The sequence below is a fragment of the Pseudomonas sp. Pc102 genome (genome assembly GCF_018408275.1).
In the GTDB taxonomy this organism is placed as follows: Bacteria; Pseudomonadota; Gammaproteobacteria; order Pseudomonadales; family Pseudomonadaceae; genus Metapseudomonas; species Metapseudomonas tohonis.
The window spans coordinates 5,583,692-5,640,688 of the sequence record NZ_AP021905.1; the positions used below are offsets into that span (position 1 = coordinate 5,583,692).

A 56,997-nucleotide genomic window follows, 5' to 3' on the forward strand; every position below is an offset into this window, starting at 1 on the left:
GCGCAGCGTCTCGCCGTCCACCGCCAGGGCCGAGCCGAACAGCAGGTGCAGCAGGTCGATCCGGCGCCCGGCCAACCCCAGCAACAGCACCCCGCCCGCCAGGGAAATGGGGTAGATGGCCGCCAGGCTCGCATCCTCCCGCAGGCCGGTGCGGCGGGTGATCCACGCCGCCAGCCCGGCCATCCCCAGCCCCGCCACCAGGCCGCCGAAGGTCAGCGCCGGCAGGCTCAGGCCGAAGAACCAGAACGCCAGCGCCGCACCGGGCAACACCCCATGGGAAATGGCATCGCCGATCAGGCTCATGCGCCGCAGCATCAGAAACACCCCGAGCGGCCCCGCGCTGCACGCCAGCGCCACCCCGCCCAGCAGCGCCCGCTGCAAAAAAGCGAACTCCGCAAAGGGTTGCCAGAGCGCCGCGAGCATCAGGCCACCCGCTGGCGGGTCGATGCCGGCAGCAGCACCCGGCTGGCGCCATGACGGCAGCCGTCAGCGCGGATCAGCAGGCAGCGCGGCAGGCGCTCGCGCACTGCCTCCAGGTCATGGCAGACCACCAGTTGCGTGCGCCCCTCCCGCTGCCAGCGGGCGATGCGCTGCCAGAGAATCGCCTGGCCCTCCGCGTCCAGCGCCGCGTCGGGCTCGTCCAGCAACAGCAGCGGCGCGTCCATCAGCTCCAGCCGCGCCAGCAAGGCCCGCTGCAACTCCCCGCCGGAAAGCGCCAGCAGCGGCTGGTCGGCCAGCGCCTCCAACTGCCAACCCGCCAGGGCCGCCTCGCAGCGCCGGCGCCGCTCCGCCCGGCTCAAGCGGCTGCGCCACAACCCCGCCATCGCCAGCTCCCCCAGGCTGAGGGGGAACTGCCGGTCCAGCGCCTGTTGCTGCTGCAGAAAGCCCACCACCCCCAGGCCCGCCGCCCCGACGCTCACCCGCCCCGCCAAGGGGCGCTGCAAACCGGCGATCACCCGTAGCAGGCTGCTCTTGCCGCACCCGTTGCGCCCCACCACCGCCGTGAGGCTACCGGCCGGCAACGCCAGGGAAAGCGGCGGCGCCAACGGCCGCGCAGGCGGCCCCCATTGCAAGGCATCGAACTGAAGCATCGTCAGGTCCAGGGCGTGGGAGAAAGGGCTGTAGGAAAGCGCAAATGTTATAAAGTAACAAATTGCGCTTCACAACCCATTTCCCGCGCACGCCCCCCCCTTTTCCAACCCGAACGCCAACCGGCACCCACCGCTAAGCGGTTGATCGCCCTTCGAAAAATTCTGAAAAGTGGGGTTGACAGAGGCAGGAAGCGAGAGAATAATGCGCGCCACGTTGGCTACGTAGCTCAGCTGGTTAGAGCATAGCATTCATAATGCTGGGGTCCGGGGTTCAAGTCCCTGCGTAGCCACCATACAAAACAAAGGGTTAGCTTCGGCTAACCCTTTGTGCTTTCTGGGGTGTTCATTTTTTGACGCCTCCCTGCCTCGATTAATCAATCGCTCGGCCAGTTTGGTTGTTCATGTGATATGAAACCCCTCCTAGTGGGAACAATCGACACATGTGCGAAGCGGTTTCCCGGCAATACAGTTTCTTCGGTGGCACGCAGCAACCTACTAAAAACCTTTGGATCTTTACGAGAGATGCAGAGGACTAGCTACCGGTGTAGCTGCAGCATTTTGCGATAGCCGACGAGAGAAATTAAATAGTCTGTTTATAATCGCAGTAACAATCGCTCTGGCAGAACTTTCACGACTCTCACAGCGCATAGCAACTCGCCGACATCTAATAAGATCCAACCAACCCAACACGATAAATTTATTTCCACAACCTAAAAACAGCCCTCAAAGCAAAGGTCCGAATACGGACCTTATTTCAAAAATACTATTTGGCAGCCAAACAATAACTATCTAGCATTGCGCAACGCCTTAGCGGTAAGGATTGTATATTTTTCTATTTCAGCTCTATTTTTTCTATAGTAACCATCCTTACTCCTTATTACACGCCCCGCCCTTTGAATAAGTTCAGAAGCCTGCTCTAACAAATCTCTTGCAAGCTTCACATCATCAACACCCTTAGAGTGATGATATCTACCTATCCCCATTCTCAATAGGCAAAGCGCTTCTGGCTTACCAAGCTCATTAGCCTTACGAAGAGCTTTATCCCCCTCAGGAATACTACCAAGATGATAATTTGCTAACGCTAAAGTCATATGAGCATCAGAATTACTAGCATCAAGCTCAGTAGCTTTTTTTGCCATCTCCAGTGCCATATCCGGCCGATGGTATTTGTTAAGCAAGAACCACGCATATCGATCATGTAGAGCAGCATTTACCGGGTCATCCATTATGGCGAGTTCATAGTATTCGTACGCTGTATCATTCTGACCTTTCTCTACTGCAATCTTCGCTGCCTTGGCGTACTGACCCCGGAAAGCTTCAGCCACACGATCAGAGCGATACTCTTTGTCTATTTTTTCTTTTTCAAAAGCAGCCTCGTCTGTATATCTAGCCCAGTCACGAATTATTTCGCGCTCACTCGTGGAAAGCTTGGATAATTTCTGCCTAAAGAAATTGGCAGCCAGCTCAACTATTTCAAGCTCGTAGGAGTCACCATAACTAGTCATAGTTGCAAAATATGTTTCATCCAAACCTTCCTGGAAGGCTGTATGCTGAATACCTACGACTTGACATATGCACCCAACCGAAAAGCTATCGACAGGGCAAGCAATAGACACCAAAACCATAAATACTTTACGCTGGAGCTCACTCATCCGAGCCCATGCATCCTCATACAAAAACTCCAAGAGCTCGTCATTGGATTTCTTGAATATATTGGAAACCCCTTCATCAATTCCCATGCCAGATCTAGCAATGTATTTAACAAGGGCATCCAGAAGGAGTGGCTTGAACGACAACTGCTCGCTAACTGCGCGCAAGCGGCGCTCACCAGCTTGTAGAAGAGCTCTAGCTTTATACTCCTCTGCTAGACGCTTCAGTAAGCGTACAGACTCTTCCGCTGAGAGAGCCGAGACATGAATAGGCGTTGCCTGAACGAACTCTCGACGCCTTGAAGTAATTAAAACCCTGCCAATTTTCCTCGATACCGCCTCAAAAAACTCTGCCAAATACTCCATATCCTGGGTGGAACTTGCCAGTGTTTCCGTATTATCCAATACAAGCAAAATATCATCTCGCCGATAACCCTGCCCGGCCAACTCCCCCTTCACCTTATCTATAAGTGAATCGCCTTCCAACTTATACCAATCTTTACTAAGCACATCTTGAAGGCAGAAAATAACCTCTCTAATGCAGTCCTCTACGGCGGTCGAGATCCCGCGAAAATGTGTAATCCCCTGATCGGTCCACTTTGTCATTTTTGCCGTATGGTAGCTTATTATCTCCGGAGCACCCGACTTAATATCTACCTCCCCACTAAGCAATTTATTTAAAAACTCAAGAACAAGCGTAGTTTTCCCGTACCCACCATCACCATAAACCAAGCAAGTACGAGACTCCCCAACATCCTCCAGCCATAACCTCAGCTTATCAAGCTCCTTCTTGCGGCCTTCAAATGTATCTGTCTGTCTTGTAGGGACATTATTGAAAACAGAAAATTTCAAATTTTCGCAGACTACATCCGCAAGCTTAAATCTGTTAGTTTTAAGAAGACCATTACTTGAAAAAATATTTGCAGCCTGCAGTTCAACTACGAAATCATCCGCAGAATCCCAAGACAGAACCTGCCCCGACAGTTTCCAAGCTCCCTTTTTACAAGCAACTTTTATTACCACTACAGGGCGACCATTCCATACTAACGGAGTGGTAACTTTCATACCATTAAATCTATTATCCAGATCAATCTCATTAATTTGATCACGGTACGTAGGTAATGCATCAATAAAAACCGTTATTGCGCCCTCGACAAAACCATCAAGCTTAACCGCCCACTCTCGAATGTTTTGTTGGTCAACTACACCATGCCCGGTTTTCTTATTCCTAAACTCAACCCATTCATTCATACAATTAACGAAAGCTTTCTGACTGCTGCCTACTCTTTCATACCATCCTTTTAAAAACTGTGGCTCTATATGTGACCTAACAACAGGAACTAATTTGTCGATAACTTCAACAGGCAAACCATCGGAAGGCTGAAGAAATCTAGCCGCAAAATCATCTAGAGTTCGATCATCGTCCTCCGAGGGAGTTAGTCTTTTAACAATCTCTAATGTAGAAAGAGCAGCGACCTGCAGAATTGATCTCAATACAGAATTCAGGTAATTGAATTTTTCCGTATCATTCGCCAGGTTTCGAGCACGCAACAACTCAGCTCTATACATATCTTTCATAACACCACCCCCTTATTTTTTTCAAATCTCTGCATTACTCATTTCAACGAGCACCACACCTATCCCCCATAAAACCCATAATTACTCCCTACACCGTGCAGCAAAAATTTTATTGACGCCATATTCAAGAAAATACAAAGACACGAAAACAGAAAAGCCTGTCCGCTATATAGGCGGCTAGAGAGTGGTCTTTAGGAGGGTAAGTTACAAAACAGCGCGCCATGCCATGCTCCAATCCGATTCCATTCGTGGCAGAACGCCATGACAGACACTAGCGCGGTCCCCCATTACCCGTAAATACCCTGGGGACATACCTTAGGCGTAGAGCCCTGACAGTGAGCCTGACCAAACCAAGGAGCGGTAACGATGAAAGCAGCATCCCTAGCCCTCACCTTCCTACTTGCGGCCCTCGCGCTGCCCTCCTCCGCTGATGAGTCGAAACCTCTGGCCACTCAAGCCGGAGAGGCCGTGCAGCCCTATGCCAAACAGATTGGCCAAGCCATTGACCGAACCGTGATGGAGTTCTTCGCCGGCTCCGATGGCCCAATGGGCGACGCGGCACGCAGCAATCTCAAGATGCAGGAGCAAGCCGAGCGCCAGGCTAATCGCGGCACGCGGAAGCCGATGAAGGAATGCATCAAACCCGGGAACGTGATTGATGATGACGTGAAGGAGTGTATGGAGGGGTTAAGAGAGCGGGATTGGTGACTCAGCAAATTGATACAACTGAGGGCTCTGTCCTCTGTTGCTGTGCAACACAGCCAAAGGATCAGCAGTCGCCAGAGTTAGAGCCGCACGGGCTAATTGTTCAGCCTGATCGTTGCCCCGAGTGACTCCAGCGTGTGTATAAGCGCGCCCGCCGCTTCCACGCTGGTGACTTCGATCTGTTCGATCTCTCTCTTTCGTATGGCACGAGCGAGGCGCTTAAGTTCTGTGCCCCGCAGTGTGGAGCACAGGGAGAGCCGCTGAACAAAGGCCTCCAGATTCCAGCCATTCACTGAGGCCCAGGCCGCGTCATCGGACCAGGACTCAATCTGCAGCACGGGCATGTTCCAAGCTCCTTCCTTGGGTGTGTTCTTGGCATCAACCCAAAGCGAGACAACGTTGCACTCGCTTTGAGCCAAATTGTGAAGCGGCGGGATCATAACGCTGACGGAGTTTGAATTCGCCACCCCGCTCTTCCCAACACCTCTTGATCTTTTATTCGGTTGATCGATTCACCTCGGCGCCAAAGGCTCCGTGCTGCGCGGCGAATCGCCTCCATCAATCTCTCCCAGCGTTGTAATCCTCAGCCGAAGCCCAAAGACCTTAATCAGACTTCCGACTTGGGTAACATCTTCTGAAGTGACGAGTCGGTAACTCCAGCTCTGTACCGCGTGAAAAGAAGCGTCGGTTCATCTCACTCCTCAACTGCTGGCCCCCTTCCCTGCCCGGCCACCCGTGCGGCTTCCGGGCGAAGGTTTCGCGCAGGTAGAGGCCGGCAGGTAACGCCAAGCCCCAGCGCCCTTGAACATCGACCCAGGGTGCGCGTGCCCTCAGCGTCATGACGGGCACCGCATGCAGTGCTCCCGTGGACGACGGCACAAGCAGGCAAAGCAGGCGCAACTCTCTGCGCCCGCGAAGCTTCCGGACATTGCCTTTCATGAGTCCCCCATCACCCCCGGCCCTGTCGCTGCGCAAATGCATTCAGGCCCAATTGGTCGATTCGTCGCAGCGCCGCGGCTTCATAGGTACCCGTGTCATGCAGCGCATCCACGTAACCGGTGAAGCGCATGAACTGTGCGAACGCACGATCCGGGTCCGCGTAGCGGATGATCCGCAGCAGAATCAGCAACTGGTGGACGGTGGTCTTATTCATTCGCGTAGTCCCCTGCGCTGAAGACCGTCTTGCCCTGTTCCAGGTCGCTGCGAATGCGATGGAGATTGATCACCCGACGACGCCCGATCTTTACGGTGGGGATCGTTCGGGTCTCGACCCAGCCGCGCACCACGTCCTCGGTGATCTCCTCGATGCCGCACATTTCAGCCAGCACCTGCTGCGTGCAAAACGGCGCACAGCGGAAATCGTTCATTCGCTCGGGCTTTGCGCCCTTGCTGAACCTCACTACTCCAGACTGTTCCATAAACACTCCCTATAATTAGGCGCTTCGTGCGTATCGAAATGCACAAAGTACACATGTCGATATTACACACTTGAGCCGAACCTCAAAGATGGGAAGCTTCCGGTAGCAATGTATGAATGAAGGAATCACAGACCGAGGACTTCAGCTGCTTGAGATGGCCAGCATCAAGGCACTGACCGAGGCAGGGAGCACGGAATACGTGCGCTGGCAGAACATCAAACGCGGCCGCGCGCGGATGGGTGCCAATGAAATCGAGATCCTCGGACGCGTTTATCCCCAGTACCGCTGGTGGCTGATCACCGGCGAGGTAAAGCCAGACCAAGGACAAACCAGCCCCGAACACGACGGCCTGATCGCCCCGCCCTCCCTGGGCTAGCTCACCTTTCCCGACTCGGTGCACAGCTCATGCGGCACCGAGCCGTTCCCCCTCCAGGCCGCCCGGCCTTACTTCCACTCTCCCCTTCTGCGCGCGGCCAACTGCTCATGCAGGGACCAGGCGACGGCGTAGGGCTGTTCGCGCCGGCTGAAGGTGGCCCCTGCCTGGTGCCAGTGCGCTTCATCCAGCCCGCTGCGGGCGATTTCGTGGGCGAGTGCTTCGATCTGCCGTTCGAGCGTGCTGCCCAGGCCGGCGGTGACGGTGAGGGGCAGGCCGAACAGCGGCCGCCCGATGAAGGCGGGGTAGCGCTCCACCGGCCCATCGAGGGCGGTGGCCTGGATGCCCAGCAGGACGATACGGCCCTCGGCATCCACCACCTCCAGCCCGTACGAGCCGCCATCGCTCAGGGCCCAGCCGTCGAGGCGCTGGAGGGGGTAGGCCAGGCGGGGCACCTGGGTGAGGTAGAGGTAGCCGGCGGCTGCGGCACTGGCGGCGAGGGCCAGGGTGAGTGAGGTGATCCATAACGCGCGTTTCATCGAGGCCTTCTTGCGGGTGGGCGAAGCCTACAGGGCGCGGGGCCTGGCTGGCCAAGGTGGCTCGTCGAGGCGCTGAAAGCGGAACTGGCCGGTCATCCCCCCGGCGGGAAAAAGTTGTACAAGCCTATTGCGCAAACTTATACGCAGCAGTAGAAAAACTGTACAAATCAATTCAATGTACAGCTTTAGAGGACTCCACCATGCCGGCCTACCGCGCGCCGCTCCGCGACATGCGCTTTGTGTTCGATGAAGTACTCGATGCCTATACGCACCTGCAGGCGTTGCCGTCCCAAGGGGAATTCGGCACGGACCTGGGCAGCGCGATCCTCGAAGAGGCGGCGCGCCTGGCTGAGGGCGTGCTGGCCCCGCTGAACAGCTCGGGCGACAAGGAAGGCTGTCATTACGACCCGGCGACCCGCGCGGTGAAGACGCCCGCCGGGTTCCGCGAGGGCTACCGCCAGTTCGCCGAAGGTGGCTGGACGGCGCTGGCCTGCCCCACCGAGTTCGGCGGCCAGGGCCTGCCCCATGTGCTGAACATGATGGTGGAGGAGATGGTGTGCTCGGCGAACCTGTCGCTGGGCATGTACCCGGGCCTGACCCACGGCGCCATCAACGCGCTCTCCGCCCACGGCACCCGCGAACAGCAGGAGGCCTACTTGCCGAAGCTGATCAGCGGTGAGTGGACCGGCACCATGTGCCTGACCGAGCCGCAGTGCGGCACGGACCTGGGGCTGATCCGCACCCGCGCCGAACCCCAGGCGGACGGCAGCTACGCGCTGAGCGGCACGAAGATCTGGATCACCGGCGGCGAGCACGACCTGGTGGAGAACATCGTCCACCTGGTGCTGGCCCGCCTGCCCGATGCGCCGGCCGGGGTGAAGGGGATTTCGCTGTTCCTGGTGCCCAAGTTCCTCGCCGATGGCAGCCGCAACCCGGCGTTCTGCGGGGGGCTGGAGCACAAGATGGGCATCAAGGGCTCGGCCACCTGCGTGATGAATTTCGAGGGTGCCAAGGGCTGGCTGATCGGCGAGCCCCACAAGGGCCTGCGCTGCATGTTCACGATGATGAACTCGGCACGCCTGATGGTCGGCATGCAGGGCCTGGGCATTGCCGAGAACGCTTACCAGATCAGCCTGGGCTTCGCCCGCGAGCGCCTGCAGAGCCGCTCCCTGAGCGGGCCGAAGGCGCAGGACAAGCCGGCCGACCCGATCCTGGTGCACCCGGACGTGCGGCGCATGCTGCTGCGCCAGAAGGTGATGATCGAGGGCAGCCGCGCGCTGGCCTACTTCACCGGCCTGCATCAGGACATCGCCCACGACCACCCCGACGCCGAGGTGCGCCAGCAGGCGGACGACCTGGTGCAGCTGCTGACACCGGTGGTGAAGGCCTTCCTCACCGATGAGGGCTTCGCCTGCGCCAACGAGGGCCTGCAGGTGATGGGCGGTTCCGGCTTCACCGAGGACTGGGGCATCGAGCAACTGGTGCGGGACTGCCGCATCACCCGTATCTACGAAGGCACCAATGGCATCCAGGCGCTGGACCTGGTGGGCCGCAAGCTGGCCCTGGGCGGCGGCCGTGCGGTGCGTGGCTTCTTCCAGTTGGTGGGTGAGTGGCTCAAGGCCAACCCCGAGGCGGCCCACGTGGCCAAGGTGGACAAGGCGCTGCGCCAGTTGCAGCAGGCGACGATTTGGCTGGCCACCGAAGGCATGAAGGACCCGGAACAGGCCGGCGCCGCCGCCACGCCCTACCTGCGGCTGTTCGCGCTGACCGCGCTGGCCTGGCTGTGGGCCCGCATGGCTCAGGTGGCCCAGGCCAAGCTGGACGCCGGCAGTGAGGAAAAAGCCTTCTACGGCGCCAAGCTGAAGTCCGCCGACTTCTACATGACCCGAACCCTGACCGAGACCGACGGCCTGCTGGCCGAGGTGATGGCGGGCAAAGCATCCCTGATGGCGTTCAACGAGGACGAGTTCGCCGCATAGCCAACCCTCCCCCTCCGTATGCGCACGCCGGCAATCCCTCCTCTTTTTGATTGCCGGTTTTTTTGCCTGGCATTTGGTCGGCCCGCAGGGTAGCGCCAGGCAGGTTGGGCAGTCGTAGGGTGGGCTTCAGCCCACCAGCGGAGCCATGCCGGATGCCCATGGTGGGCAGGAAAAGCATCGCGAATGAATTCGCTCCCACGGGGTGCGTCATGGGGCCATGGGGTGGGCTTGTGCCGAATGCCTTTGGTGGATGGAAAGAGCGCCATCCACCCTACGCCCCGAAAGACGATGTGCCGGTTTGTCGGGGCGAGTTCATTCGCGATGGGGCGGGGGATGATCGGCCCCTGGCATGAGCACAAAGCAGCCTGTCATGCTTGCCCGAAGCGACAACCACCTGAAAGGAAGCATCTTGAAGAAAACTACGCTGGCACTCGCGCTCCTGGTAACCACCGCTCACGCGGACGACTTTGATATGAAGTCATACGTGGACAGCGCCTATAAGAAAGGCGACTCCGTCCTCTTCAAATGTGTCGAGGCCGATGGCTCATACGACTACATAGATCTCTATGGCGAAGACGAGATGCTGTGGACGAGGTACGTGGGGGGTGATCCGGTCACAAGGCAGTTCGTAAAGCCTAAAGTCTCGAAAGACAAGGTCGTGATTCCGCTCGAAAACGCTTATGAAGGCGCCTCCGAACGGGTGTTCACCTTCGTGGCCAAGGAAGGGAACAAGGTGACCTGGAACTACGGGAAGCAGTGCACGACTGAACTGCAGTGACCCCGCGCTCCCGGAGGGTTGAAGCAAGCCCTCCGGGAACCTTTGGCAACTCACTTTTTCAGTCTCGATAGCGCTAGAACCGTCCCAAACCCCACCCCCGCCACCATCACCGGCAACGCCGCATACCACAGCACCTCGATCGCCATCTCCAGGCTCGTGTAGGTGCTCCAGCTCGCTACCCGGTTATCGAAGACGCTGATGTCCACCAGGTACCACGCGAGCATCGCCAGCACGGTGGCCAAGGTCACCCTGAGCAGGCGGTAAGTGATGCGCTTGCCGAGCCAGCGGGCCAGCAGCAGGAGCGGGATGAGCACCAGCGCATGCACCAGAAGCTCCTGGGCCAGCGAGTAGTGGCCCATGTCGGAAGGCAGGTTGCTGGCGAAGGGCGCGAGGGCCCAGAGGCCCTGGAGCAGAGTGCCGGCGATGAAGAGAAGGCTGGTCGCCAGTAGCCGGCCAGCGCTGCGCAGTCCGTTGCTCAAGAGGTGATCCGTCCTGTGGATAAGGTGCGCATTGTATGCCGCGGACGGACAAGATGCCGCAAAGGCGTTCGCGAGCAGAGCTCGCTCCTACGGTGAAGAGCCGCCCAAATGAAAACACCCCGAACCAGTCGGGGTGTTTGGGTGCATCAGCGTGACGATCAGGAAGCGAGATCGCCCACCGCGTTGTCCGCTTCGACCTTGGCCTTGAGGTTGAACACCTTGTACAGCACGGTCAGCAGCACGAGGAATGCCGGGCCGATGTACAGGGCGATGCGGGTTTCCTCGAAGAAGGCCATCAGCACCACCACCAGCACCAGGAAGGCCAGGGCGAGGTAGGAGCTGAGCGGGAACAGCCACATCTTGAATTGCAGCTTGCCCTGCTCGGCCGCGCTGAGGCTGCGGCGGAACTTCATCTGCGCGAGCAGGATCATGGCCCAGGTCCAGATGGCGCCGAAGGTGGCGATGGAAGTGACCCAGACGAACACTTTCTCCGGTACCAGGTAGTTCAGCAGCACGCCCAGCAGCAGGGCGAAGATGGACAGCAGCAGCGCATTGCGCGGTACGCCGTTACCCGAGGTGCGGGCGAAGGGCTTGGGCGCCTGGCCGTGCTGGGCGAGGCTGTAGAGCATGCGGCCGGTGCTGAAGATGCCGCCGTTGCAGGAGCTGAGGGCGGCGGTGATGACCACGAAGTTGATGATGCCGGCGGCGGTCTTGATGCCGAGGCGTTCGAAGGTCATGACGAAGGGGCTGCCCTGGGTGCCGATCTCGTTCCACGGGTAGATGGACATGATCACGAACAGCGCGCCGACGTAGAACAGCAGGATGCGCCAGAACACCGAGTTGATGGCGTTGGGGATGGTCTTCTGCGGGTTGCGCGCTTCGCCGGCGGTGAGGCCGATCATCTCCACGCCGAGGTAGGCGAACATGACCATCTGCAGCGACATGAGCACGCCCTGGATGCCGTTGGGCATGAAGCCGCCGTGGCTCCACAGGTTGCTGATGCCGGTGGCGATGCCGCCATTGCCGATGCCGAAGACGATCATCCCGGCGCCGGCCACGACCATGGCGATGATGGTGACGATCTTGATCAGGGCGAACCAGAACTCGAACTCGCCGAAGGCGCGCACGGTGATCAGGTTGATGGTGCCCATGCTCGCCAGGGCCAGCAGGGCCCAGACCCAGCGGTCCACGTCGGGGAACCAGATCTGCATGTAGATGGCGACGGCGGTGATCTCGGCGACGCAGGTCACCAGCCAGAGGAACCAGTAGTTCCAGCCGGTGAGGAAGCCCGCCAGCGGGCCGAGGTAGTCCTGGGCATAGCGGCTGAAGGAGCCGGCCACGGGGTTGTGCACGGCCATCTCGCCGAGGGCGCGCATGATCACGAGGATGGCGAGGCCACCGATGATGTAGGAGAGCATGATGGCGGGACCGGCCATCTGGATCGCCTTGGCGGAGCCAAGGAACAGGCCGACGCCGATGCAGGCGCCGAGGGCCATGAGGCGGATGTGCCGCTCACCCAGGCCGCGTTGCAGTTCATGTTCGCTGCTGGACATTTGAACCTCTTATTTTTGTAAAAGGGCTGGCGCCCGCCGAGGGGTAACCCGGCGGGGCTGACTGTTGTTTCCGGTGACCGGGTCGCGGGACCGGAAAGCAGAAGTCGCCCGTTCGGCAGCAAAGACAAGGCAGGCTTTGTCGGCCGGATACGGACGGTTGGCTGTTGTATAGAGGGGGCACCGAGGGGGCAATGCGACAATCGGCTTCCGGGTTAAAACAGCTGAATCTGCCGCGCGAACTATACAGGGCGAGAAAAATAACTTCGATGCGACCTTCTGACAGGCGGAGTCGTTCTGGTACGGCGGTTCTTGGAGCGGAAGAAGTCGGCGCGGCGGGTTCCTGGCCGTTTCGCCAGGAAACACAAGCCCATGGCTGTTTGGTGCGGGGCTCGATGGGTTTCGCGGGGCTCTACCCATCCTACGGACTGAGCCGCAGGTTGGTGCCGAGCGCAGCGAGGCCCGACGGGTGGAGCATGGGTCGAGGTGAGAGCTCGCGAGCCCAGTACAGATCCGGCGGAGGCGCGCCCTCCTCCGCCGAATCCCCTCGTCCTATTTGAGCAGCATGCAAATGCAGGTCTGCAGTTGCGCGGGCGGGGTGGTGCGGGGGTCGTTCATGTACATCTCGAACATGGGGAAGTTCGCCGGCTCATGGCCGCTGGTTGGCAGCCATTGCGAAAACATCCAGCTGTAGGGCTTGTCCATCTCGTTGTACGGCCCGGTGTAGGTCAGTACGGCGCAGCGACCGGCGGGGATTTCGAAGCGCAGCAACTCGTCGCCCAGCACGGCATCGGGGGCCACCGGGACGCCGGCCATCGAGCGCAACTCGTGGGCGGGTACCTGGGCGGGGTCGTCCAGGTAGACGCCATAGCCGATCGAATCGGGCAGGGCGATGCCGCGGGTGGCGGCGAGCATGAAGACGCGGGCGAACTGCGGGCCGATTTCCTGGTAGCTGCCGCGATGGGCCAGGGCGGCCAGCGTCACGGCGGGGCGGGTTTCGATCTTGATGGGGTGCATGCCGAGCTCCTTGGGGTCGAAGGGACGGGAGCGGGCCGTGCGGTAGCGCCCTGGCGGGATGCCGAAGGCGGTGCCGAATGCCCGGTTGAACGCCGCGTCCGACTCATAGCCGGCACGCTGCGCCACATCACGCAAGGAAGCCTCGGGATTGCCCAGTGCCACTGCCGCGCGGTGCATGCGGATGCGTTGCACCGTGGCGTTCACCGTCTCCCCCATCAGGGCGCGGTACACCCGGTGGAAGTGGTACGGCGATAGGCAGGCCAGGTCCGCCAGCCGGTACAGGTCCGGGTCGGCGTCCGGGTTGCGGGCCAGCCAGTGCAGGACGGGTTCCAGGCGCTGGCCATAGTGGTTCAGGGTCTCGGGCTTCATGCGGTCTCCTCGGAACGCACTGTAGCGACGGCGGTTTTGCAGATTTTGCGCTTTTTATGGACCGGGGCCGAAGCCGCCTGTGCACGCTCAGCCTGGCCCCGCCGGCGTGCCTATTTGGCGCGTTGGCGCGTGCCCAGCAGCAGGCCGGTGAAGATCATGCCGCCGCCCACCCAGTGATAGCCCTGCAGGGCTTCGCCGAGGATGAGGAAGCCGAGGATCGCGGTGAACACGGGCATCAGGTAGTTGGTCAGCGAGGCCTTGGCCACGCCGAGCACGGCGATGCCGTGGTTCCACAGCAGGTAGGCGATCAGCGAGGCGAAGGTGCCTGTGTAGCCGATGGCGGCCAGGTTGCGCAGGCTCGGCTCGAAATGGGCGCCACTGGCCAGCTCCAGCAGATAGAAGGGCAGCAGCAGCGGCACGCCGCAGAGCGCCAGCGCACCGAGGAAGGCCAGCGGCGGAATGCCCTGGAACCAGGCCGCCCAGCGCCGTTGCAGCAAGGTGTAGAGCGCCCAGTCGAGCACCGCCAGCAGCATGATCAGGTCGCCCGGGTTGAAGCTCAGGCTGGCCAGCGGGGCCAGGCTGCCGCGACCGATCAGCACCAGCAGCCCGAGGATGGCCACGGCCATGCCCAGCCAGGCGCGACGCGTGGGCCATTCGCCCAGCAACAGGCCGGCGCCGATGAAGGTGGCCAGCGGCAGGCAGGTGTTGAGCAAGGTGAGGTTGATCGCCACCGTGGTGCGCGCGGCGCAGTAGAGCAGCACGCTGTAGGTGCTGATGCCCAGCGCCGCCACCAGCACCAGGCGCCAGCCGGCGCGGCGCACGGCGGCGCGGTGCTGCCAAAGCGGGCGGGCGACGAAGGGCAGGAGGACGGCCAGGGCCAGGCTCCAGCGCCAGAAGGTCAGGGCGATCGGCGGGATGTCGTCATGGAAGGCCCGCGCCACCAGGGCGTTGCCGGCCCAGCAGGCGCTGGCCAGCAGCAGCCCGGCCCAGGCCAGCGCCGGGGCCCGTGTGTCGCTCATGGCCTCAGGACTCGCCGAGGGGGCGCAGGCGGTATTGCGGGGGAAGTTGCTCGATGCCGCTGACGGTGACGTTGAGGTTCTTCCAGCGGCCGTCCTTGATGCCGTAGATGCAGCCGTGCACGGACAGCTCCTGCCCACGGTGCCAGGCGTTCTGGACGATGGTGGTGTGGCTGACGTTGGCCACCTGCTGCATGACGTTGAGCTCGCACATGCGGTCCACGCGCTCTTCCTCGCTGCTGAACTGCGCCAGGTGCTCGCGCTGGTCGTAGTAGAGGTCGCGGATGGTGCGCAGCCAGCCGTCGATCAGGCCGAACTGCACGTCCTGCATGGCCGCGCGCACGCCACCGCAGCCGTAGTGGCCGGTGACCAGGATGTGCTTCACCTTGAGGACGTCCACCGCGTACTGGACCACCGACAGGCAGTTGAGGTCGGTGTGCAGCACCACGTTGGCGACGTTGCGGTGGACGAAGAGGTCGCCCGGCAGCATGCCGACGATCTCATTGGCCGGCACGCGGGCGTCGGAGCAGCCGATCCACAGGTATTCGGGCACCTGCTGCTTGGCCAGCTTCTCGAAGAACTGCGGGTCGCGCTCCTTGATGTTCTCGGCCCAGCGGGCGTTGTTGTCGAACAGCTGCTGCAGGTCGCTCATCGGTCCAGTCCTCATTCTTGTGGCCGGCGCACCTTACGGAGGGTGCAGGGCTTTGACAAGCGCCCGCCGCGTACCGTCACAGGGGGTCAGCCCAGCGCCGCAAAGCCCAGAGGCTGCTGGGCGCCCTTTTCCCCGGCGAACGCGCGGGGTACCAGAAATCGGAAAGTGGCCGTAGATGCCGGGCTTGGCGACGGATCGGGGCAATTCGGGGGAATCTTTCCGTGTGGTGGCCGTCCACTTTTCATAGCCACAGCGTGGAGGCCCCGCCATGAGCCAGCCAGACCCGACCCGCAACAACCCCGCGACGGACGAGGAGCACGACCCCAAGGCCCCGGAGAAATCACTGACGGAGGCGCCTTCCGGCGATGCCCTGGTGGAGGAGTTCCCGCCCCGCCAGCTGCGCGAGGCCGGCCTGACGCGGGGCGGCACGCCGCACCCACCGAAGGATTTCGACCTCTCGCCGGAAGAATTGCTGGAAGACGAGACCGACGAGCCGCTGGGCAAGCCCGGCGCCCGCGGCACGCTGCCGCGGGATTTCGACCTCAGCGTCACCGACGAGGATGAAGAGGGGCCACGCGAGCAAGAGCAGCCGCGCTACGCCCGGCGTGCCCGCTGAGCCTCAGTCCAGCAGGGTGCAGGCCATCACCAGGGCATCTTCACGCCCGGCGACCGCCGGGTAGTAGCCCCGGCGCCGGCCGATCTCGTTGAAACCGTAGCGCTCGTAAAGCCGGTAGGCCGACTCGTTGCTGGCGCGCACTTCGAGGAAGCATTCGCCGGCCTTGAGTTCCCGCGCGCGCTGCATGAGGTGCTCCAGCAGGCGCAGGCCGAGGCCACGGCCCTGGTTCTCGGGCTTGACGGTGATGTTGAGCAAGTGCGCTTCGTCGATGATCACGTTGATCACCCCGTGGCCGACCTGCTGGGTGCCTTCGAACATGATCCAGCAATCGTAGGATTTCAGGCCATCGGCGAAGATGCCGCGCGTCCAGGGGTGGCTGAAGGCGGCGTATTCGATCTTGAGCACGGCATCGAGGTCCGCCTCGGTCATCCGGCGGAAGGAAACGGCATCGGTCATTCAGCGGTTTTCCAGCGTCGCGTCACCCGGCGCATGGCCTGCCAGAGCTCGGCCTTGCGTTGCGGTTCGTCCATCAGCAGTTCCAGCCCGGGCACGGCCCAGGCGGCGCCCAGGCCTTCGACCTGGAGTTCGCGCCCGTAGGCATCGGCGTCGGCTTCCCCGGCGAAACGGATCGCCGGCAACCCCACCAGCCACAGGCAGGAACAACCGGCGCCCTCTTCCATGCGCGCCGCGACGAAGCCCTGGAGGAAATCACGGGCGGCGTCGGGCCCCTGGTCCATGTTGCCGCGCACCAGCAACGGCCAGCGCACCGGCTCGCCGATGAGCTGCGGCGCATCCGGCAGGCCGGCGGCGCGCAACAGGTCCTTGAGCAGCAGGTAGGCCGGGTCGCGACTCTGGAAGCCTTCGCCAGTGGGCAACTCGACCAGCAGCAGGCAGCTGCCGGCACGCAGCAGCTGCAGGGAAAAACGCGGCGGCGCCACCGGAGCGGCTTTCACCGGCTCCGGGGTCGCCTCGGCGGTGGGCTCCGCCGCAGGCTCGGGAACGGCCACGCGTGGCGTGGCCCCCGGGCGCGGCACTTCGATCTTCGGCCGGCTGGGTGCCTGCACCAGGGCCTCGGCACCAGCCGGCGCGGCCTGGGCAGGGGCGCTGGTCGGGTTCGGCACCCGGGTCGGTTCGGGTTTCGGCGCGGCCTCGGGCTGCACCAGCAGCTCGGGGCGCGAAGGCGCGGCGAAGGGCAATACCGTGCGCGGCAGCCAGGTGGCGACCTGCATGGCATCGAGATAAGCGCGGCGACGGAGCTCTTGGATCAAACGTCAGCTACCTGTGGATGGGCTTTGCGTACGCCGGCCTGCATGAGGTTCAGCGCGTTGAGATAGGCCTTGGCGGAGGCGACAACTATATCGGTATCGGCACCGTTGCCGTTGACGATTCGTCCGGCTTTTTCCAGGCGCACCGTCACTTCGCCCTGGGAGTCGGTGCCCTGGGTGATGGCGTTGACCGAATACAGCTGCAGGTTGGCGGCCGAGGCGGCGAGGCTTTCGATGGCCTTGAAGGTGGCATCCACCGGGCCGGAACCCTGGGCGCTGGCCTCGCGCTCGGCGCCATCGATGCTCAGCACCAGCCTGGCATGGGGCACCTCGCCGGTGCGCGAGGTGACGTCGAGGTGGACCAGGCGGAAATGCTCGGGAGCCTCTTCGCCCAGGCTGTCGGAGACGATGGCCTGGAGGTCTTCGTCGAAGATCTCGTGCTTCTTGTCGGCCAGCACCTTGAAGCGGGCGAAGGCGGCGTTCAGCTCGGCCTCGCCGGGCAGCTGGATGCCCAGCTCCTCCAGGCGGGTGCGGAAGGCGTTGCGCCCGGAGAGCTTGCCGAGGGAGAGCTTGTTGGTGTGCCAGCCCACCGACTGCGCGGACATGATCTCGTAGGTTTCGCGGTGCTTGAGCACGCCGTCCTGGTGGATGCCCGACTCGTGGGCGAAGGCGTTGGCGCCGACGATGGCCTTGTTCGGCTGCACCGGGAAGCCGGTGATGCCGGAAACCATGCGCGAGGTGGCGAGGATGTGCGGCGTGTCGATGGTGGTGTGCACGCCGAGGATGTCGGCGCGGGTCTTGATCGCCATGACGATCTCTTCCAGCGCGGCGTTGCCGGCACGCTCGCCCAGGCCGTTGATGGTGCATTCCACCTGGCGTGCGCCCACCGCCACCGCCGCCAGGGAGTTGGCCACGGCCAGGCCCAGGTCGTTGTGGCAGTGCACGGAGAACACCGCCTTGTCGGCATTGGGGATGCGCTGCAGCAGCTGGCGGATGGTCTCGGCGTACTGGTGCGGGATGGCGTAGCCGACGGTGTCGGGGATGTTGATGGTGCGTGCGCCGGCGTCGATGGCCGCCTCGATGATGCGGCAGAGGAAGTCGATCTCGGAACGCCCGGCGTCCTCGCAGGAGAACTCGACGTCCGCGCAGAGGTTGCGTGCATGGCGCACCGCGCGCACGGCCTGCTCCACCACCTGGTCCGGCTGCATGCGCAGCTTGTACTGCATGTGGATGGGGCTGGTGGCGATGAAGGTGTGGATGCGCCCGGAGTTGGCACCCTCGAGGGCTTCGGCGGCGCGCTCGATGTCCGCCTCGACCGCACGGGCCAGGCTGCACACGGTGCTGTCCTTGATGCTGTCGGCGATGGCCTTGACCGCCTCGAAGTCCCCCGGGCTGGCGATGGCGAACCCTGCCTCGATCACGTCGACACGCAGCCGCTCCAGGGCCTTGGCGATGCGCAGTTTCTCCTCCCGGGTCATGGAGGCGCCGGGGCTCTGCTCGCCGTCGCGCAGGGTGGTGTCGAAAATGATGACGCGATCGTTGTTATTCATTGTGGTCACTCCTCATGTCCCCACCGGGGGTGCGGCCGGGGCGCTGGCTAAAGACGCCGCGGCTTGTGGCCGCGACGACGGATGACGAATTGTGGCGCGAAATGCGCGAGGCGGGAAGGCGCGGGCGGCGCTCGAGAAGCGCCGCCGGGCGGGCGGTTCAGTTGATCGGCGTGGCGGTGAGGTTGGCGCGGATATCGGCGTTCTGCAGCTTCACCCCGTACATGGAGGTGACGGCGCCGCCGGTGGGGTGTACGTGCTGGATGCGGTCGATGTCCACTTCCTTGAAGTGGATGCGGCCGTTGACCGCGAAGCCCAGCGGGTCGGGGGTGACGGCGGTGCAGGTGCTGCCGGTCTTGGTGCAGACCTTGGTCGGCGCCACGTCGAGGTTGAGGTCGGCGTTGAGGCCGTAGGTGTTGGCGTTGGGGTCCTTGGGGTTGCCGTCGGAGGTGTAGAAGTTATCCACGACCAGTTGGCTGCCGGTACCGTTCACGCCGTTTACGCGATCGGTCTCGAGGATCACCTGGTTGCGCTTCTCGTCGGTGGCGACGCCATTGACCGAACTGTCGATGGTGGCGTCACGCACGTAGACGTTCTTCAGCTTTACCGAGACGCCCTCGTTGCCACGGTCTTCCCAACGGCCACCGCTGGCGGAGCAGGCACCGGCGGTGGAGCCGCTGCCGCCGACACAGAGCGCGCCGGCACCGCCGGAGCTGAGCGCCAGGGTGGAGCCCTGCTCGTAGCGTTTGAGCACCAGGCGGCCGAGGCTGGTGCCGGTGGCGCGGTCGCCCCAGCGCAGGTCGGCGACATCGAGGTTGGACCAGTAGGTGCCCTTGCGCAGCTCGACGCCGTTGTTGCTGACATCCACCGAGCCGTCGCGGAAGTGCATGTCGTAGCGGGTGCCCGAAAGCCACAGGCCCTTGCCGGTCTCGTCCACGGTGATGGCGGCGCGGGCATCGGTGATGAGGAAGTCGGCGTTGTAGCTGATGCCCGAGCCGCTGCTGCCGCCCGGCTGCAGGGTGAGCTGGCCGTTGAGGGTGAAGTCGTAGGCGGGGAAGATTTCCATCAGCACCAGCAGCTCGGTGCCGCCCTGCAGCGGCGCGGTGGCGCTGCCCACGCGCAGGCCATCGAAGCTGTAGCTGCCCTTGACGTTGTTCAGGCCCAGGCGCAGGCCGTCGAAGTGGCCGTTGTAGCTGCCCTTGCTCATGTCGCTCTGGGTGCCGGCGTAGCACGAGGTGGACGCGCCGGCCGCGCAGCTCCTGGTGATGTCCAGGGTGACCTGCCCGGTGCCGTTGGTGCGCAGGCCGCTGAACCACATGCTGTTGCCGTTATCGGTGAGCGAGACCGAGCTGTTGGCCATGTTCCAGCTGAGGTCGGCGGTGATGCCCTTGAGGCCGGAGTTGGGGTCACCGCCGGGGCGCAGCTTGAAGACGTTCTTCTTCGCGCCGTCGTCGACGAAGTTGAGGTCGATGCCCAGGCTGCCGAGCTTCTGGTTGGTCGGGTTGCCGATGATCAGGCCGCCCAGGGTGGCGTTGAGCTTGAGGTCGGCGAAGGCCACCTGCACGAAGCTGCCGTTGCCATCCTGCATCAGGTCGAGGGTCAGGCCGGCGAGGCTGCGCAAGGTGCCGGAGAAGTTCTCGGCACGCAGGATGCCTTCGTCCTGATACTGGAACAGGCTGTTGACGATGTTCACGTCCGGCCGGATGCGCAGGCCCGAGCCGCTGGCGCCGCCGCTGGAGAGGCTGACACTGCCGCCCAGGCGCAGGTCCATGTCCAGCTTGCCGAAGCTCTTGCTGGCGTTGGGGTCGCGCAGGTCCGGTGCATCGGGCGTCGCCGGCAATGCGCTGGGGTCGCCGTGGGCGAGGTCGAGGCCAATGCCGTTGATGGCGGCGACGAAGCGCGAGTTGCCGAGATCGAGCCGCACCGCCTGGCCATCACCACCGCTGACGATGTCGATGTAGGCGTTGTTCAGGTAGGCGTCGAGGCTCATGCCCTTGACGATCAGGTCGAAGCCGTTGTCGCGGTAGTAGAAGGTGACGTCGGAAAGCGAGAGCCGGCTGTCGTCCACCGAGATGCCGGTCACGCCGCTGGCGCCGCCGCCCTTGATCTTCAGGGTCGCGCCCAGGGTGTAGAAGGCGCGCAGGGCACCGAAGCTCTTGCTGCTGCCGCCCATCTCGATGTTGTTGACGCTGAGCGCCTGGGCGCTGCTGGCATGTTCGATCTGCAGGCGCTGGTTGACCACGTCCACCTTGGTAGTGGAGGTGATGCTGGCGCCGCTACGTGGCTGGTTGCTGACACCACGCAGGTTGAGGCTCTGGCCGTCCTCGCTGTAGCTGATGTTGCTGGCCGACCAGCCGGCGCTGGTGGTTTCCAGGCTGATGCCGTCCTGCCCGGTGACGTCGGACAGCGCCGTGTCATCCAGCGCCTGCATGGCCTGGGCCAGGGGGCTGAGGAGTACCGCGAACAACGCTACTGCACGCATCGCCTGCTCCTTTTATTTGGGGAAAATCAGCACGCTGCCCTGCATGCGGATGTCACCGTCGATCTTCGCCGAGAAGATGTTGGTCTGCTGGAAGGTGGCGTCACCGCCGTTGGCCGCGGTGCCCACCTTGTTGCGCCAGCCGCCCTGGTTGGCGACGGCGAAGGCGAAGCTGCCGTCCTTGAAGCGTACGTTGTTGGGCAGGCCCAGCTCGATCACGTCCTGGTTGAAGCCGGCGGCGCTGTCGTTGATCAGCCGGGTGCGCAAGGTCAGCCCCTCGAAGCTGAACACACCCTTGAGGTTGTCCAGCACGTACCAGCCGCCCGCCGCCTCGGTGCGGATGGCGATGCGCATCCCGCAGCTTTCCGGCGTGGCGGCGCCGGCGGTGGCGCAGCTGCGCTCGCCGATGGCCCATTGCGTGGCGTTGTTGGTGGCTGGGGTGCTCCAGAGCACGCCGCCGCCCTTGTTGATGCTGAACTCGCCGGAGAGATAGACCCCGCCCTGCCCGCTCGTGGCACTGAGGTCGGCGTCGGCCATGGGCTTGAGTTCGGCCTGCGCACAGCCGGCGGCGAGCAGCAGGACCAGGAAGAGGAGCCTAGAGGTCATGGCTGGTCACCTTCAGGTAGTTGATGCTGAGGCCGCCGATCTCGTTGTAGCCGAAGTTGTACCCACCGGTGCTGGTGTTGCCGCTGCCGACTGTCAGGTTGTTGATGACGATGCTGGTGCGCGGTGCGTTGGCGTAGAAGTCGTCCGCCAGAGCTTGCCGCTGCGCAGCGGTGGTACCGGATGCCGTCGGGCTCTGCAGTTCCAGTACGAACTGACCATTGCTGGTGGCATCGAACAGCAGCGGCTGGCTCTTGCCATAGCCCAGGGCGACGGTGGCGTAGGCGCCGCTCATGAAAAGGGTGCGGTCACGCTGCTGCTCGGCGGTGGTGCAGTTGGCGCTGCCGGCAGCACAGGACATCAGCTGGATGCTCTTGGCAAACAGGTTGATGCGCATCTCGCCGACCATCTGGCTCTTGGCCTTGTCGCCCCAGAGGCGCAGGTAGGAACCGTCCATGGCCAGCTCGGCGATGTCCAGGTTGAGCACGTCGGTGCGCCCGGCGGCCACCTGGAAGTCGAAGCGGATGCCCAGGTCGACCTTCTCCGTGGCGCGGCTGGAGCAGGTGTTACCGCCAGTGGAGTAGCCGCTGATGCAGGCCGAGCCGCCGGTGGTGAGGCGCTCGGGGAACATGAACTCCAGCACCGAGACACCGTTGGGCGTTGTCTGCACCCACTGCCCGGCATCGTTGAGGGTCCGCAGGGTTTCGCCCCGGGCCAGGTTGAGGGCGAAGGGGTGGTCCAGCCGGCCGATGGTCACGGGGTTGAGGTTGGCGCCCTTGTTGCTGCCGATGGCACCGAGATAGAACTCCTTCACCGCAATGGGTACGTTCTGCCCATTGCCGTTGTTGATGTCGTTGAGGGTGATGGTTGCGTTGTTGGCGTCCAGCAACACCTTGTCCAGCACGAAGCCGATGCCGGCACCATCGACATTGGATAGTTCGGCATCATCCAGAGCCTTCAGCTCCGCCCGGGCTACCGAAGCCGACAGCAAAGCGAGGACAACAATCGAAGTCTTGAACATGATCAGCACCCCGAAGTAGCTGACCCCAGGCAGGTGTCCTTGCGCGGAATACCGTTCAGGGCCTGCTCGAAGTCGAACTTGATACCCGCAACCATGTCACCGTTGGCGTTCTTGTACTTCGGAATGTTGAGGAAGGCACCCGCTACCGCGGTGACCAGTGCGTTGGTGTCAAGGTCGCGCCATTGGGTGTCCTTGAGTTGCACGGATATGAAGACTCCTCGCGCGGCTTGATCCATTCCGGCTGCCGCCGTGTTTCCAATATCCAACGACTTGAACTGGCTGAGGTTGAAGCATGTGGTGATGCCGATAATCTGGCAGCCGCTTGAAGGGAAAGCCGTCAGTAACCCTCCAAGCAAATTGCAATTGGAAATGCACTGCACGACCGCCCCATCCTTCAGCCCTGCCTGTGTGGCACGGACCGAATCAGGCGTGCCATTGCTGACCAATTCCGCTTCAGACTTGATGATCGAGTTGTCATTGACCGTGGCACCAAGCAGCAGCTTCTGGAAAAAGTTGGCGCTGTCCAGCAGCGGCTTTGCCTTGCCTTCAAGGTCAACAGCCACCTTTCCGGTCAGATGGGAGATATCACCGGAAAGTACACCTTTCGCCTCGGCGAAACCGATACGTACACCGACGACCTTGTTCCCCTCGTACGCCAACTCGAAGTACGGATCGACGATCTGGAAAGGATTGATGGTGTCGTTGGGCCCTACGGTGCCCAGCGCGAAGTTGTTGATCAGGATGTCCGAGCTCTTGGACTCCCCAGGACGGCTGTAGCCGCCCAATTCGAGCTTCTTGATATTGAGCTGGGTGTCGACCTTCACTCCGAAATTGACACGGGTGTAGTTCACCGCCCCTGCCGCATCGGTTGTCAGGTTGATGAACGCCTGCCCAGTGACGTTGGAAAGCTCCGCATCATCCAGAGGCTCCATGCGTGCATGGACCGAGGTGGCCAGGAGGCTGGCGGCGAGCACGAGGAAAAGGCTTTTGGCGGGACTGCGGGTCAGGCGCATGGCGAGTTCCCTCTTTCTTATAGTTATGGCCGAGCACTGGCGGCTCGATTCCGTGATGCCACTATAGGGAAGCACCTGCCATTGCGGCCCGACCCATAGGCGGGAAAAAGGTGGGATTTCGGCGGTTGGTCCTGGGGTTGCCGCTGCGGTTGTTACCCAAATCCACACCCTCGCCTGCCAACCCCAGCTTCGGAATGGTCGAGCGAGGCGATCACCACGACACCGTTTCCGCCAGCCTTTGGATAGCTGGGCGCGGACAGGGGTAACTGCTCAACTGCCGGCTCCCGACAACAAGGAGTCGTTGCAATGCTGAAAAATCATGCTCTTTCTGCCGCTCTCATCTCGCTCGCCCTCCCGCTCATGGCGGTCGGCGCCGATGCTCCGAGCGAATTGGAGCGCCACATCAGCTACATGAAGGGGGTAACGGGCCCTGTTGTGCCCGCAAGACAACAGGCCAAGCTTTTTGGACGGCAGGCCTCGACGACGCCACTCAGCGGCACACTGACAGCTGGGAAGCTCATTACATACGACGCGGTCAACTACACCGCCTATAACGAGGAGCCAACGGATACGACCACCTTCAACATGGTGATGGCTGGTTACTCCTCCTCTGGCCCTGCCCTTGGCTCATTGAGCGCCAACCTAACCGGAGTAACATCGGTGGCGTTTGCCCGGGTAGTCAAGTTGTTCAACACCGCGCCGTTTCCAGAAGCGGACCTGATGTGCAATTTGTTTCTGACATCCGCCAACCTGGTGCAGGGTTTGAATATCGACGGCACCTACCTCCCTCTCACCCAGATAGGGTCGTCGGTTAAAAGCGGAACGACCTACTACGACTACGCTGCGGTTGCGCTGGATAAGGTCTCGCCCGACTACCCTCAATACTTCCTCGACGAGCACGCTTTCTGCAGCACCTTCGAATCGTTCAACAGCACCTACCCCAATGGCTCCACCATGCCGCTGACCCTGGTCCCCTGAATCACCGGAACCGCCTCCGCAGCTGCGCATGGGGTCACTCCACGCGCAGCTGCTTCGGAATTTCCTTCACCCGTCCGACAAGTGACCATCCTCGTCAGATTGCGACCGCTCTAGAATGTCGAGTGTGAGCTGGAGCACGCTTCCGGCCCCATTCCAAGCCCTTGAATTGACTGGCATGTTTTCTGCCTTGCTACACGGCAGATGCCGTATTGACCGAGTCCATGAACGCCAACTCCAAAGCCGATTCCGATTCACACTGGGACGAATTGCAGAACCAGAGCGACCTCGCCTGGGACCTGGATGCCATCACCGACCGCCAGCAGGCGATCGACTTCCTGCTGCGCTTCGAAAACCGCCTGTGCGTCTACTCCGGCTATGTCGAGAAGCTCTACAGCAACTACAGCTTCGTGGTGCCGGAGGAGGAGCATGGCAGCATCACCATCCTTCCCGACGAGCAGGCCTGGCACGACACCTTCAACGAAATCCCGCCCGAGGCGGTAGAGCCCACCGGCATCCACATCCTGCCCGGCGAGACCATGGGCTATTCGGGGCTGTACCTGAAGATCCCCGGCGAGCACCGCCTGGCCGCCTCCCGCGAGCTGCCGTTCCAGGAAGGCCTGAAGCTGCTGATTCAGCGCTACCAGGCGAAGAACGACCACTTCCTGCCGGTGCTGGTGAAGGGTGACCTGCGCGAGTACGAGGCGCGCATGCCCTCGCTGCACCTGCACCGCATCAATACCGAGCGCCTGGGCCATACCTCGCAGCTCAACGTCAATGCCATCAAGGCCGCCATCGCCGATCACCTGATCGGGCTGTTCCGCCAGAGCTGACCCCTCCCCAGGCCCGGGTGCCCAGCGGACTCCCGCATTCGTGGGCATCACCTGGCCGGGCAACCGTTTCACCCGGCACGCCGCCATGCGAACCAGCCGTCCTTTGATCAGCTCGGGCTGAGTCGAGCCGGCGGTCATGCAGTACAATCGCGTCTTTTTCCTCAGGCAGGGACCGTCTCCCACGATGATCGAACCCAAACGCGTTTTGCGCGCCCTCGCCGAGCACTGGGCGCTGCTGGAGCCGCTGTGCGAGCGCTTCGACGCCGGCACGCTGAGCCTGGCCGAATTGCGCCTGCAGCTCGGGGCCCAGTTGCCGGAGGGCACGCCCATGGACATCACCGCGTTGCTCGACCAATGGATCCGCCTGGACGTCCTGGTGCCGGTGGCCAAGAGCCCCAACCGCTTCGAGCTGAACGCCCAGATCCACGATTTCCTCGCCTACCTGCGCCGTGAACACCGCCTCGGCCTGTGCCTGGAGATCGAGGCCTACCTGCGTCACCTGGAGCGCCTGGCCGGCTACATCCAGGAAGCCTTCGAGATCCGCGACGGCAACGACCTGGCGCGCCAGCTGCGCCTGCTCGACATGCGCGTGCGCGATGTCTTGAAGAAGCTCGACAACGACGAGCAGGCCCTGGTGGCCGTGGCCGAACGGGCCAAGACCAGCGACCGGCAGATCCCGCTGCGCCAGCGTTATGCCGAGGTCCTGGCGACCTGGGATGAATACGTCGAGCCGATGATCCAGCTGGTTTCCGCCGATGGCGCCTTCGAACAGGGCGTGCGCCGGGTCGAGCAGGTGCTGCTCAAGCTGCTCGGCGAACAGCAGCGCCTGGGCCAGTTGGTCGACGACGACCTGCTGCTGCGTACCCATGCGCGCATCCTGGAGATGCAGACCACCGCCCAGCTGACGCTGCGCAAGGCCCGCGAACTGCTGCTGCCGTTGCGCGAGGAAGCGCGCCGGCACAACGCCGTGACCCGGGGCGCCGCCCTGGCGCTCTCGGTGATCCGCAAGAAGGGCCTGGACGCCGTGCCCCAGTCCGCACTGCCGCTGTTCACCCGGCCACAGAGCACCTTCCTCGGCAGCGCCTCGCAGGTGGAAGCCTACGTCTACGCCCTGGCGCGTTTCGAGCCCAAGCCCGCGCACTTCCCCAAGGCCTCCGCTGGCCGTCGTGGCGAAGCACCGCGTGCACCGCGTACCGCCCGGGAAATGATCGACCGTTGCGAACAGGCCCTGCCTCTGCCGGACCTCATGGCCTGGCTGCTGGAGCAGGAGCCGGAAGGCGCCACCGACGAGCTGCTGTACTGGTTCTCCCGCCTCTCCCGCGAAAGCCGCTTCCAACGCAACCGCCTGGAACGCCGCGACTACCTCACCGCGGAGCATCAGGTCAGCCTGAGCTCCTTCGCCCTCATCAAGAGCGAAAAACATGCATCTTAATCTCACCGAAATGACCCAGCTCTCGGCCATCTTCCGCGAGCTGTTCAAGGGCTATCACCTCTCGCGCAGCGAGCCGGAATGCTACGCCCAGCTGTCCACCATGCAGGACCAGTACCGCGCCCTGTTCAAGGCGCTGGGCTTCGAGCTGGTGTGCGACCCGCGCGGCTTCTACTACTTCGTGCCCGAGCAGATGGGCGCCCAGGTGAACAAGACCGCCCAGCGCCTGGCGCTGTTCACCTTCATTCTCGTGGAGCACCTGGCCGACCAGGGCCGCGACCCACTTTCCGTGCTCGATGGCGGCACTATCGGCCGCGACGAGCTGCCCGCGCTGCTGGAGAAGTACCGCGACCTGTTCCTGCAGGCCGAGGTGACCACCCATGAAGAGCTGGAGGAGAAGGTCATCCGCCGCCTGACCCAGCTCGGCTTCGCCGAGGACAGCAACGGCGTGTACCGCTTCCTGCCGCCCATGCACCGCTTCCTCGACGTGTGCCTGGCCGTGCAGCACGACCGCGACCTGGCCGCCAACCTGCACAGCAGCGACCTGGCCCTGCCGGCGCCGGTGCTGATGGACGACGACGGCGAGGAGCCGATCGTCTCGCTGGAGGTCGAGGAGCCGGCCGCCGCTGAATCCGAAGAAGACGCCCTGGCACGTGCCATGGCCGAAGAGCGCGCCGCGCAGGAGATGGACGCATGAGCCAGGAACGCTACGGCATCCGCCGCTTCGCCCTGCTGAACACCGCCGGCTACAGCCTCGGCCTGTTCCCGCTGGAAACCCCGCTATCGGTCTACGGCGCCAACAACCTGGGTAAATCCGCGTCGATCAACGCGCTGCAGTTCCCCATCCTGGCGCGCATGTCGGACATGAGCTTCGGCAAGTACAGCCTGGAGCAGTCGCGCAAGTTCTACTTCGCCACCGACACCAGCTACATCCTGGTCGAAGTCTCCCTGCCCCACGGCCCTCATGTGATCGGCGTCGCCGGCCGCGGCCCGGGCGGCGGCTTCGGCCACCAGTTCTTCGCCTACCAGGGCAGCCTGGACCTGGATCACTACCAGAAGAACGGCACCTGCCTGCGTCAGCGCGAGCTGTTCAACAACCTCGAGCGCGAAGGCATCAAGGCCTACGAGCTCAAGCCTGACGAGCTGCGCCGGCTGCTGGTGGGCGGGCACACGTCCATCCCGCTGGACCTGACGCTGATCCCGCTGCGCTCGACCAGCGAACAGAGCCTGAAGACCTTCCGCTCGCTGTTCATCAACCTGCTGCACATGCGCGAGATCACCGCGGCCAAGCTCAAGCAGCTGTTCCTCGATGCCTTCGAGCACAGCCTGCGCTCCGGCAGCGTCGACTACATCGCCGCCACCGAGGAAGCCTTCCGCGACGTGCGCCGCATGGAGCAGGACTACCAGGCGCTGGTGGCCGCCGGCCCGCTGGTGGAGGCGCTGTCCAATGGCGTGGCCCAGCGCGAGATCCTGCGCGGCAAGCTGCATCGCCTCTCGCCCCTGCTGGATAACCTGCTGGGCACCTGGCACGACTACTCCGGTGCGCGCCGCGAGGAACTGGTGATCCAGGCCGAGCACTACCGCAACGAACAGGACGGCCTGCAGCACGAACAGCGCGGCGGCACCCAGGAGCTGATGCGCCTGGAGCGTGAGATCAGCGAGATCCAGCGCTGGCTCGGCGAGCTGGCGGTGCTGAAGAACCGCTTCGCCCTGGTGGACGACGTCAAGGTGCTGGAGCAGCAGCTGCTGGCCGCCAAGGACGCCCATGACGAGCTCGCGGGTGCCCTGGCGCAATCCCGCCAGTTCTCCTCGGAAGACCTGGACGAGCGCCTGCGTGACCTGGAGAAACGCCTGAAGTCGGTCAAGCAGCAGCTCGACCACGCCGACAACAACAGCTACTCGCGCCTGCGCGAGGAGTTCTCCCAGGCCGATGTTGACCGCCTGATGCGCCTGTTCAACGGCCAGTTGTTCAGCCTGCCGCTGGGTGAGAAAGGCATCCAGCTGGATGAGGAAGACGCCTGGGTGAAATCCCTGGAAGCCATCCTCGATCGCTTCAAGGGCGAGCACTTCCAGGTGCCCGGCCTGGATATCGACCTGTCCCACATCGAGCCGCCGGCCTTGCAGGCCCTGGCCGACCGCGCCGCCCTGCGCGACCAGAAGGATCGCCTGGAGCGCGAGCTCAAGCAGCTCAAGACCCAGCAATCGGTCGCCGCCGACCGTGCCGCGAGCAAGGCCCAGGCCGAGCAGCTGTACCAGGCCGTGCTGGATGCGCAGAAGGCCCTGGAGGACTTCCGCAAGACCCAGACGCTGTCCGCCGAGGAAGCCGGCAAGCTGGAGTTGCTGGCCCAGCGCGAAGCGGCGCAGGACGACCTGAAACGCTCCAGCGACGCCTTCACCGAACGCGTCCAGCAGCTCTCCGCCAAGCTGCAACTGGTGGGCCGCCAGCTCGCCGACCTGGAAGCCAAGGAGCGCACCCTGGAAGACGCGCTGCGTCGCCGCCAGCTGTTGCCGGCCGACCTGCCCTTCGGCACACCCTTCACCGACCCGGTGGACGACAGCATCGACAACCTGCTGCCGCTGCTCAACGACTACCAGGACACCTGGCAGGCGCTGCAGCGCATCGATGGGCAGATCGAGGCGCTGTACGCCCAGGTGCGCCTGAAGGGCGTGGCCAAGTTCGACAGCGAGGACGACACCGAGCGTCGCCTGCAGCTGCTGATCAACGCCTACGCACACCGCCAGGACGAGGCCCTGACCCTGGCCAAGGCACGCCGCGCGGCGGTTACCGACATCGCCCGTACCCTGCGCAACATCCGCAGCGACTACGACAACCTGGAACACCAGCTGGCGCTGTTCAACCGCGAGATCAACAAGCGCCAGGTGTCGAACCTGCAGAGCTTCCGCATCGTGCTGGCGCCGAACAAGGACGCGCTGCGCCACATCGACCAGATCATCCACAGCGCCGGCCAGTACGAGGAAGGCGAGACCCTGTCGGTGTTCGACCTGTCGCAATCCTCCGAGCAGGATGCGAAGAACGAGGAGGCCAAGGAGTACCTGGCACGCCTGGTCGCCGCCAACGGCAACCAACTGGGCCTGAAGGACCTGTTCGAGCTGGCCTTCGAGATCACCAAGGTGCATGGCCAGCCGATCATCCACACGGACATCGATGGCGCCGCGTCCAACGGCACCACCATGACCATCAAGGCGCTGACCAACATGTACCTGCTGCTGCACCTGATGGACCGCGAGCAGGCCGGGCGCATCCGCCTGCCCTACTACCTGGACGAGGCGGCGGACATCGACGAGCGCAACCAGCAGGCGCTGATCGAGACCAGCGCCCAGTTGGGCTTCACGCCCATCCTGGCGTCGGTGAAGCCGCAGGTTTCGGCCGACGTGGCCATCGACCTGGAAGGTGGCAGCGGCCCCAACGGCATCTACATCGACGAGGCGGACTGGAAGTTCATCAAGCGTCGCGAGCAACCCAGCCGGCAGGCACCTGCCGCGAGCGAGGAAGCCGAGCCGGCGTGAGTCGAAGCCGCTGAAAAGAAGAAGGGCCGCAGATGCGGCCCTTTTTTCATGCGGGGTGGATCATTTCTCGAGGGTGATCTTCGGCGCCCACTTCAGCCATTCCTCGTTGAGTTCGTCATGCAGGGCGAAGGTCTGCCCGGGAATGGCCGGTGCGCCCATCTGGTCGTTGTCCGGGGTGGCGAAGGCGATGCCACCCTCGATCAGCGCTTCCAGTGATTCGGTACGTACCTTCACGCCCTTGAACAGGCCGGCGTCGATGCCCACGCCGCTGGCGTTCCAGAAGCGCGTGCCGCTGCGCACCAGGGAGGCGTAGCGCGGTTCGATGAGGACGTGGATGAGGACGCGGTCGGCGGTCTTGCCCAGCTCGAAACGCACCACCTTGCCTACCGGCACTTCGCGGTAGCTGACCACCACGCCGGGCTTGATGGAGCCGCGGCGAGCGGTGCTGAGGACGATACGCAGGCCTTCCTCGCGGGCGATGACCGACGGCGGCTCGGTGAGCGCGGTGAAGGTGGTCTGCAGCGGCCCCTTGGCGGAGGCGGGCTGCACTTCCAGGTACTGGCCGCTGACCAGGGTGTCGAGGTTGGCGGTGCGCACCAGGCCGAGCTCGGGCTTGACCACCCAGAACTGGCTGCCGGCGCGGGCGATGCGGTCGGTGGCTTCGGTGATGCGCGCGCTGACCACGACGCCGGCCAGGTCATCGGCCAGGGCGATGCGTTCGACGCTGCCGACATCCAGCCCCTTGAAGCGCACCGGCGTGCCTTCGCGCAGGCCATCGGCCTGGGGCATGCGGATTTCGATCACGGTGCCCTTGCCGAGGGCGAGGTTCTCGTTGTCGTAGAGGGTGAAGCGGCGCGGCTTGGTCACCGGCGTGGCCTTGGAGTCGGGCGTGCTGAAGGAGATGCCGCCGGCCAGCAGGGTCTGCAGCGACTCGCTCTTCACCTCGACGCCCGAGAGGCCGCCCTTGATGCTGACGCCGCTGACGTTCCAGAAGCGGGTCGATTCGTTGACCAGCTTGGCGAACTCCGGCTCGATGTGGACGCCGACGACGACGCGCTGCTGGTCACGGGAGAGCTGATAGCTCTGCACGCTGCCCACGCGCATCTGCTTGTAGAGGATGGGGCTGCCGACATCGAGGGAGCCGAGCTTGTCGCTGGTGAGCACCAGGTGCAGGCCGGGGGCGTCGGTGTTCAGCGGCGGCGCCTTGGGCCGGGCGGTGAACTCGCGGGTGGGGGTGCCGCTCTTGGCGAAGCGCACGGCGATGTAGTTGCCCTTGACCAGGGCTTCGATGCCGCTGATGCCGGCGAGGGAGATGGAGGGTTTGACCGTCCAGAACTCGGTGCCTTCGACGAGGAACTCCTCGGTGCGCGGTTCCATGGTCAGCTCGGCGGTGGCGCCGGCGAAGTTCTTGTCCATGTCGAGCTTCTTGAGGGTGCCGACCTGGACGCCGTTGTACATCACCGGGGTGTTGCCCGGGTTGAGGCCGCTGACGTCTTCCATCCGCAGCATGACCTTGAGGCCGGCCTCGGCCGCCTCGAAGCCGTCGTAGAGGCGGAAGGGAATGGTGGAGTCGGTGGGCGGGCTGTCCTGGCGGTTCTCGGGCGTGGCGAAGGCGATGCCGCCGGCGGCCATGCTGAGCAGCGACTCGGTGCGGATCTTCACCCCGGACAGGCCGGCGGTGACGTTGAGGCCGCTGGCGTTCCAGAAGCGCGTGTGCTTGCGCACGAGCTGGGCGTAGGGCTGCTCGATGTGCACCTTGATCTCGACGGTGCGCTGGTCTTCGGCCAGTTGGTAGCTCTTCACCTGGCCGACCTGGATCTGCCGGTAGTAGACGGGGCTGCCCTGCTCCAGGGAGCCGAGGCGCTCGGCCTTGAGGGTGAGGTGGAGGCCGGGCAGGTTGTCGGAGAGCGGCGGCGGCTCGGACAGCGCGTGGTACTTGCGCTCGGGCTCGCCCTTCACCGGGTCGATGGCGATGTAGATGCCGGAGACCAGGGTCTCCAGGCCGGTGACGCCTGCGAGGGATACACGCGGACGCACGAGCCAGAAGCGGGTTTCCTTGCTCAGGTAGGGCTCGGCCTCCTTGAGCACTTCGACCGTGGCGACGACGCCATTGATGTCATCGCTGACGTGCAGGTCGGTGACCTTGCCGACCTGGATGCCCTTGTACATGAGCTGGGTCTTGCCGACCTGGATGCCTTCGCCGTTTTCGAAGTAGATCTTGATGTCGATACCGGCGTCGTTCATCGACTTCCAGCCCAGCCACAGGCCGATGCCCAGGGCGATCAGGGGCAGGACCCAGATGGCGGACCAGTTGGTGGTTTTCTTCGTCTTGGGCTTTGGCAGGTCAGCCATTCTCGTCGTCCATATCGGTGTTGTCCCAGATCAGTCGGGGATCGAAGGTTACTGCGGCGGTCATGGTCAGGACCACGACACTGGCGAAGGCGGCCGCTCCGGGGTTGGCCTCGATGCTGGCGAGGTTGCCGAAATTCACCAGCGCCACGAGGATGGCGATGACGAAGATATCGAGCATGGACCAGCGGCCGATCCATTCGATGAAGCGGTACATGAGGATGCGCTGGCGCGCCGACATCGGCTGGTGCCGCTGTACGGAATACAACAGCAACGCGATGCCGACGAGCTTGAAGGTGGGCACGAGGATGCTGGCGGTGAAGACCACGAGGGCGATGGGCAGCATGTCGGCGTGGATCAGCTCGATCACGCCTTCCATGATGGTGGAGGGCGAGCCGTTGCCGAAGAAGTTGACCGTCATGATTGGCAGTACGTTGGCCGGGATGTAGAGGATGGTGGCGGTGAGCAGCAGTGCCCAGGTGCGGATCAGGCTGTTCGGCCGGCGCTCGTGGAGGCGCGAGCCGCAGCGGGTGCAGCAGGGCGCGTCGTCGTCCTGATCGGGGCGGTTCAGCTGGTGGCAATCGCTGCAGACGAGGATGCCGGCATCAAGCGCTCTCACTGGCATGACCTCCGGCGTCGAGGGAGTCCCAGACCTGGTGCGGAGACATGGTCACTTCCAGCCAGACCTGGGACAGCAGCAGGCCGATGAAGCAGGCGAGGCCGATGCCCAGGTGCAGGTCGGCCATGTCGATCAGCTTGACGATGCTGACGAGGATGCCCATGAGGTAGACCTCGAGCATCCCCCACTCGCGCATGTGGTGGTACAGGCGATAAAGGTACAGGCCGAGCCCCTGCATCACCTGCCAGCGGATGCACAACAACACCACGAGCTGGCAGAGCAGCTTGAGCAGCGGGATGACCATGCTGCAGAGGAAGACCAGGACGGCCACGCCATCCATGCCGCTGTGATAGAGGCCGAGCACGCCGCTCCAGATGGTGTCCTGGGTGGTCTGGCCGAGCAGGTTGAGCTTCATGATCGGCAGGAAGTTCGCCGGGACGTAGAGCATCAGGGCCGTCAGAACGAGGGCAAGGGCACGGCGCTCCATATGGGCGCGGTGGACGATGATCTCGTAGCCACAGCGGGGGCAGCAGGCCTTGTGTTCCTCTTCGACGGGCTGGCGATGCATCAGCAGGTCGCACTCTGGGCAGGCAACCAACTCATCAAGGGGACGTTCGGACAACGGGCGGGGATCGGCCGAGTCAGGCATACAGGGGGCTCATGTGAATTCGCGCCTATTCTAGACGAGCGCAGCCGCAAAGGGTCTGTCTGACTGTGACCCGATTTGCCATTAACAGGTTCGAAACGGGCTGGGGATACCAGCCTGAATACATCGGTAGCCTGGACTTCAGTCCGTGGACTCTTTCAGGGCTCAGAGCGGGTCAATGAAGCGATCGCGGCAGGCACCGGTATGGCGGTCCTTCGGTCAAACCGCTGCCCGGCACATCGTCGTGGCTCTACACGCGATGCCATGGCGCACCGGATGGATCGCAATGCCCGCGCTCCGAGCGGTGCCCGGCGTTACAGGTGCCCCACATCACTCGGCCGATTTTCCTAGGCGCAAAGTCAAACCCCCGACCTTCTTACGAAGATCGGGGGTTTGGTATAGGTGCTTGACGATGACCTACTCTCACATGGAGAAACTCCACACTACCATCGGCGATGCATCGTTTCACTACTGAGTTCGGGATGGGATCAGGTGGTTCCAACGCTCTATGGTCGTCAAGCAATTCGGTTGGGGTATCGTCTGGGACGCGACCCCGAATGGGTATGTGATAAGGCTTTGCAAGTTCTGGCCAATTTTCGGCTAAGTCGACTTCACCTTATAACAACAATCGTCAGATTGTTTGGGTGTTATATGGTCAAGCCTCACGGGCAATTAGTATTGGTTAGCTCAACGCCTCACAGCGCTTACACACCCAACCTATCAACGTCGTAGTCTTCGACGGCCCTTTAGGGGATTCAAGATCCCAGTGAGATCTCATCTTGAGGCGAGTTTCCCGCTTAGATGCTTTCAGCGGTTATCTCTTCCGAACGTAGCTACCCGGCAATGCCACTGGCGTGACAACCGGAACACCAGAGGTTCGTCCACTCCGGTCCTCTCGTACTAGGAGCAGCCCCTCTCAAATCTCAAACGTCCACGGCAGATAGGGACCGAACTGTCTCACGACGTTCTAAACCCAGCTCGCGTACCACTTTAAATGGCGAACAGCCATACCCTTGGGACCGGCTTCAGCCCCAGGATGTGATGAGCCGACATCGAGGTGCCAAACACCGCCGTCGATATGAACTCTTGGGCGGTATCAGCCTGTTATCCCCGGAGTACCTTTTATCCGTTGAGCGATGGCCCTTCCATACAGAACCACCGGATCACTAAGACCTACTTTCGTACCTGCTCGACGTGTCTGTCTCGCAGTCAAGCGCGCTTTTGCCTTTATACTCTACGACCGATTTCCGACCGGTCTGAGCGCACCTTCGTACTCCTCCGTTACTCTTTAGGAGGAGACCGCCCCAGTCAAACTGCCCACCATACACTGTCCTCGATCCGGATGACGGACCAGAGTTAGAACCTCAAGCATGCCAGGGTGGTATTTCAAGGATGGCTCCACGCAGACTGGCGTCCACGCTTCAAAGCCTCCCACCTATCCTACACAAGCAGGCTCAAAGTCCAGTGCAAAGCTACAGTAAAGGTTCACGGGGTCTTTCCGTCTAGCCGCGGATACACTGCATCTTCACAGCGATTTCAATTTCACTGAGTCTCGGGTGGAGACAGCGCCGCCATCGTTACGCCATTCGTGCAGGTCGGAACTTACCCGACAAGGAATTTCGCTACCTTAGGACCGTTATAGTTACGGCCGCCGTTTACCGGGGCTTCGATCAAGAGCTTCGCTTGCGCTAACCCCATCAATTAACCTTCCGGCACCGGGCAGGCGTCACACCCTATACGTCCACTTTCGTGTTTGCAGAGTGCTGTGTTTTTAATAAACAGTCGCAGCGGCCTGGTATCTTCGACCGGCATGGGCTTACGGAGCAAGTCCTTCACCCTCACCGGCGCACCTTCTCCCGAAGTTACGGTGCCATTTTGCCTAGTTCCTTCACCCGAGTTCTCTCAAGCGCCTTGGTATTCTCTACCCAACCACCTGTGTCGGTTTGGGGTACGGTTCCTAGTTACCTGAAGCTTAGAAGCTTTTCCTGGAAGCATGGCATCAACCACTTCATCGTCTAAAAGACGACTCGTCATCAGCTCTCAGCATTAAGCGCCCGGATTTACCTAAGCACTCTGCCTACCACCTTAAACTTGGACAACCAACGCCAAGCTGGCCTAGCCTTCTCCGTCCCTCCATCGCAGTAACTAGAAGTACAGGAATATTAACCTGTTTCCCATCGACTACGCTCTTCAGCCTCGCCTTAGGGACCGACTAACCCTGCGTCGATTAACGTTGCGCAGGAACCCTTGGTCTTTCGGCGTGCGAGTTTTTCACTCGCATTGTCGTTACTCATGTCAGCATTCGCACTTCTGATACCTCCAGCAAGCTTCTCAACTCACCTTCACAGGCTTACAGAACGCTCCTCTACCGCATCACTTACGTGATACCCGTAGCTTCGGTGTATGGTTTGAGCCCCGTTACATCTTCCGCGCAGGCCGACTCGACTAGTGAGCTATTACGCTTTCTTTAAAGGGTGGCTGCTTCTAAGCCAACCTCCTAGTTGTCTAAGCCTTCCCACATCGTTTCCCACTTAACCATAACTTTGGGACCTTAGCTGACGGTCTGGGTTGTTTCCCTTTTCACGACGGACGTTAGCACCCGCCGTGTGTCTCCCATGCTCGGCACTTGTAGGTATTCGGAGTTTGCATCGGTTTGGTAAGTCGGGATGACCCCCTAGCCGAAACAGTGCTCTACCCCCTACAGTGATACATGAGGCGCTACCTAAATAGCTTTCGAGGAGAACCAGCTATCTCCGAGCTTGATTAGCCTTTCACTCCGATCCACAGGTCATCCGCTAACTTTTCAACGGTAGTCGGTTCGGTCCTCCAGTCAGTGTTACCTAACCTTCAACCTGCCCATGGATAGATCGCCCGGTTTCGGGTCTATTCCCAGCGACTAGACGCCCTATTAAGACTCGCTTTCGCTACGCCTCCCCTATTCGGTTAAGCTCGCCACTGAAAATAAGTCGCTGACCCATTATACAAAAGGTACGCAGTCACCCAACAAAGTGGGCTCCCACTGCTTGTACGCATACGGTTTCAGGTTCTATTTCACTCCCCTCTCCGGGGTTCTTTTCGCCTTTCCCTCACGGTACTGGTTCACTATCGGTCAGTCAGTAGTATTTAGCCTTGGAGGATGGTCCCCCCATATTCAGACAAAGTTTCTCGTGCTCCGTCCTACTCGATTTCACTTCTAAGATCCTTTCGCGTACAGGGCTATCACCCACTATGGCCGCACTTTCCAGAGCGTTCCGCTAAAATCAAAGAAGCTTAAGGGCTAGTCCCCGTTCGCTCGCCACTACTAAGGGAATCTCGGTTGATTTCTGTTCCTCAGGGTACTTAGATGTTTCAGTTCCCCTGGTTCGCCTCTTGCACCTATGGATTCAGTACAAGATACCTAGGTTATCCTAGGTGGGTTCCCCCATTCAGAGATCTCCGGATCAAAGTCTGTTTGCCGACTCCCCGAAGCTTATCGCAGGCTACCACGTCTTTCATCGCCTCTGACTGCCAAGGCATCCACCGTATGCGCTTCTTCACTTGACCATATAACCCCAAGCAATCTGGTTATTGTCTCTAACGTGAAGACGACATTCGCCGAAAATTCGCGCTTGAACTCGCAAATTTTACCTTGACTTGATTAATCACCAGTGAAAGAGATTAATCAGTCTACTTCTATCACATACCCAAATTTTTAAAGAACGGTTCTGGCGCAAAGACCAGAAATCAATGCCATTCTCAAGGCACTCATTTCTGAGCTTTCAGCGATTTAAGAGTGGATGGTGGAGCCAAGGAGGATCGAACTCCTGACCTCCTGCGTGCAAAGCAGGCGCTCTCCCAGCTGAGCTATGGCCCCTCGAAGACCTGCCACGCCCATGACAATTGGTGGGTCTGGGCAGATTCGAACTGCCGACCTCACCCTTATCAGGGGTGCGCTCTAACCAACTGAGCTACAGACCCAATCGTCTTACTCTCGGGTCTAACAACCCAATCGCTTTTCGCAAGTGAATCAAGCAATTCGTGTGGGAGCTTATGAAGAAGCTGATGTCTTCGATTAAGGAGGTGATCCAGCCGCAGGTTCCCCTACGGCTACCTTGTTACGACTTCACCCCAGTCATGAATCACTCCGTGGTAACCGTCCCCCTTGCGGTTAGACTAGCTACTTCTGGAGCAACCCACTCCCATGGTGTGACGGGCGGTGTGTACAAGGCCCGGGAACGTATTCACCGTGACATTCTGATTCACGATTACTAGCGATTCCGACTTCACGCAGTCGAGTTGCAGACTGCGATCCGGACTACGATCGGTTTTATGGGATTAGCTCCACCTCGCGGTTTGGCAACCCTTTGTACCGACCATTGTAGCACGTGTGTAGCCCTGGCCGTAAGGGCCATGATGACTTGACGTCATCCCCACCTTCCTCCGGTTTGTCACCGGCAGTCTCCTTAGAGTGCCCACCATAACGTGCTGGTAACTAAGGACAAGGGTTGCGCTCGTTACGGGACTTAACCCAACATCTCACGACACGAGCTGACGACAGCCATGCAGCACCTGTGTCTGAGTTCCCGAAGGCACCAATCCATCTCTGGAAAGTTCTCAGCATGTCAAGGCCAGGTAAGGTTCTTCGCGTTGCTTCGAATTAAACCACATGCTCCACCGCTTGTGCGGGCCCCCGTCAATTCATTTGAGTTTTAACCTTGCGGCCGTACTCCCCAGGCGGTCGACTTATCGCGTTAGCTTCGCCACTAAGATCTCAAGGATCCCAACGGCTAGTCGACATCGTTTACGGCGTGGACTACCAGGGTATCTAATCCTGTTTGCTCCCCACGCTTTCGCACCTCAGTGTCAGTATCAGTCCAGGTGGTCGCCTTCGCCACTGGTGTTCCTTCCTATATCTACGCATTTCACCGCTACACAGGAAATTCCACCACCCTCTACCGTACTCTAGCTCAGTAGTTTTGGATGCAGTTCCCAGGTTGAGCCCGGGGCTTTCACATCCAACTTGCTGAACCACCTACGCGCGCTTTACGCCCAGTAATTCCGATTAACGCTTGCACCCTTCGTATTACCGCGGCTGCTGGCACGAAGTTAGCCGGTGCTTATTCTGTCGGTAACGTCAAAACAGCAAGGTATTAACTTACTGCCCTTCCTCCCAACTTAAAGTGCTTTACAATCCGAAGACCTTCTTCACACACGCGGCATGGCTGGATCAGGCTTTCGCCCATTGTCCAATATTCCCCACTGCTGCCTCCCGTAGGAGTCTGGACCGTGTCTCAGTTCCAGTGTGACTGATCATCCTCTCAGACCAGTTACGGATCGTCGCCTTGGTGAGCCTTTACCTCACCAACTAGCTAATCCGACCTAGGCTCATCTGATAGCGCAAGGCCCGAAGGTCCCCTGCTTTCTCCCGTAGGACGTATGCGGTATTAGCGTTCCTTTCGAAACGTTGTCCCCCACTACCAGGCAGATTCCTAGGCATTACTCACCCGTCCGCCGCTGAATCATGGAGCAAGCTCCACTCATCCGCTCGACTTGCATGTGTTAGGCCTGCCGCCAGCGTTCAATCTGAGCCATGATCAAACTCTTCAGTTCAATACTGCTTGGGTTTTGAGAAAACCCTAAACTTGGCTCAGCAATCGCAAATAAACTCTCGAATTCACGAGTGTTACTTGTGTTGCTGATAATCAGTCGACTACCAGTCTTACATCACAAGCACCCACACGAATTGCTTGATTCAAGTTGTTAAAGAGCAATTTCGATCAAGTCTTTCGTCTCAACCGAGGCCGCGCATTCTACAGCAGCCTTTCCTTCTGTCAAGCTGTTTTTCGAAGAATTTTTCATTCTACTCAACAACTTGCGCTTCAGTGATTCTTTCGCTTCACATCAGCGGGAGGCGAATTCTACAGCGTTCAAACTCGCTGTCAACACCTCTTTTTCAGTTTCTTTCGGAGTCACCCGAGCGAAACCGGCGATACCTGAAACCAGCCCGGCACCACCCTTCCACCGCACCGATCAAACCTTGGCTTGACCACCCTCCAGTTACTTAACCTATTGATTTACAAGAGGTTTTTCTTGGATTCCGCTGTGGAAGTGGTGCGCATTATAGGGATACGAAACGGCACGTCAACACTTTATTGAAATCTTTTCGTCATCTTATCTGCAGGGCCTGGAAACAGGCGCGGAAGCCTCTTCGAAACCATCGGCATCCGAAGCGCCAGGAGAATGCCTCCAGCGACCGCATAGCCTGCCCATTCCGCCATGTCCGCGCGTACGACCCAAAGCATATGCAGCAAGGCCAGCCCAAGGATCGGATAAATGAGCCGATGCAGCTGCTTCCAGCGCTTGCCAAGTCGACGAATGCTGAAGCGGTTCGACGTCACGGCCAGCGTAAGCAACATTGTGAAAGCCAGTGCACCGACAATGATGTAGGGGCGCTTGCTCAGATCCTTCACCAACTGACCCAGGTCCAGCCCAAGCAGAAACACCGCGTAGGCACTGATATGTAGAACTGCATAGGTAAAACACCAAAGCCCCAACTGCCGGCGCACCGCAATCCAGCCGCCCCACCCCGTCAGTTTCTGCAACGGGGTCATACCCAGCGTGATGAGCAGAAGCCAAAGCGCTCCCAGACCAAGTCGATCGACCAGAGCCTTACCCGGATCAGGCCCCAGATCGAAGATCCAGGCTTGGTAGAGCCATAAGGAAGGCGGAACCATCGCCGACAGGAAAACCACGACACGCCACAACCGATAACGCATCAGTAGAACTTCCGAAGGTCGAGACCGCTATACAGAGGTGCGACCTCGTCATAGCCATTGAACATGCGTGTCGGGATCACATTGGGGCTGAACAGGCCACTGGGGAGGCGCCGCTCATGCGCCTGGCTCCAACGGGGATGGTCCACTTCCGGGTTCACGTTGGAATAGAAGCCGTATTCGTCAGGGGCGATGGTCTCCCAGGTCGTCTTGGGCTGATCGGCCACAAGACTGATGCGCACGATGGACTTGATGCTCTTGAATCCATATTTCCAAGGCACGACAAGACGCAGGGGCGCACCGTTCTGGTTGGGCAACACCCGTCCATACATGCCCACGGCTATCAAGGTGAGGGGATGCATCGCTTCATCCATGCGCAGCCCCTCCATATAAGGCCAATCAATCAGCGAGAACCCGGAGCGTACGCCAGCCATTTCCTCTGGAGCCAAGCGCGTCTCGAAGCGCACGAACTTCGCATTCCCGGTCGGCTCCACGAGCCGCAGCAGTTCGGCCAGGGGAAAGCCCAGCCAGGGAATGACCATCGACCACCCCTCCACACAACGCAGCCGGTATATACGCTCCTCCAACTGATGGGGCTTAACCAGGTCTTCTATCGAGTAGGTACCAGGCTTGCCGACCTCGCCATCGATCTTCACCTGCCAGGGCTCGACCTTGAGCTTGTCGGCATAGCGTGCCGGGTCCCCCTTGTTGGTACCGAACTCATAGAAATTGTTGTAGTGGGTCGCATCCTTGAACGGTGTCACCGCCTCGCCTCCAGCGGTCATGGCTTGCCAGCGCGCATCCTGCAACTTGCCCGAGAACCAGCCAGGTGCAGCCGCAGGCTCTACATCGGCATAGGCTGATGTAGAGCCTGCGGCATTGATGGGCAGGGATGACAGCACAGCGGCAGCACCAGCTCCCGCCATGAAGGTCCGGCGAGACAGGTAGATGGCTTCAGGAGTGACTTCGTCCTCGCGAGAAGAGGACGCGGCGGGAATTCGGATCAGCATGACGGCTCCACAGTTACGGCATGGGTTGCCCAATAGACTGCGGAGCCGTGCGGAAATTACATCACTCGACGCGTTGGCGGCGACGCAGTTGCAGCAAGTATTGCACCGGGCCGGACGCTGCGTAAGCGAGGAAGATCAGCAACAGGATACGCGGCGGATCACTGAAGACCACTGCGAACGCCAGCACCACGACCAGGATGGCCACGAACGGTACGCGCCCCTTCAGGTCCAGGTCCTTGAAGCTGTAGTACTTGACGTTGCTGACCATCAACATGCCTGCGGCCGCTACCAGCAGCGCAACGATGAAGGACATGTTCGAGCCCTTGATGCCGAAGTCGCTGAACGCCCATACGGTTCCCGCAACCACGCCAGCGGCAGCCGGACTGGCCAGCCCGATGAAATAGCGCTTGTCGGCCTTGCCGATCTGGGTGTTGAAACGTGCGAGGCGCAGCGCGGCACCGGCCACATAGATGAATGCCACGGTCAAACCTACGCTATTGAGCCCGCTCAGGGCCCATTCGAAAGCCAGAAGAGCCGGGGCAACGCCGAAGGCGACCATGTCGGAGAGCGAGTCGTACTCGGCACCGAAGGCGCTCTGGGTGTTGGTCAGGCGCGCGACACGCCCATCGAGGCTATCGAGCACCATGGCAACGAAAATGGTGGCTGCAGCGACCGAGAAGTTGCCGTTCATGGCGTTGATGATCGCGTAGAAACCGGCAAACAGGTTCGCGGTGGTGAACAGGTTGGGCAGCAGGTAGATGCCACGATGACGGACCTTTCGCCCTTCATCATCGTGCCCCTCTTCGACATGCTCGTCGATCGGCAGCAGGCTTTCGGCGTCAGGAGCCTCGTTCGGCTCTTCGGGACGGTCACTCATGAACAACATCCTTGCGGGGTATGCGAATGAATTTGACCGGGATGCAACTGGCAGGTTCGCGTCACGTCCCCGGTGATCAGGCTTTATACCAGAAGCGGGAGCGCCATGAAAAAACGCGGCCGTAGCCGCGTTTTTTCTCGAGCGTCGAAGACCTCAGTTCTTGGTCTTGTCGACGATCTTGTTGGCGGAGATCCACGGCATCATCGCTCGCAGACGCTCGCCAACCTGCTCGATCGGGTGAGCAGCGTTGTTGCGGCGGTAGGCGGTCATCGACGCGTAGTTCGAAGCACCTTCCTGAATGAACATCTTCGCGTATTCGCCGTCCTGGATGCGCTTCAGAGCGTTGCGCATGGCCTGACGGGACTCGGCGTTGATGACTTCCGGACCGGTCACGTACTCGCCGTACTCGGCGTTGTTGGAGATCGAGTAGTTCATGTTGGCGATACCGCCTTCGTACATGAGGTCGACGATCAGTTTCAGCTCGTGCAGGCACTCGAAGTAGGCCATTTCCGGCGCGTAGCCAGCTTCGACCAGGGTTTCGAAACCGGCTTTCACCAGCTCGACGCAACCACCGCAGAGAACGGCTTGCTCACCGAACAGGTCGGTTTCGGTTTCGTCCTTGAAGGTGGTTTCGATGATGCCGGTACGGCCGCCGCCAACGCCGCAGGCGTAGGACAGGGCGACGTTCTTGGCATTGCCGGAAGCGTCCTGATAGATGGCGACCAGGTCAGGGATACCGCCGCCCTTGACGAATTCGGAACGTACGGTGTGGCCTGGGGCCTTCGGCGCAATCATGATCACGTCGAGGTCGGCACGCGGAACGACCTGGTTGTAGTGGATGGCGAAGCCGTGAGCGAAGGCCAGGGTGGCGCCTTTCTTGAGGTTCGGCTCGACTTCTTCCTTGTACAGCTTGGACTGGAATTCGTCGGGGGTCAGGATCATGACCAGGTCAGCGGCGGCAACGGCTTCCGGCACGCTCTTCACGGTCAGGCCATGGGCCTGGGCCTTGGCGACGGTGGCGGAGCCCGGACGCAGGCCGACGGTCACGTCGACACCGGAATCCTTCAGGTTGCAGGCATGAGCGTGACCCTGGGAGCCGTAACCGATGATGGCTACTTTCTTGCCCTGGATGATCGAGAGGTCACAGTCTTTGTCGTAATAAACTTTCATGTTCCTGGCTCTTCTAAAACGAAAGGGATGGGGTGCGCGCACCGCGACGGAGCCACATTAAGCGATCCGTCCCATTGCGTAAAATGATATATTCGCAACGTCATGTGCCGATATTCGAAACACTCATGGACAGCCAAGCGCTCAGGCTCTTTCTCTCGTTGGCAGACAACCTGCACTTCGGCAAGACCAGCCGCGAGCAGCATGTCAGCCCCTCCGCGCTCAGCCGAAGCATCAAGCAACTCGAAGACGAGGTCGGCGCGGCGCTGTTCGTTCGCGACAATCGCTCGGTCCAACTGACCCGCGAAGGGCAACAGTTCCGCGAATACGCGAGTGAAGTACTCAGCGGCTGGCAAGCCATCCGCCAGCGCTTCATGCAGGATCAGGTCGACCTGCACGGCGAGCTCTCCCTCTATTGCTCGGTGACGGCAAGCTACAGCTTCCTCTATGACATCCTCAGCAGCTTCCGCCAGGACTACCCTCGCATCGAAATGAAACTGCACACCGGCGACCCCGCAAAAGCGGTCGAGCGGGTACAACAGGGCCTGGAGGACCTCGCCATCGGCGCCCGGCCCGATAACCTGCCAGCCGGCGTCGACTTCCAGTCGATCACCCGCTCGGAGCTGCGTTTCATCGGCCCCCAATCTCCCCAATTACTGACGGAGGAGCAGCTGAAGGAGCCCACAGCGCAAAGCTGGAAAGACGTGCCGATGATCCTCTCGGAAGAAGGCCTGGCGCGTACCCGCACCGAGCGCTGGCTGAAAAGCCACAGCATCAAGCCGCGGATCTATGCACAGGTGGCCGGCAACGAAGCCATCGTCAGCATGGTGAGCCTGGGGTTCGGCATCGGCGTGGTTCCGCAGATCGTGCTCGACAACAGCCCCCTGACAGCGCGCATCCGCATCTACGACATCCAGCCGCCACTGACCGCCTACGACATCGGCCTGTTCGCCCTGGAAAAGCGCCTGAAGGATCCACTGATCGCAGCCTTCTGGAATCGCCGCCAGTAACCCAGGCAATAAAAAACCCCGCACCAGGCGGGGTTTTTCACAGGGCCGCAATCAGATGCTCAGCACCTTGTCGCCCCGGGCGATGCCGGTCACGCCACTGCGTACGGTCTCGAGGATCGATGCAGTGCCAATCGCCTGGATGAAGCTGTCCAGCTTGTCGGAGGTACCCGCCAGCTGGATGGTGTAGACGCTACTGGTCACATCGACAATCTGCCCACGGAAGATGTCGGTGGTGCGCTTGACCTCGGCGCGCTGGGCGCCGGTGGCCTTCACTTTCACCAGCATCAGTTCACGCTCGATGTGAGCGCTCTCCGACAGGTTCACCAGCTTGACCACTTCGATCAGCTTGTTGAGGTTCTTGGTGATCTGCTCGATCACCTCGTCCTGGCCAACGGTGGTCAGCGTCAGACGCGACAGGGTCGGATCCTCGGTGGGCGCGACGGTCAGGCTTTCGATGTTGTAGTTGCGTTGGGAGAACAGGCCGACGACACGGGACAGTGCACCGGGTTCGTTCTCCAGCAGCAGGGAAATGATGTGTCGCATGTTCAGGTCCGCTCCGTCTTGCTCAGCCACATATCGCGCATGGCGCCATCCCGGATCTGCATCGGGTAGACGTGTTCGCTCGGATCGACCTGGATATCGAGGAACACCAGGCGATTCTTCAGCGCGAACGCTTCTTCCATCTTCGGCTTCAGATCCTTCAGGTCGGTGATGCGCATGCCAACGTGGCCATAGGCTTCAACCAGCTTGACGAAGTCCGGCAGCGACTCCATGTAGGAGTGCGAATAACGGCTGTTGTACTGCATGTCCTGCCATTGGCGGACCATGCCCAACGCGCCATTGTTGAGGTTGACGATCTTCACCGGCAAGTCGTACTGCAGGCAGGTGGACAGCTCCTGGATGTTCATCTGGATGCTGCCTTCACCGGTCACGCACGCCACGTCGGCATCCGGGAAGTTGAGCTTCACGCCCATGGCGGCAGGGAAGCCGAAGCCCATGGTGCCGAGGCCGCCGGAGTTGATCCAGCGATTGGGCTTGTTGAAGCGGTAGTACTGCGCGGCGAACATCTGGTGCTGGCCCACGTCGGACGCCACGTAAGCATCGCCCTTGGTGACTTCGCACAGCGTCTCGATGACGGTCTGCGGCTTGATGATGCTGCCGTCGCCCATTTCATAGGGGAACAGGCCACGATCACCGCGCCATTCCTCGATCTGCTTCCACCAGCTGGCGACGGTCTCCTTGTTCGGGGTCTCGCCGATTTCCTTGAGAATGGCGACCATCTCGGTGAGAACGCTGTCCACCGGCCCCACGATCGGGATGTCGGCCTTGATGGTCTTGGAGATCGAAGCCGGGTCGATATCGATGTGGATGATCTTGGCGTTCGGGCAGAACTTGCTCGCGCCGTTGATCACGCGATCGTCGAAGCGGGCGCCCACAGCCAGGATCACGTCGGCATGGTGCATCGCCAGGTTGGCGGTGTAGCTGCCGTGCATGCCGAGCATGCCAACGAACTGGCGATCCATCCCCGGATAGGCACCGAGGCCCATCAGCGTATTGGTCACCGGCACATTGAGCATCTTGGCCAGTTCGGTCAGTGGCTCGGAAGCACCGCCCATGATCACGCCGCCACCGGCGTACAGGATCGGACGCTTGGCAGCCAGCAGCATCTCGGCCGCCTTGCGGATCTGGCCGGAGTGACCGCGAACGGCGGGGCTGTAGGAGCGCAGCTTGACCTTCTTCGGGTAGCTGTACTCGAACTTCTGGGTCGGATCGCCCATGTCCTTCGGGATGTCGACCACGACCGGGCCGGGACGGCCGGATTGGGCGAGATAGAAGGCCTTCTTGATCACTTCGGGGATTTCCGAAGGATGCTTGATGATGAAGCTGTGCTTCACGATCGGGCGGGAGATACCGACCATGTCGGTTTCCTGGAAGGCGTCGGTGCCCACCATGTTGCTCGGCACCTGCCCGGACAGCACGACCATGGGGATGGAGTCCATGTATGCGGTGGCGATGCCGGTGATGGCGTTGGTCGCGCCAGGGCCGGAAGTCACCAGCACCACGCCGGGCTTGCCGGTGGCACGGGCGTAGCCGTCGGCCATGTGGGTAGCAGCCTGCTCGTGGCGCACCAGGATATGGGTGACGTCACTTTCCTTGAACAGGGCATCGTAGATATGCAGGAGGGCACCACCCGGGTACCCGTAGATGTACTTAACGCCTTCGTCACGCAACGAGCGGACGACCATTTCAGCGCCAGATAAAAGCTCCACGTTGATCACCTCTATAACGCCAGTAAACCGCCCGCGACCGGACGGCCTGAATAGGTTTGCTTGCAAGTAGTCACGTGAACGACGGGTAGTCGGACTACGTCAGCTACTGACTGAGCAAGCATCGGGGCGGCCCCTGAGAGTTGTTGCGGGGCTTTCCCACCCAGCGCGAGGTAACGCGTTGCGGGTGTAACAGGTCGGCGCGGGTATGCACCTCATCGACTATGGCAGCTACCGACTTGCGGCCGGCCCACTGACACAGCGAACCGTGGATTCTTCGGATTGGAGAGGGACAAGTCAAGCAATCCGTGCGTGTTTCTTCGATCACGGGGCTGTGACACGCAGCAGGATGACGATAGGCGGGTTTTGGTTATAGTAATTGCCAGGTCACGATCGATCACAAGGAAACAGCATGCGTCGCATCATTCTCACGGGCAGCCTGCTGCTCGCCCTGGGCAGTTCCGCCATGGCCAGCCAGGTCTACAAATGGGTGGACGCGCAGGGTGTCACCCACTTCGGTGCCCAGCCGCCGCAGGGCCAGGACGCCAAGTCGATCAGCACCGGCACAGCGCAACCCAAGGAAGTGAAACCCAGTTTCGAGAACCCCTACCCCGTCCAGCCGAAGGCCGAGGAAAAGGCCGAGCCCGCCAAGCCGGCCGCCCCGGCGAACGCCGGCAGCGATGAAAAACAGAAGGCCATCGACGAGAAGGTCAAGGCCGACGTCGCCAAGCAGGAAGCCGAGCGCAAGAAGTACTGCGACACCACGCGCACCAACCTCGCGCAGCTGCAGAACAACCCGCGCCTGCGAGTGGATGAAGGGGGCCAAATACGTCGCCTGTCTGAGGAAGAGCGCCAGGCCAAGATCGCGGAAGCCAAGAAGGCGATAGACGAAAACTGCAACTGACCGAAGATTGCTGCGGCGCACCCAACGCCGCAGCAACACCTCACCCGATCAGACGATCGAATTCACCCAGCGCATCCAGCAACGAACGCACCTCGACGGGGCGCTCGCGATAGGCCATCTCGGCCATGGGGCGAATGCCCGACGCTTGCGGCAGATCACGCCCCGACTCCAGGATGAGCTTCATCCGCGGCAGGAAAATCCACTGCAGCCATTGCTCGAAGGCCAGCGTATCGACGCAGAACGGCTCCTGGCTGGAAAGCGCCTCCTCGCTCGGAGGCACTTCCGCCCACCAACCGAGCACACGCAACTCACGCTCGATCAGCAGCAATTGATCGGCCACATCGGAAAGGCGCGGATCCATCAGGAACTGACCTTGGCCCGCTGGCGTGCCTGGGCGGCACCTGAAGGATCGCCCTGGCGCTCACGGGACTTGGCAACCAGCTCCCACAGGCCAGCCTGCAATGCAGGGCGACCATTGGAGAGGCTGAGGCCACGACGGGCAAGCTGCTCGGCCTGGGCGGCATCACCCTGGGCCAGACGCACCTCGGCGAGGCGATAGAGCACCTGCGGCTCACGCGGCGCGATGCGCTGGGCACGTTCCAGGCTGGAAGAGGCACCGTTGAGATCACCGCCACTCTGCTGCTGCTGGGCGGTGGTCAGCAACGCCAGGACCGGGCCATCCAGTTGCTCGTCGGCAGCCAGGCTGCCGCCGCTGGGGATACCACTCGGCGCGGAAGGCATGCTGTAGCTGCCGGTGGAAAGCGGTGCGGAGCTCGAAGGCCCCGGAGTGATCGGGCCGGGCGTGATGGGGCCGGTGCTGATCGAACCGCTGATGGGCGCGCTGGGGGCGGGCATCGCCTGGGCGGAACTGCCACTGGCACCCGGCACCATCACCACCACGCCAGCATCCTGGGCGTCGTACTGCGGCTGCGGTGCGGCGACCGGGGCACGGTATCCGCCGCCGGCGCCCTCTTCCTGTTCGGACATCGGGCCACCGGAATCGACCACCGGAATGGCGTTTCGCTGGGGAGTCGCACAGCCGGTCAGCATGACCGCAACGGTCAGGACAGGAATCCACCCTTTATTCACATCAGATCCTCTTGGTTCATTGCATCCAGCCACGGACCCAGTCCATCACCGAGTCCACTGGCGCACCCATTCCACATGGCTGGCCCGGCGCCGGCTCGCTGCCGCGAATATACGGCATCTGCACCGCACCCGGGCAGCTGGAATCCGAGCCCTGGCCGCTGTGCGGATCGATCCACGCCTGCACCACGTTATCCGGCATCGGCATGTCCAGGGGCAGCGGATCGGCCTTGCGCATGAAGCTCGTCCACACCTGCAACGCACCGGTGGCGCCGGTGAGCGGCGTCTTGCCATTGTCGTCACGGCCGAGCCATACGACAGCCAGCAGATCCTGGCTGAAGCCGGCGAACCAGCTGTCACGGGAATCGTTGGTGGTCCCGGTCTTCCCGGCCAGGTTCAGCGAGCTGGGCAGTTGGGTATACACCGAGCGCCCGGTCCCCTCGCGCATTACCCGCTGCATGGCATTCTGCACCAGGTAGATGGCGCCCGGATCGAAGCGCTGCTGGATCTGGAAGGGGTAGCGCTTGAGCGGCTCGCCTTCGGCGGTCAGCACACTGCGAATCCCGCGCAAGGGCGTATTGAATCCCCCGCTGGCCAGGGTCTGGTACATGGTCGCCACTTCCATCGGGCTCAGCGCACCAGCACCGAGCAGCATCGACGGGAAGGCCGGCCACTCGCGTGAAACACCGAGCCGTTCGAGGGTTTTGAGCACGTTCGGCACGCCCAGTTCCAGGCCCAGCTTGGCGGTCGACAGGTTGTAGGAGTTGGCGAGCCCCTGGTACAGGTAGATGCTGCCGTGCGCCTGGCGGTCATAGTTCTGCGGCGTCCACACCTGGCCGTCCTGCCCCTTCACCGAGAAGGGCTCGTCCTGCACCCAGCTGGTCAGCGTGTACTGGCTGGGGCGCTCCAGGGCGGTGAGATACACCGCGGGCTTGACCAGCGAACCGATCGGGCGCACGGCGTCGATCGCGCGGTTGAAGCCGGCGAAGCGCGGCTGACGACTGCCCACCAGCGCCTGGACCTCCCCCGTCTCCGGGTTGCTCACCACCATCGCGGACTCGACCTCCTCGACCCCCTTGCGGCCAGCCAGGCGCTTGAGCGTCTCGTCGAGCGCGGATTCGGCCTTCAGCTGCAGAATCGGGTCGAAGCTGGTGAAGATGCGCAGCCCCTCTTCGGTGAGGTCTTCATCGCGGTAATCCTGGCGCAGCTGGCGCTTGACCAGGTCGAGGAACGCGGGGAACGAGCTGTCCGCCAGGCTGCCGCGCTGGGTCACGCCCAGCGGCTTGGCCTTGGCCTCGGCCGCCTCTTCCGGCGTGACGATGCCCTGCTCGGCGAGCAGGTCCAGCACCAGGTTGCGGCGCTCCAGCGCGCGCTCGGGATTACGACGCGGGTTGTACTGGGACGGCCCCTTGACCATGCCCACCAGCAGCGCGACCTGATGCAGCTTCAGCTCGGACAGCGGCTGGCTGAAGAAGTACTGGCTGGCGAGCCCGAAGCCGTGCACGGCGCGCTGCCCGTCCTGGCCGAGGAACACCTCGTTGAGGTAGGCCTCGAGGATCTCGCGCTTGTCGTAGTGCAGCTCCAGCAGCACCGCCATCATGGCTTCGGTGGCCTTGCGGCTGATGCTGCGTTCGTTGGTCAGGTAGAAGTTCTTCACCAACTGCTGGGTCAAGGTACTGCCACCCTGGCGCAGCTGGCCGGCGGTGGCGTTGACCCAGATGGCACGGGCGATGGACTTGAGCGAGACCCCCCAGTGGTTGAAGAACTCGCGATCCTCCACCGCCACCAGCGTCTCCACCAGGTAGGCAGGGACCTGGTCCAGCTTGATCAGCACACGGTCCTCGTGGTGGGCGGGGTAGAGACCGCCGATCAGCAACGGCTCGAGGCGTGCCACGGCCAGGTTGCCACCGTTGGCCTGGGTCAGGCCGGCCACGTAGTCGCCGGAGAAGCGCACCTTGATCCGCTGCGCAGGCTCGGGGCCTTCGTAGAACTGGAAGCCACGGGTGTTGAGTTCCACGGCGCTGCCCGCAACGGACGCCGAACCCGGGCCATTGGCCGCGCTTTCACGGCGGTAGCCCAGCGCATCGAGTTCCTTGAGGAAATCATCCTTGGCCAGCTTCAGGCCCACGAACAATTCCAGCGGCCGTGCATAGACCTTGGCCGGAACCGTCCAGCGCTTGCCGGAGAATTTTTCCTGGACGATGGCATCCAGGTAGATGGCGAATCCCGCCAGCACCACCAGCCCCACGAGGCCGAGCTTCAAGCCCCAGCCAAATAGGGTACGGAGGCCGCTGGAGCGGGGCTTTTTACGGGAGCGGGGGGATCGGGAACGGGTCATGGCGGCGCATTATACGCACTTTGTCCACAGCCAGAAGGCGCCTCCTGACGGTTTGCAGAGTGGTGCACAGCGGCCATAATGCCCCGCTCTGCCAGCATCTCCAGCAAGGAAAGACCGTGAGCCAAGCACTGATTGCCGCCCTGCAAGACCCTGCCCTTTATCCGCATCCTGTGGAAGGCTTCACGGTCATCGAAACGCACATTTCCTGGGTCCTGCTCACCGGCCCCTATGCCTACAAGATCAAGAAGCCGGTGAACTTCGGCTTCCTCGACTTCACCAGCCTGGAAGCCCGCGAGCGCTTCTGCGGTGAAGAAGTGCGCCTCAACCAGCGCCTCACCCATGACCTCTACCTCGACGTCCTGCCCATCACCGGCAGCGAGGCGGCCCCGCGACTGGGCGGCGAAGGCCCCGCCATCGAGTTCGCCATCCGCATGGCGCAGTTCCCCCAGGCCAACCTGCTGAGCGAGGTCCAGGCACGCGGCGAACTGACCCCGGCGCACATCGACGCCCTGGCGGTGCAGATCGCCCAGTTCCACCTGCAGTCCCCCCAGGTCGCCGTCGAGCACCCGCTGGGCACCCCGGAAATGGTCATGGCGCCGGTGCAGCAGAACTTCGACCAGATCCGCCCGATGCTCAGCAACAAGGCCGACCTGCAACAGCTCGACGCGCTGGAAGCCTGGGCCCAGAGCAGCTACGAGCGCCTGCTGCCGCTGCTGGCCGAGCGCAAGAACAACGGCTCGATCCGCGAATGCCACGGTGACATCCACCTGGGTAACGCCACCCTGATCGACGGCGAAGTGGTGCTGTTCGACTGCATCGAATTCAACGAGCCCTTCCGCTTCACCGACGTCTACGCCGACATCGGCTTCCTGGCCATGGACCTCGAGGATCGCGGCCTCAAGTCGCTGTCCCGTCGCCTGATCAGCCGCTACCTGGAAGAGACCGGCGACTACAAGGGCCTGGAAGTGCTGAACTTCTACAAGGCCTACCGCGCCCTGGTCCGCGCCAAGATCGCCCTGTTCAGCCTGGCGCACCAGAGCGACGCCGTGCAGCAGGCCGCCACCCTGCGCCAGTACCGCAACTACGCCAACCTGGCGGAAAGCTACAGCGCCATCCCCTCGCGCTTCCTCGCGATCACCCACGGTGTTTCCGCCGTCGGCAAGAGCCATGTCGCCCTGCGCCTGGTGGAGGCCCTCGGCGCCATCCGCCTGCGCTCCGACGTGGAGCGCAAGCGCCTGTTCGGCCAGCAGCAGGGCGAACAGAACGACCTCTACAGCGGCATCTACAGCGCCGAAGCGACCGCCCGCACCTACCGGCACCTGCACCAGTTGGCGGAAACCGTCCTGCACGCCGGCTTCCCGGTGGTGATCGACGCCGCCTACCTCAAGCAGGCCCAGCGCCAGGCTGCGCAGGACGTCGCCGAACAGGTCGGCACCCCGGTCGTCATACTCGACTGCCAGGCCCCCGATGCCGTCATCGCAGGCTGGCTGGAGCAGCGCAAGCAGCAGGGCGGCGATCCCTCCGACGCCACGCTGGAGGTGGTGCATGCCCAGCAGGCGAGCCGCGAAGCCCTGACCGCCGAGGAGCAGACCCACAGCAAGCGCATCGACACCCACGATGCCAGCAGCCTCGACAGCCTTGTCGAGCGCATTCGCCAGCACCTGCCCGGCCTCTGATCGGCCGCGTCATCCACAGCGCGGCGGGCAGTGCTCGCCGCGGCTTCTATACTCCCGGTGAATTCTCACCGGATGAGTAGCGATGACAGCCCCCCACCAGCTCGACAACCCCCTCTACCGCCTGCTGCACAATGACGATGTGGCCGGCTTCAATGCACAGAAGCCCAAGGAAGGCCCGGTCGACATGGCCTCGGGCGATTTCCGCGGCCTCGACCTGCGAGGCCTCGACGCCGCACGCATCGACTTCACCGGTGCCTACTTCCGGGGCTCCGACCTGCGAGGCCTGGACCTGCGCGAGGCCAGCCTCGAAGGCGCCAGCCTCGCCCACGCGCAGATATCCGGCGCCTACTTCCCCACCGAACTGGCGGCCGACGAGATCCTCATGTCGGTGAACTTCGGCACCCGCCTGCGCTACAACACCCACAAATAGCGCCGCGCACCCGCTGCGGGCCTCACCCGACCGAGGATCGGCCCCAGGCGGGTCGCGCCCGCACGGATGGCGTCTACGCTGATACCCGGGCGCAAGCTCCGCAGGAAACCGAAGGCAGGGGCAAGCCGCGATTGGCGCCGGGCAGGGATGCAGTCACCCGGCTACGCAGTATCAGATGGCCGCTACACTTGCTCGAATCGACCGGGATTGATCCTTTGCGCCCTACCATCGCAAGGAGGCTGGATGAACGACGAACTGCAACACCTGAAGAACCTCGGCAAGACCTCGGCACAGTGGCTGCACGCGGTGGGCATCCACAGCGCCTCCGACCTGCGCCGCCTCGGTGCGGTGGGCGCCTACCGCGCCGTCCGCGCCCGGGGGTTCCGCGCGTCCAAGGTGCTGCTCTACGCCATAGAAGGCGCCCTGCTGGACGTGCACTGGAACGACCTCTCACCGGGGCACAAGGCGGAACTGAACGGGCAGTTGGATGCGTTGCCACCCAACAACAAGAGCTAGCTCACAACCTGGGCGAGATAGCATTTACTGCGATGGCGATGCGCCCTATTGTTTCAGGGACGTTCGTGCGTCCAAGCCGCCCAGCCAGTTCAAGGAATTACTGTCATGTACCTACTCGGGGAGCAACCTGCTTACGCCGACCAGTTGATCAACCGACTGCAAAGCATTCCCGGCCAGCTGCTCGATGGGCTCGAGCCCTCGGGCCCGCCGCTGCGCCTCGATGCGGTGGAGGACCTGGCCAAGGTGCTGCCCGGCAACCAGCTGTTCCTCATCGAGAACGGCCTGCTGCATGCGCTGGTCGACGAACGCCCGCTGTTCTACCTCCAGGAGGGCGACCTGGTCGGCCTGCGCCAGGGCATCGAGCTGCCCAGCTGCCGCTATCGCAGCGACGAGCCGCTGAGCCTCGTCCCCTACGCCCGTGGTGATGTGTTCAAGCACATCTACGGCAGCGAGAAGGGCCAGGAGCTGTTCATCCAGTACCTGATCGGCCACACCGCCCTGCTCTCCGACGCACTCGCCCGCCTCAAGCAGCCCGAGATCCGCCCCGCCACCGGCTTCCAGCACTTCGCCGCCGGCGAGGAGCTGATCCACCAGGGCGACGAAGCCGACCACGTGTTCATCATCATAGAAGGGCATGCCGAAGCCTTCGTCGACGGGCAGAAGGTCGGTGACGTGCAGAAGGACGAGATCTTCGGTGCCATGGCGGTGTTCACCCGCGAGAAACGCAGCGCCACCGTGGTCGCCAGCGAGCCCTGTACCGTGATGGTGATCCCCAAGGACCAGTTCCTCAGCCTGATGCAGAGCAACCCGCGCATCGCCCACAGCCTGATCGAGAGCATGGCCCGCCGCATCGACCTGCTGAACAAGGAAGTCACCCAGCAACGCCTGGCCAAGCCGGCGGAGTGACCTCCGGCCCCTCCAACAAAAACCCCGGCCAAGTGCCGGGGTTTGTGCTTTACAGCCCACCTCGACGAGCGAGATGAAAATAATTCGCAGAAAGCGTTGACAGTGAAATGAGAATTGTTATTATTACCGCAACTGGTCGCGAGATCAGCCGGTAAGCTGGGAGACCAAGCAGTCGGACTCTTCAGATTATCTCCTCATCAGGCTAATCACGGTTATTGACCCGGCACTTTTGCCGGGTCTTTTTTTGCCTGTGAAAACGTCTCCCCCGCCTCGCCCCGCGTGCCTGGGCCTCACTTCTTCGGCGTGCCCGCCGGCAGGGTGGCGTTGAGCAGCTGCGCCAGGCGGATGCCCGCTTCCTGCACCCGGCGCTCGGCCAGCGGCAGGAATTTCTTCAGGTAGCGACGATCCAGGGTGTCCTGGTTGCCACCCGCCTCGCCGTCCTCGTCGCCCCCCTGGGTACCGCGCCGCGCCCATTCCTCGCTCTTCGACTGCTTGAAGGCATCGGGCTTGAAGACCTTCCTGCCGCCGGCCTTCGGATACAGGTCATCGTCACGAACGATGGCGCAGGATTCCCCCGACCAGCTCGCCGGCGTACCCGCCTCGGGTTTCGGCAGGTCCTCGGACAGCCTGGCGGTGTAGGCCGCCTGGTCCAGGCGCCGGCTGGCCAGCAGGTAGCTGTCCCAGACGCCGTGCAGGTTGTAGTCGCGGCCGCCGACCACCACCGGGAAGTCGTTGCCGCCCTTGTCCAGGCGATAGCTGTTGTGCAGCGGCTGGTGGATGTCGCCCACGAAGTGCACCACGAACATCAGCGCCATGACCTTCTGGTTGTCGCTCGCCGTCGGGTCGGCCAGCAGCGCGGCATTGCGCTCGATGGCCGCCACCACGCACTGGCCATCCGGGCAGTCACGGGCAGCCTGGTAGGCGCAATCGTCGGTCTTGTAGTTGATGTAGTGCTGCGCGCGGGTCTGCTCCCAGAGCGTCTGGAAGTCCGGCATGTTGCGCAGGTTGTCGGCCCAGCTGGCGACAGCGGAAAGGTGCTGCTGGCGCACCAGCGCCAGCAGGCGATCGGCCTCGGCCTTGGCCGCTGGCGTCAGTTGTGCTTCGGCGATATCGGCCACCACCGCGTGGCCCAGTTGGCCCCAGGCACCGGCCTGGGCGCCCCAGAGCAAGCTGCCGATGAAGAGACCGGCACCCAGGGCCCGGCGAAATCCGTTGTGCTGCATGTTTCCCCCTAATGGCTGTGCCCAGGCAAGAAGCGCCCTCGGGCGCGCCTGGACGTCGCACCCACGCGCAAGGAAATGACTCAGTGATCGAGGGTCATGGCGTCCAGCGTCAGCCGCACCATGTCGTGGAAGTCGTCCTGCCGCTGCTCGGCCGAAAGCTTCTCGCCGCTGATCAGGTGGTCGCTCACCGTCAGCACCGCCAATGCCTGGCGCCCCAGTTCCGCCGCCACGCCATAGAGCCCGGCGGCCTCCATCTCCACCGCCAGCACGCCCATGCGCGTCATGCGCTGGGCCCAGGCCGGGTCCGGCTCGTAGAACAGGTCGGCGGAGAAGACGTTGCCCACATGCACCGGCTGCCCGCTCTCATCGGCGCGGCGCACGGTGCGTTCCAGCAGCCGGTAGTCGGCCAGGGCGGCGAAATCGAAGCCGCCGAAACGCTTGCGGTTGACCACCGAATCGGTGGACGCGCCCTGGGCGATCACCAGGTCGCCGACCTTCACGCCTTCCTGCAGCGAACCGCAACTGCCGACGCGGACGATGCGCTGCACGCCGTACTGGCTGAACAGCTCATGGGCGTAGATCGACAGCGAGGGAATGCCCATCCCCGAGCCCATCACGGAGATGCGCAGGCCCCGGTAGAAGCCGGTGAAGCCGAGCATGTTGCGCACCGCATTCACCTGGCGGACGTCCGTCAGGTAGGTGTCGGCGATCATCTTCGC

The 56,997-nt window shown here is 62.1% G+C and carries 49 protein-coding genes, 3 tRNA genes and 3 rRNA genes (2 of these 55 only partly in view); 17 read left to right on the forward strand and 38 right to left on the reverse strand.

Translation table 11 applies throughout. The features are described from left to right. Both PHLH3_RS25575 and PHLH3_RS25580 read right to left on the reverse strand, forming a co-directional pair. On the reverse strand, positions 1-423 hold the 5' end (the start) of the coding sequence (locus PHLH3_RS25575) for a metal ABC transporter permease (protein WP_213626273.1). The gene continues 438 nt to the left of window position 1, outside the view; the window shows 423 of its 861 coding nt (coding positions 1-423); the start codon lies at positions 421-423; its stop codon lies off the left edge, out of view. Beyond that, positions 423-1,091: an ATP-binding cassette domain-containing protein gene (locus tag PHLH3_RS25580; RefSeq protein WP_213626274.1), complete on the reverse strand. Its 669-nt coding sequence runs from the start codon at positions 1,089-1,091 to the stop codon at positions 423-425. The genes PHLH3_RS25575 and PHLH3_RS25580 overlap by 1 nt, the downstream gene beginning before the upstream one ends. Before the next feature lie 216 nt (positions 1,092-1,307). Between PHLH3_RS25580 and PHLH3_RS25585 the strand changes: the two genes are divergently transcribed. Next, positions 1,308-1,384: transfer RNA gene (locus tag PHLH3_RS25585), tRNA-Met, on the forward strand. Between the two features lie 492 nt (positions 1,385-1,876). Here the strand turns inward: PHLH3_RS25585 and PHLH3_RS25590 are convergent. Then, the gene (locus PHLH3_RS25590) at positions 1,877-4,318 is read right to left on the reverse strand and encodes an ATP-binding protein (RefSeq protein ID WP_213626275.1); all 2,442 of its coding nucleotides are present in this window, start codon (positions 4,316-4,318) and stop codon (positions 1,877-1,879) included. A gap of 366 nt (positions 4,319-4,684) precedes the next feature. On the opposite strand from PHLH3_RS25590, the gene PHLH3_RS25595 reads away from it, so the two are divergent. Further along, on the forward strand, positions 4,685-5,026 hold the full coding sequence (locus PHLH3_RS25595; protein ID WP_213626276.1) for a hypothetical protein: 342 nt from the start codon (positions 4,685-4,687) through the stop codon (positions 5,024-5,026). A gap of 92 nt (positions 5,027-5,118) precedes the next feature. Here the strand turns inward: PHLH3_RS25595 and PHLH3_RS25600 are convergent, their stop codons facing one another. The 3 genes from PHLH3_RS25600 to PHLH3_RS25610 form a co-directional block, all read right to left on the reverse strand. Beyond that, on the reverse strand, positions 5,119-5,367 hold the full coding sequence (locus tag PHLH3_RS25600) for a hypothetical protein (RefSeq protein ID WP_213626277.1): 249 nt from the start codon (positions 5,365-5,367) through the stop codon (positions 5,119-5,121). A gap of 605 nt (positions 5,368-5,972) precedes the next feature. Continuing rightward, positions 5,973-6,176 carry a hypothetical protein gene (locus PHLH3_RS25605; protein WP_213626278.1) on the reverse strand — a complete coding sequence of 68 codons (204 nt, stop codon included), beginning with the start codon at positions 6,174-6,176 and terminating at the stop codon, positions 5,973-5,975. Next, entirely contained in the window at positions 6,169-6,441 is a 273-nt protein-coding gene (locus PHLH3_RS25610) for a DNA-binding protein (protein ID WP_213626279.1), read from the reverse strand. Before PHLH3_RS25610 ends, PHLH3_RS25605 begins: the two co-directional genes overlap by 8 nt. Positions 6,442-6,595: 154 nt before the next feature. Between PHLH3_RS25610 and PHLH3_RS25615 the strand changes: the two genes are divergently transcribed. Beyond that, positions 6,596-6,817 (forward strand): DNA-binding protein, encoded by a 222-nt coding sequence (locus PHLH3_RS25615; RefSeq protein WP_244862939.1) that lies wholly within the window; start codon positions 6,596-6,598, stop codon positions 6,815-6,817. A 68-nt stretch (positions 6,818-6,885) separates the two neighbouring features. Here PHLH3_RS25615 and PHLH3_RS25620 read toward each other — a convergent pair whose 3' ends face one another. Next, complete coding sequence (locus PHLH3_RS25620; protein WP_213626281.1) at positions 6,886-7,353, reverse strand: hypothetical protein; 468 nt, start codon at positions 7,351-7,353, stop codon at positions 6,886-6,888. Positions 7,354-7,553: 200 nt separating this feature from the next. On the opposite strand from PHLH3_RS25620, the gene PHLH3_RS25625 reads away from it, so the two are divergent. Together PHLH3_RS25625 and PHLH3_RS25630 are read left to right on the forward strand one after the other, a co-directional pair. After that, a complete protein-coding gene (locus PHLH3_RS25625) occupies positions 7,554-9,332 on the forward strand; it encodes an acyl-CoA dehydrogenase C-terminal domain-containing protein (protein ID WP_213626282.1) in 1,779 nt (592 codons plus the stop codon). A gap of 370 nt (positions 9,333-9,702) precedes the next feature. Then, the gene (locus PHLH3_RS25630) at positions 9,703-10,110 is read left to right on the forward strand and encodes a hypothetical protein (RefSeq protein WP_213626283.1); all 408 of its coding nucleotides are present in this window, start codon (positions 9,703-9,705) and stop codon (positions 10,108-10,110) included. Positions 10,111-10,160: 50 nt separating this feature from the next. Here the strand turns inward: PHLH3_RS25630 and PHLH3_RS25635 are convergent, their stop codons facing one another. The 5 genes from PHLH3_RS25635 to can form a co-directional block, all read right to left on the reverse strand. Then, positions 10,161-10,589 carry a hypothetical protein gene (locus PHLH3_RS25635; protein WP_213626284.1) on the reverse strand — a complete coding sequence of 143 codons (429 nt, stop codon included), beginning with the start codon at positions 10,587-10,589 and terminating at the stop codon, positions 10,161-10,163. A 158-nt stretch (positions 10,590-10,747) separates the two neighbouring features. Further along, positions 10,748-12,142 (reverse strand): amino acid permease, encoded by a 1,395-nt coding sequence (locus PHLH3_RS25640; protein WP_213626285.1) that lies wholly within the window; start codon positions 12,140-12,142, stop codon positions 10,748-10,750. Between the two features lie 549 nt (positions 12,143-12,691). Then, positions 12,692-13,525 (reverse strand): AraC family transcriptional regulator, encoded by an 834-nt coding sequence (locus PHLH3_RS25645; protein WP_213626286.1) that lies wholly within the window; start codon positions 13,523-13,525, stop codon positions 12,692-12,694. A gap of 110 nt (positions 13,526-13,635) precedes the next feature. Then, complete coding sequence (locus tag PHLH3_RS25650; protein ID WP_213626287.1) at positions 13,636-14,544, reverse strand: DMT family transporter; 909 nt, start codon at positions 14,542-14,544, stop codon at positions 13,636-13,638. A 4-nt stretch (positions 14,545-14,548) separates the two neighbouring features. Beyond that, entirely contained in the window at positions 14,549-15,193 is a 645-nt protein-coding gene (gene can / locus PHLH3_RS25655) for a carbonate dehydratase (protein ID WP_173172488.1), read from the reverse strand. A 268-nt stretch (positions 15,194-15,461) separates the two neighbouring features. On the opposite strand from can, the gene PHLH3_RS25660 reads away from it, so the two are divergent. Beyond that, on the forward strand, positions 15,462-15,809 hold the full coding sequence (locus tag PHLH3_RS25660; protein WP_213626288.1) for a hypothetical protein: 348 nt from the start codon (positions 15,462-15,464) through the stop codon (positions 15,807-15,809). Between the two features lie 3 nt (positions 15,810-15,812). Here the strand turns inward: PHLH3_RS25660 and rimI are convergent, their stop codons facing one another. The 7 genes from rimI to PHLH3_RS25695 form a co-directional block, all read right to left on the reverse strand. After that, positions 15,813-16,265: a ribosomal protein S18-alanine N-acetyltransferase gene (gene rimI, locus PHLH3_RS25665; RefSeq protein ID WP_111264230.1), complete on the reverse strand. Its 453-nt coding sequence runs from the start codon at positions 16,263-16,265 to the stop codon at positions 15,813-15,815. Beyond that, complete coding sequence (locus tag PHLH3_RS25670; RefSeq protein ID WP_213626289.1) at positions 16,262-17,077, reverse strand: energy transducer TonB; 816 nt, start codon at positions 17,075-17,077, stop codon at positions 16,262-16,264. The genes rimI and PHLH3_RS25670 overlap by 4 nt, the downstream gene beginning before the upstream one ends. Then, a complete protein-coding gene (locus PHLH3_RS25675; RefSeq protein ID WP_213626290.1) occupies positions 17,074-18,624 on the reverse strand; it encodes a 2-isopropylmalate synthase in 1,551 nt (516 codons plus the stop codon). Before PHLH3_RS25675 ends, PHLH3_RS25670 begins: the two co-directional genes overlap by 4 nt. Positions 18,625-18,781: 157 nt before the next feature. Continuing rightward, the gene (locus PHLH3_RS25680; protein WP_213626291.1) at positions 18,782-21,103 is read right to left on the reverse strand and encodes a DUF6160 family protein; all 2,322 of its coding nucleotides are present in this window, start codon (positions 21,101-21,103) and stop codon (positions 18,782-18,784) included. 12 nt (positions 21,104-21,115) lie between these two features. Then, the gene (locus PHLH3_RS25685; protein WP_213626292.1) at positions 21,116-21,706 is read right to left on the reverse strand and encodes a DUF6160 family protein; all 591 of its coding nucleotides are present in this window, start codon (positions 21,704-21,706) and stop codon (positions 21,116-21,118) included. Then, positions 21,696-22,724, reverse strand: a complete 1,029-nt coding sequence (locus tag PHLH3_RS25690; RefSeq protein ID WP_213626293.1) for a hypothetical protein — start codon at positions 22,722-22,724, stop codon at positions 21,696-21,698. The genes PHLH3_RS25685 and PHLH3_RS25690 overlap by 11 nt, the downstream gene beginning before the upstream one ends. A 2-nt stretch (positions 22,725-22,726) precedes the next feature. Further along, positions 22,727-23,737, reverse strand: coding sequence for a DUF6160 family protein (locus PHLH3_RS25695; RefSeq protein ID WP_213626294.1), 1,011 nt, complete (start codon positions 23,735-23,737; stop codon positions 22,727-22,729). A 306-nt stretch (positions 23,738-24,043) separates the two neighbouring features. On the opposite strand from PHLH3_RS25695, the gene PHLH3_RS25700 reads away from it, so the two are divergent. From PHLH3_RS25700 to mksF, 5 genes are all read left to right on the forward strand, one after another. Then, positions 24,044-24,715, forward strand: a complete 672-nt coding sequence (locus PHLH3_RS25700) for a hypothetical protein (protein WP_213626295.1) — start codon at positions 24,044-24,046, stop codon at positions 24,713-24,715. A gap of 221 nt (positions 24,716-24,936) precedes the next feature. Continuing rightward, complete coding sequence (locus tag PHLH3_RS25705) at positions 24,937-25,545, forward strand: hypothetical protein (RefSeq protein ID WP_021220394.1); 609 nt, start codon at positions 24,937-24,939, stop codon at positions 25,543-25,545. A 184-nt stretch (positions 25,546-25,729) separates the two neighbouring features. After that, positions 25,730-26,977, forward strand: a complete 1,248-nt coding sequence (mksB, locus tag PHLH3_RS25710; RefSeq protein ID WP_213626296.1) for an Mks condensin complex protein MksB — start codon at positions 25,730-25,732, stop codon at positions 26,975-26,977. Then, positions 26,967-27,671 (forward strand): Mks condensin complex protein MksE, encoded by a 705-nt coding sequence (gene mksE, locus PHLH3_RS25715; protein WP_213626297.1) that lies wholly within the window; start codon positions 26,967-26,969, stop codon positions 27,669-27,671. Before mksB ends, mksE begins: the two co-directional genes overlap by 11 nt. Further along, positions 27,668-30,502: an Mks condensin complex protein MksF gene (gene mksF, locus PHLH3_RS25720; RefSeq protein WP_213626298.1), complete on the forward strand. Its 2,835-nt coding sequence runs from the start codon at positions 27,668-27,670 to the stop codon at positions 30,500-30,502. Before mksE ends, mksF begins: the two co-directional genes overlap by 4 nt. 60 nt (positions 30,503-30,562) lie before the next feature. On the opposite strand, the gene PHLH3_RS25725 is transcribed toward mksF, so the two are convergent. The 12 genes from PHLH3_RS25725 to ilvC form a co-directional block, all read right to left on the reverse strand. Then, positions 30,563-32,854 carry an MlaD family protein gene (locus PHLH3_RS25725; protein ID WP_173172467.1) on the reverse strand — a complete coding sequence of 764 codons (2,292 nt, stop codon included), beginning with the start codon at positions 32,852-32,854 and terminating at the stop codon, positions 30,563-30,565. Then, the gene (locus tag PHLH3_RS25730) at positions 32,847-33,470 is read right to left on the reverse strand and encodes a paraquat-inducible protein A (protein ID WP_173172465.1); all 624 of its coding nucleotides are present in this window, start codon (positions 33,468-33,470) and stop codon (positions 32,847-32,849) included. The genes PHLH3_RS25725 and PHLH3_RS25730 overlap by 8 nt, the downstream gene beginning before the upstream one ends. Beyond that, positions 33,457-34,119 carry a paraquat-inducible protein A gene (locus tag PHLH3_RS25735; RefSeq protein WP_213626299.1) on the reverse strand — a complete coding sequence of 221 codons (663 nt, stop codon included), beginning with the start codon at positions 34,117-34,119 and terminating at the stop codon, positions 33,457-33,459. Before PHLH3_RS25735 ends, PHLH3_RS25730 begins: the two co-directional genes overlap by 14 nt. A gap of 401 nt (positions 34,120-34,520) precedes the next feature. After that, positions 34,521-34,636: ribosomal RNA gene (gene rrf / locus PHLH3_RS25740) — 5S ribosomal RNA — on the reverse strand. A 131-nt stretch (positions 34,637-34,767) separates the two neighbouring features. After that, positions 34,768-37,659: ribosomal RNA gene (locus PHLH3_RS25745) — 23S ribosomal RNA — on the reverse strand. Between the two features lie 234 nt (positions 37,660-37,893). After that, a tRNA-Ala gene (locus PHLH3_RS25750) sits at positions 37,894-37,969 on the reverse strand. Positions 37,970-37,996: 27 nt separating this feature from the next. Then, a tRNA-Ile gene (locus PHLH3_RS25755) sits at positions 37,997-38,073 on the reverse strand. 95 nt (positions 38,074-38,168) lie between these two features. After that, positions 38,169-39,705, reverse strand: a 16S ribosomal RNA gene (locus PHLH3_RS25760). The 16S, 23S and 5S rRNA genes sit together here with 2 tRNA genes alongside, the layout of an rRNA operon. Positions 39,706-40,244: 539 nt before the next feature. Beyond that, positions 40,245-40,871 (reverse strand): protein-methionine-sulfoxide reductase heme-binding subunit MsrQ, encoded by a 627-nt coding sequence (gene msrQ / locus PHLH3_RS25765; RefSeq protein WP_213626300.1) that lies wholly within the window; start codon positions 40,869-40,871, stop codon positions 40,245-40,247. Continuing rightward, positions 40,871-41,878, reverse strand: a complete 1,008-nt coding sequence (gene msrP / locus PHLH3_RS25770) for a protein-methionine-sulfoxide reductase catalytic subunit MsrP (protein ID WP_213626301.1) — start codon at positions 41,876-41,878, stop codon at positions 40,871-40,873. Before msrP ends, msrQ begins: the two co-directional genes overlap by 1 nt. A gap of 61 nt (positions 41,879-41,939) precedes the next feature. After that, positions 41,940-42,755: a CDP-diacylglycerol--serine O-phosphatidyltransferase gene (gene pssA, locus PHLH3_RS25775; RefSeq protein ID WP_173179240.1), complete on the reverse strand. Its 816-nt coding sequence runs from the start codon at positions 42,753-42,755 to the stop codon at positions 41,940-41,942. A gap of 153 nt (positions 42,756-42,908) precedes the next feature. Next, the gene (gene ilvC, locus PHLH3_RS25780; RefSeq protein ID WP_016494721.1) at positions 42,909-43,925 is read right to left on the reverse strand and encodes a ketol-acid reductoisomerase; all 1,017 of its coding nucleotides are present in this window, start codon (positions 43,923-43,925) and stop codon (positions 42,909-42,911) included. 125 nt (positions 43,926-44,050) lie between these two features. On the opposite strand from ilvC, the gene ilvY reads away from it, so the two are divergent. Beyond that, complete coding sequence (ilvY, locus tag PHLH3_RS25785; protein WP_213630686.1) at positions 44,051-44,932, forward strand: HTH-type transcriptional activator IlvY; 882 nt, start codon at positions 44,051-44,053, stop codon at positions 44,930-44,932. Between the two features lie 51 nt (positions 44,933-44,983). Here the strand turns inward: ilvY and ilvN are convergent, their stop codons facing one another. Together ilvN and PHLH3_RS25795 are read right to left on the reverse strand one after the other, a co-directional pair. Next, positions 44,984-45,475: an acetolactate synthase small subunit gene (ilvN, locus tag PHLH3_RS25790; protein WP_173179236.1), complete on the reverse strand. Its 492-nt coding sequence runs from the start codon at positions 45,473-45,475 to the stop codon at positions 44,984-44,986. Between the two features lie 2 nt (positions 45,476-45,477). After that, positions 45,478-47,202 carry an acetolactate synthase 3 large subunit gene (locus tag PHLH3_RS25795; RefSeq protein ID WP_213626302.1) on the reverse strand — a complete coding sequence of 575 codons (1,725 nt, stop codon included), beginning with the start codon at positions 47,200-47,202 and terminating at the stop codon, positions 45,478-45,480. A gap of 409 nt (positions 47,203-47,611) precedes the next feature. Between PHLH3_RS25795 and PHLH3_RS25800 the strand changes: the two genes are divergently transcribed. Continuing rightward, on the forward strand, positions 47,612-48,103 hold the full coding sequence (locus tag PHLH3_RS25800; protein WP_213626303.1) for a DUF4124 domain-containing protein: 492 nt from the start codon (positions 47,612-47,614) through the stop codon (positions 48,101-48,103). A gap of 40 nt (positions 48,104-48,143) precedes the next feature. Here the strand turns inward: PHLH3_RS25800 and PHLH3_RS25805 are convergent, their stop codons facing one another. Genes PHLH3_RS25805 through mrcB form a run of 3 tightly spaced genes read right to left on the reverse strand, consistent with a single transcriptional unit; the run spans position 48,144 to position 51,527 of the window. Continuing rightward, positions 48,144-48,464 (reverse strand): YqcC family protein, encoded by a 321-nt coding sequence (locus PHLH3_RS25805; protein ID WP_173179232.1) that lies wholly within the window; start codon positions 48,462-48,464, stop codon positions 48,144-48,146. Further along, positions 48,464-49,192, reverse strand: a complete 729-nt coding sequence (locus PHLH3_RS25810) for a tetratricopeptide repeat protein (protein WP_213626304.1) — start codon at positions 49,190-49,192, stop codon at positions 48,464-48,466. The genes PHLH3_RS25805 and PHLH3_RS25810 overlap by 1 nt, the downstream gene beginning before the upstream one ends. Before the next feature lie 16 nt (positions 49,193-49,208). Further along, positions 49,209-51,527 carry a penicillin-binding protein 1B gene (gene mrcB / locus PHLH3_RS25815; protein ID WP_213626305.1) on the reverse strand — a complete coding sequence of 773 codons (2,319 nt, stop codon included), beginning with the start codon at positions 51,525-51,527 and terminating at the stop codon, positions 49,209-49,211. Positions 51,528-51,643: 116 nt separating this feature from the next. Here mrcB and PHLH3_RS25820 point away from each other — a divergent pair, with 116 nt between their 5' ends. The 4 genes from PHLH3_RS25820 (at position 51,644) to PHLH3_RS25835 (ending at position 55,055) form a co-directional block, all read left to right on the forward strand. Then, on the forward strand, positions 51,644-53,203 hold the full coding sequence (locus tag PHLH3_RS25820; RefSeq protein WP_213626306.1) for a bifunctional aminoglycoside phosphotransferase/ATP-binding protein: 1,560 nt from the start codon (positions 51,644-51,646) through the stop codon (positions 53,201-53,203). Positions 53,204-53,285: 82 nt separating this feature from the next. Then, positions 53,286-53,633, forward strand: a complete 348-nt coding sequence (locus tag PHLH3_RS25825; protein WP_111260118.1) for a pentapeptide repeat-containing protein — start codon at positions 53,286-53,288, stop codon at positions 53,631-53,633. A gap of 243 nt (positions 53,634-53,876) precedes the next feature. Further along, positions 53,877-54,149, forward strand: coding sequence for a TfoX/Sxy family protein (locus tag PHLH3_RS25830; protein ID WP_111260119.1), 273 nt, complete (start codon positions 53,877-53,879; stop codon positions 54,147-54,149). A 105-nt stretch (positions 54,150-54,254) separates the two neighbouring features. Continuing rightward, positions 54,255-55,055 carry a cyclic nucleotide-binding domain-containing protein gene (locus PHLH3_RS25835; RefSeq protein ID WP_021219294.1) on the forward strand — a complete coding sequence of 267 codons (801 nt, stop codon included), beginning with the start codon at positions 54,255-54,257 and terminating at the stop codon, positions 55,053-55,055. 290 nt (positions 55,056-55,345) lie between these two features. Here the strand turns inward: PHLH3_RS25835 and PHLH3_RS25840 are convergent, their stop codons facing one another. Together PHLH3_RS25840 and deoD are read right to left on the reverse strand one after the other, a co-directional pair. Further along, a complete protein-coding gene (locus PHLH3_RS25840; protein ID WP_213626307.1) occupies positions 55,346-56,278 on the reverse strand; it encodes a S1/P1 nuclease in 933 nt (310 codons plus the stop codon). A gap of 80 nt (positions 56,279-56,358) precedes the next feature. After that, positions 56,359-56,997: the 3' portion of a purine-nucleoside phosphorylase gene (gene deoD / locus PHLH3_RS25845; protein WP_213626308.1), read on the reverse strand. It continues 75 nt past the right edge of the window; 639 of the gene's 714 nt are visible here — the last part of the coding sequence; its start codon lies off the right edge, out of view — the gene reads right to left on this strand; it ends in the stop codon at positions 56,359-56,361.

Bases quoted from the DNA above. Each gene is read 5' to 3' on its own strand.
- PHLH3_RS25705 (WP_021220394.1), top strand. From the start codon at position 24,937: ATGAACGCCAACTCCAAAGCCGATTCCGATTCACACTGGGACGAATTG.
- ilvY (WP_213630686.1), top strand. From the start codon at position 44,051: ATGGACAGCCAAGCGCTCAGGCTCTTTCTCTCGTTGGCAGACAACCTG.
- PHLH3_RS25660 (WP_213626288.1), top strand. From the start codon at position 15,462: ATGAGCCAGCCAGACCCGACCCGCAACAACCCCGCGACGGACGAGGAG.
- PHLH3_RS25615 (WP_244862939.1), top strand. From the start codon at position 6,596: ATGGCCAGCATCAAGGCACTGACCGAGGCAGGGAGCACGGAATACGTG.
- PHLH3_RS25590 (WP_213626275.1), bottom strand. From the start codon at position 4,318: ATGAAAGATATGTATAGAGCTGAGTTGTTGCGTGCTCGAAACCTGGCG.
- PHLH3_RS25605 (WP_213626278.1), bottom strand. From the start codon at position 6,176: ATGAATAAGACCACCGTCCACCAGTTGCTGATTCTGCTGCGGATCATC.
- ilvN (WP_173179236.1), bottom strand. From the start codon at position 45,475: ATGCGACACATCATTTCCCTGCTGCTGGAGAACGAACCCGGTGCACTG.
- PHLH3_RS25610 (WP_213626279.1), bottom strand. From the start codon at position 6,441: ATGGAACAGTCTGGAGTAGTGAGGTTCAGCAAGGGCGCAAAGCCCGAG.
- PHLH3_RS25700 (WP_213626295.1), top strand. From the start codon at position 24,044: ATGCTGAAAAATCATGCTCTTTCTGCCGCTCTCATCTCGCTCGCCCTC.
- PHLH3_RS25695 (WP_213626294.1), bottom strand. From the start codon at position 23,737: ATGCGCCTGACCCGCAGTCCCGCCAAAAGCCTTTTCCTCGTGCTCGCC.
- PHLH3_RS25735 (WP_213626299.1), bottom strand. From the start codon at position 34,119: ATGCCTGACTCGGCCGATCCCCGCCCGTTGTCCGAACGTCCCCTTGAT.
- pssA (WP_173179240.1), bottom strand. From the start codon at position 42,755: ATGAGTGACCGTCCCGAAGAGCCGAACGAGGCTCCTGACGCCGAAAGC.
- PHLH3_RS25805 (WP_173179232.1), bottom strand. From the start codon at position 48,464: ATGGATCCGCGCCTTTCCGATGTGGCCGATCAATTGCTGCTGATCGAG.
- PHLH3_RS25830 (WP_111260119.1), top strand. From the start codon at position 53,877: ATGAACGACGAACTGCAACACCTGAAGAACCTCGGCAAGACCTCGGCA.
- PHLH3_RS25675 (WP_213626290.1), bottom strand. From the start codon at position 18,624: ATGAATAACAACGATCGCGTCATCATTTTCGACACCACCCTGCGCGAC.
- PHLH3_RS25690 (WP_213626293.1), bottom strand. From the start codon at position 22,724: ATGTTCAAGACTTCGATTGTTGTCCTCGCTTTGCTGTCGGCTTCGGTA.
- PHLH3_RS25580 (WP_213626274.1), bottom strand. From the start codon at position 1,091: ATGCTTCAGTTCGATGCCTTGCAATGGGGGCCGCCTGCGCGGCCGTTG.
- PHLH3_RS25800 (WP_213626303.1), top strand. From the start codon at position 47,612: ATGCGTCGCATCATTCTCACGGGCAGCCTGCTGCTCGCCCTGGGCAGT.
- PHLH3_RS25640 (WP_213626285.1), bottom strand. From the start codon at position 12,142: ATGTCCAGCAGCGAACATGAACTGCAACGCGGCCTGGGTGAGCGGCAC.
- mrcB (WP_213626305.1), bottom strand. From the start codon at position 51,527: ATGACCCGTTCCCGATCCCCCCGCTCCCGTAAAAAGCCCCGCTCCAGC.
- PHLH3_RS25685 (WP_213626292.1), bottom strand. From the start codon at position 21,706: ATGACCTCTAGGCTCCTCTTCCTGGTCCTGCTGCTCGCCGCCGGCTGT.
- mksE (WP_213626297.1), top strand. From the start codon at position 26,967: ATGCATCTTAATCTCACCGAAATGACCCAGCTCTCGGCCATCTTCCGC.
- mksF (WP_213626298.1), top strand. From the start codon at position 27,668: ATGAGCCAGGAACGCTACGGCATCCGCCGCTTCGCCCTGCTGAACACC.
- PHLH3_RS25645 (WP_213626286.1), bottom strand. From the start codon at position 13,525: ATGAAGCCCGAGACCCTGAACCACTATGGCCAGCGCCTGGAACCCGTC.
- rimI (WP_111264230.1), bottom strand. From the start codon at position 16,265: ATGACCGATGCCGTTTCCTTCCGCCGGATGACCGAGGCGGACCTCGAT.
- PHLH3_RS25630 (WP_213626283.1), top strand. From the start codon at position 9,703: ATGCTTGCCCGAAGCGACAACCACCTGAAAGGAAGCATCTTGAAGAAA.
- mksB (WP_213626296.1), top strand. From the start codon at position 25,730: ATGATCGAACCCAAACGCGTTTTGCGCGCCCTCGCCGAGCACTGGGCG.
- PHLH3_RS25625 (WP_213626282.1), top strand. From the start codon at position 7,554: ATGCCGGCCTACCGCGCGCCGCTCCGCGACATGCGCTTTGTGTTCGAT.
- msrQ (WP_213626300.1), bottom strand. From the start codon at position 40,871: ATGCGTTATCGGTTGTGGCGTGTCGTGGTTTTCCTGTCGGCGATGGTT.
- PHLH3_RS25680 (WP_213626291.1), bottom strand. From the start codon at position 21,103: ATGCGTGCAGTAGCGTTGTTCGCGGTACTCCTCAGCCCCCTGGCCCAG.
- PHLH3_RS25600 (WP_213626277.1), bottom strand. From the start codon at position 5,367: ATGCCCGTGCTGCAGATTGAGTCCTGGTCCGATGACGCGGCCTGGGCC.
- PHLH3_RS25825 (WP_111260118.1), top strand. From the start codon at position 53,286: ATGACAGCCCCCCACCAGCTCGACAACCCCCTCTACCGCCTGCTGCAC.
- PHLH3_RS25650 (WP_213626287.1), bottom strand. From the start codon at position 14,544: ATGAGCGACACACGGGCCCCGGCGCTGGCCTGGGCCGGGCTGCTGCTG.
- PHLH3_RS25840 (WP_213626307.1), bottom strand. From the start codon at position 56,278: ATGCAGCACAACGGATTTCGCCGGGCCCTGGGTGCCGGTCTCTTCATC.
- PHLH3_RS25835 (WP_021219294.1), top strand. From the start codon at position 54,255: ATGTACCTACTCGGGGAGCAACCTGCTTACGCCGACCAGTTGATCAAC.
- can (WP_173172488.1), bottom strand. From the start codon at position 15,193: ATGAGCGACCTGCAGCAGCTGTTCGACAACAACGCCCGCTGGGCCGAG.
- msrP (WP_213626301.1), bottom strand. From the start codon at position 41,878: ATGCTGATCCGAATTCCCGCCGCGTCCTCTTCTCGCGAGGACGAAGTC.
- PHLH3_RS25620 (WP_213626281.1), bottom strand. From the start codon at position 7,353: ATGAAACGCGCGTTATGGATCACCTCACTCACCCTGGCCCTCGCCGCC.
- PHLH3_RS25595 (WP_213626276.1), top strand. From the start codon at position 4,685: ATGAAAGCAGCATCCCTAGCCCTCACCTTCCTACTTGCGGCCCTCGCG.
- PHLH3_RS25725 (WP_173172467.1), bottom strand. From the start codon at position 32,854: ATGGCTGACCTGCCAAAGCCCAAGACGAAGAAAACCACCAACTGGTCC.
- ilvC (WP_016494721.1), bottom strand. From the start codon at position 43,925: ATGAAAGTTTATTACGACAAAGACTGTGACCTCTCGATCATCCAGGGC.